Source organism: Streptomyces sp. NPDC107517, from assembly GCF_055582645.1.
In genome coordinates, this window is the sequence record NZ_JBVJPM010000010.1 from 269582 (window position 1) to 325191 (window position 55610).

The 55610-nt window shown below is 70.4% G+C and carries 56 protein-coding genes (2 of these 56 running past the window's edge); 33 read left to right on the plus strand and 23 right to left on the minus strand.

Translation table 11 applies throughout. From position 1 onward, the window contains the following. On the minus strand, positions 1-2162 hold the 5' portion of the coding sequence (locus ACZ67T_RS24090) for an FG-GAP-like repeat-containing protein (RefSeq protein WP_469986716.1). It extends 508 nt beyond the left edge of the window; 2162 of the gene's 2670 nt are visible here — the first part of the coding sequence; the start codon lies at positions 2160-2162; the stop codon falls past the left edge of the window. A 513-nt stretch (positions 2163-2675) separates the two neighbouring features. On the opposite strand from ACZ67T_RS24090, the gene ACZ67T_RS24095 reads away from it, so the two are divergent. Beyond that, positions 2676-3566 carry a hypothetical protein gene (locus tag ACZ67T_RS24095; protein WP_469986718.1) on the plus strand — a complete coding sequence of 297 codons (891 nt, stop codon included), beginning with the start codon at positions 2676-2678 and terminating at the stop codon, positions 3564-3566. Between the two features lie 49 nt (positions 3567-3615). After that, positions 3616-4149 (plus strand): hypothetical protein, encoded by a 534-nt coding sequence (locus ACZ67T_RS24100; RefSeq protein ID WP_469986719.1) that lies wholly within the window; start codon positions 3616-3618, stop codon positions 4147-4149. Positions 4150-4270: 121 nt separating this feature from the next. On the opposite strand, the gene ACZ67T_RS24105 is transcribed toward ACZ67T_RS24100, so the two are convergent. Continuing rightward, on the minus strand, positions 4271-4423 hold the full coding sequence (locus tag ACZ67T_RS24105; protein ID WP_469986720.1) for a hypothetical protein: 153 nt from the start codon (positions 4421-4423) through the stop codon (positions 4271-4273). Positions 4424-4778: 355 nt separating this feature from the next. On the opposite strand from ACZ67T_RS24105, the gene ACZ67T_RS24110 reads away from it, so the two are divergent. Continuing rightward, positions 4779-5348 carry a DinB family protein gene (locus tag ACZ67T_RS24110; protein ID WP_469986721.1) on the plus strand — a complete coding sequence of 190 codons (570 nt, stop codon included), beginning with the start codon at positions 4779-4781 and terminating at the stop codon, positions 5346-5348. A 9-nt stretch (positions 5349-5357) separates the two neighbouring features. Here the strand turns inward: ACZ67T_RS24110 and ACZ67T_RS24115 are convergent, their stop codons facing one another. Together ACZ67T_RS24115 and ACZ67T_RS24120 are read right to left on the minus strand one after the other, a co-directional pair. Beyond that, positions 5358-5672, minus strand: coding sequence for a DUF397 domain-containing protein (locus ACZ67T_RS24115; protein WP_469986723.1), 315 nt, complete (start codon positions 5670-5672; stop codon positions 5358-5360). After that, the gene (locus ACZ67T_RS24120; protein ID WP_469986725.1) at positions 5653-6483 is read right to left on the minus strand and encodes a helix-turn-helix domain-containing protein; all 831 of its coding nucleotides are present in this window, start codon (positions 6481-6483) and stop codon (positions 5653-5655) included. The genes ACZ67T_RS24115 and ACZ67T_RS24120 overlap by 20 nt, the downstream gene beginning before the upstream one ends. Before the next feature lie 118 nt (positions 6484-6601). On the opposite strand from ACZ67T_RS24120, the gene ACZ67T_RS24125 reads away from it, so the two are divergent. The 9 genes from ACZ67T_RS24125 to ACZ67T_RS24165 all read left to right on the plus strand — a co-directional run bounded on the left by ACZ67T_RS24125 (position 6602) and on the right by ACZ67T_RS24165 (position 13507). Next, positions 6602-6820: a hypothetical protein gene (locus tag ACZ67T_RS24125; protein ID WP_469986727.1), complete on the plus strand. Its 219-nt coding sequence runs from the start codon at positions 6602-6604 to the stop codon at positions 6818-6820. A 154-nt stretch (positions 6821-6974) separates the two neighbouring features. Then, positions 6975-7883 carry a hypothetical protein gene (locus ACZ67T_RS24130; protein WP_469986728.1) on the plus strand — a complete coding sequence of 303 codons (909 nt, stop codon included), beginning with the start codon at positions 6975-6977 and terminating at the stop codon, positions 7881-7883. 224 nt (positions 7884-8107) lie between these two features. Next, on the plus strand, positions 8108-8797 hold the full coding sequence (locus ACZ67T_RS24135; protein ID WP_469986729.1) for a hypothetical protein: 690 nt from the start codon (positions 8108-8110) through the stop codon (positions 8795-8797). A gap of 311 nt (positions 8798-9108) precedes the next feature. Continuing rightward, positions 9109-9255, plus strand: a complete 147-nt coding sequence (locus tag ACZ67T_RS24140) for a hypothetical protein (protein ID WP_469986730.1) — start codon at positions 9109-9111, stop codon at positions 9253-9255. A 192-nt stretch (positions 9256-9447) separates the two neighbouring features. Beyond that, a complete protein-coding gene (locus ACZ67T_RS24145) occupies positions 9448-9858 on the plus strand; it encodes a hypothetical protein (RefSeq protein ID WP_469986731.1) in 411 nt (136 codons plus the stop codon). A gap of 97 nt (positions 9859-9955) precedes the next feature. Continuing rightward, complete coding sequence (locus ACZ67T_RS24150; RefSeq protein WP_469986821.1) at positions 9956-10573, plus strand: RNA polymerase sigma factor; 618 nt, start codon at positions 9956-9958, stop codon at positions 10571-10573. Then, positions 10570-11298: a hypothetical protein gene (locus tag ACZ67T_RS24155; protein ID WP_469986733.1), complete on the plus strand. Its 729-nt coding sequence runs from the start codon at positions 10570-10572 to the stop codon at positions 11296-11298. The genes ACZ67T_RS24150 and ACZ67T_RS24155 overlap by 4 nt, the downstream gene beginning before the upstream one ends. A gap of 356 nt (positions 11299-11654) precedes the next feature. Next, positions 11655-12329, plus strand: a complete 675-nt coding sequence (locus ACZ67T_RS24160) for an RNA polymerase sigma factor (RefSeq protein ID WP_469986734.1) — start codon at positions 11655-11657, stop codon at positions 12327-12329. Then, positions 12329-13507 (plus strand): hypothetical protein, encoded by a 1179-nt coding sequence (locus ACZ67T_RS24165; RefSeq protein ID WP_469986735.1) that lies wholly within the window; start codon positions 12329-12331, stop codon positions 13505-13507. The genes ACZ67T_RS24160 and ACZ67T_RS24165 overlap by 1 nt, the downstream gene beginning before the upstream one ends. Before the next feature lie 259 nt (positions 13508-13766). On the opposite strand, the gene ACZ67T_RS24170 is transcribed toward ACZ67T_RS24165, so the two are convergent. Continuing rightward, positions 13767-14603 carry a L,D-transpeptidase family protein gene (locus ACZ67T_RS24170; protein ID WP_469986736.1) on the minus strand — a complete coding sequence of 279 codons (837 nt, stop codon included), beginning with the start codon at positions 14601-14603 and terminating at the stop codon, positions 13767-13769. Positions 14604-14836: 233 nt separating this feature from the next. Between ACZ67T_RS24170 and ACZ67T_RS24175 the strand changes: the two genes are divergently transcribed. Together ACZ67T_RS24175 and leuE are read left to right on the plus strand one after the other, a co-directional pair. Beyond that, positions 14837-16426 (plus strand): acyl-CoA mutase large subunit family protein, encoded by a 1590-nt coding sequence (locus ACZ67T_RS24175; protein ID WP_469986738.1) that lies wholly within the window; start codon positions 14837-14839, stop codon positions 16424-16426. Positions 16427-16491: 65 nt separating this feature from the next. After that, a complete protein-coding gene (gene leuE / locus ACZ67T_RS24180; protein ID WP_469986739.1) occupies positions 16492-17148 on the plus strand; it encodes a leucine efflux protein LeuE in 657 nt (218 codons plus the stop codon). 29 nt (positions 17149-17177) lie between these two features. On the opposite strand, the gene ACZ67T_RS24185 is transcribed toward leuE, so the two are convergent. From ACZ67T_RS24185 to ACZ67T_RS24200, 4 genes are all read right to left on the minus strand, one after another. Continuing rightward, positions 17178-18083 carry a class I SAM-dependent methyltransferase gene (locus ACZ67T_RS24185; protein WP_469986741.1) on the minus strand — a complete coding sequence of 302 codons (906 nt, stop codon included), beginning with the start codon at positions 18081-18083 and terminating at the stop codon, positions 17178-17180. 94 nt (positions 18084-18177) lie between these two features. Further along, positions 18178-19323 (minus strand): acyltransferase family protein, encoded by a 1146-nt coding sequence (locus tag ACZ67T_RS24190; RefSeq protein ID WP_469986743.1) that lies wholly within the window; start codon positions 19321-19323, stop codon positions 18178-18180. After that, complete coding sequence (locus ACZ67T_RS24195; RefSeq protein WP_469986745.1) at positions 19320-20657, minus strand: polysialyltransferase family glycosyltransferase; 1338 nt, start codon at positions 20655-20657, stop codon at positions 19320-19322. Before ACZ67T_RS24195 ends, ACZ67T_RS24190 begins: the two co-directional genes overlap by 4 nt. Continuing rightward, a complete protein-coding gene (locus ACZ67T_RS24200) occupies positions 20654-21634 on the minus strand; it encodes a glycosyltransferase family 2 protein (protein WP_469986747.1) in 981 nt (326 codons plus the stop codon). The genes ACZ67T_RS24195 and ACZ67T_RS24200 overlap by 4 nt, the downstream gene beginning before the upstream one ends. Before the next feature lie 198 nt (positions 21635-21832). Here ACZ67T_RS24200 and ACZ67T_RS24205 point away from each other — a divergent pair, with 198 nt between their 5' ends. From ACZ67T_RS24205 to ACZ67T_RS24260, 12 genes are all read left to right on the plus strand, one after another. Next, positions 21833-23149 (plus strand): DUF6716 putative glycosyltransferase, encoded by a 1317-nt coding sequence (locus ACZ67T_RS24205; protein ID WP_469986748.1) that lies wholly within the window; start codon positions 21833-21835, stop codon positions 23147-23149. 26 nt (positions 23150-23175) lie between these two features. Beyond that, entirely contained in the window at positions 23176-24483 is a 1308-nt protein-coding gene (locus tag ACZ67T_RS24210) for a cytidylyltransferase domain-containing protein (RefSeq protein ID WP_469986750.1), read from the plus strand. A 14-nt stretch (positions 24484-24497) separates the two neighbouring features. After that, positions 24498-25436 (plus strand): N-acetylneuraminate synthase family protein, encoded by a 939-nt coding sequence (locus ACZ67T_RS24215; RefSeq protein ID WP_469986752.1) that lies wholly within the window; start codon positions 24498-24500, stop codon positions 25434-25436. Positions 25437-25522: 86 nt separating this feature from the next. Beyond that, positions 25523-26611, plus strand: coding sequence for a hypothetical protein (locus tag ACZ67T_RS24220; RefSeq protein WP_469986754.1), 1089 nt, complete (start codon positions 25523-25525; stop codon positions 26609-26611). Between the two features lie 181 nt (positions 26612-26792). Continuing rightward, a complete protein-coding gene (locus ACZ67T_RS24225; protein ID WP_469986823.1) occupies positions 26793-27575 on the plus strand; it encodes a glycoside hydrolase domain-containing protein in 783 nt (260 codons plus the stop codon). Between the two features lie 159 nt (positions 27576-27734). Further along, the gene (locus ACZ67T_RS24230) at positions 27735-28994 is read left to right on the plus strand and encodes an amidohydrolase (protein WP_469986755.1); all 1260 of its coding nucleotides are present in this window, start codon (positions 27735-27737) and stop codon (positions 28992-28994) included. Positions 28995-29203: 209 nt separating this feature from the next. Then, a complete protein-coding gene (locus ACZ67T_RS24235) occupies positions 29204-30265 on the plus strand; it encodes a BMP family lipoprotein (RefSeq protein WP_469986757.1) in 1062 nt (353 codons plus the stop codon). Between the two features lie 193 nt (positions 30266-30458). After that, complete coding sequence (locus ACZ67T_RS24240) at positions 30459-32027, plus strand: ABC transporter ATP-binding protein (protein WP_469986825.1); 1569 nt, start codon at positions 30459-30461, stop codon at positions 32025-32027. After that, the gene (locus ACZ67T_RS24245) at positions 32024-33169 is read left to right on the plus strand and encodes an ABC transporter permease (RefSeq protein ID WP_469986759.1); all 1146 of its coding nucleotides are present in this window, start codon (positions 32024-32026) and stop codon (positions 33167-33169) included. Before ACZ67T_RS24240 ends, ACZ67T_RS24245 begins: the two co-directional genes overlap by 4 nt. After that, the gene (locus ACZ67T_RS24250) at positions 33166-34455 is read left to right on the plus strand and encodes an ABC transporter permease (protein WP_469986761.1); all 1290 of its coding nucleotides are present in this window, start codon (positions 33166-33168) and stop codon (positions 34453-34455) included. The genes ACZ67T_RS24245 and ACZ67T_RS24250 overlap by 4 nt, the downstream gene beginning before the upstream one ends. After that, positions 34452-34841 carry a cytidine deaminase gene (locus ACZ67T_RS24255; RefSeq protein ID WP_100594725.1) on the plus strand — a complete coding sequence of 130 codons (390 nt, stop codon included), beginning with the start codon at positions 34452-34454 and terminating at the stop codon, positions 34839-34841. The genes ACZ67T_RS24250 and ACZ67T_RS24255 overlap by 4 nt, the downstream gene beginning before the upstream one ends. A gap of 94 nt (positions 34842-34935) precedes the next feature. Beyond that, a complete protein-coding gene (locus tag ACZ67T_RS24260) occupies positions 34936-36213 on the plus strand; it encodes a thymidine phosphorylase (protein ID WP_469986763.1) in 1278 nt (425 codons plus the stop codon). 59 nt (positions 36214-36272) lie between these two features. Here ACZ67T_RS24260 and ACZ67T_RS24265 read toward each other — a convergent pair whose 3' ends face one another. Beyond that, positions 36273-37196: an AEC family transporter gene (locus ACZ67T_RS24265; RefSeq protein ID WP_469986765.1), complete on the minus strand. Its 924-nt coding sequence runs from the start codon at positions 37194-37196 to the stop codon at positions 36273-36275. Positions 37197-37383: 187 nt separating this feature from the next. Between ACZ67T_RS24265 and ACZ67T_RS24270 the strand changes: the two genes are divergently transcribed. After that, the gene (locus tag ACZ67T_RS24270; RefSeq protein WP_469986766.1) at positions 37384-37755 is read left to right on the plus strand and encodes an STAS domain-containing protein; all 372 of its coding nucleotides are present in this window, start codon (positions 37384-37386) and stop codon (positions 37753-37755) included. Here ACZ67T_RS24270 and ACZ67T_RS24275 read toward each other — a convergent pair. Together ACZ67T_RS24275 and ACZ67T_RS24280 are read right to left on the minus strand one after the other, a co-directional pair. Continuing rightward, entirely contained in the window at positions 37657-38649 is a 993-nt protein-coding gene (locus tag ACZ67T_RS24275; RefSeq protein ID WP_469986767.1) for a sigma-70 family RNA polymerase sigma factor, read from the minus strand. The genes ACZ67T_RS24270 and ACZ67T_RS24275 overlap by 99 nt on opposite strands. Positions 38650-38798: 149 nt before the next feature. Further along, on the minus strand, positions 38799-40088 hold the full coding sequence (locus tag ACZ67T_RS24280) for an MFS transporter (RefSeq protein WP_469986769.1): 1290 nt from the start codon (positions 40086-40088) through the stop codon (positions 38799-38801). A 62-nt stretch (positions 40089-40150) separates the two neighbouring features. Between ACZ67T_RS24280 and ACZ67T_RS24285 the strand changes: the two genes are divergently transcribed. After that, positions 40151-41122, plus strand: a complete 972-nt coding sequence (locus tag ACZ67T_RS24285; protein WP_100594720.1) for a LysR family transcriptional regulator — start codon at positions 40151-40153, stop codon at positions 41120-41122. On the opposite strand, the gene ACZ67T_RS24290 is transcribed toward ACZ67T_RS24285, so the two are convergent. Next, positions 41123-41881: a prolyl oligopeptidase family serine peptidase gene (locus tag ACZ67T_RS24290; protein WP_469986771.1), complete on the minus strand. Its 759-nt coding sequence runs from the start codon at positions 41879-41881 to the stop codon at positions 41123-41125. A gap of 113 nt (positions 41882-41994) precedes the next feature. Here ACZ67T_RS24290 and ACZ67T_RS24295 point away from each other — a divergent pair, with 113 nt between their 5' ends. Together ACZ67T_RS24295 and ACZ67T_RS24300 are read left to right on the plus strand one after the other, a co-directional pair. Further along, positions 41995-43152: an adenosine deaminase gene (locus tag ACZ67T_RS24295; RefSeq protein WP_469986772.1), complete on the plus strand. Its 1158-nt coding sequence runs from the start codon at positions 41995-41997 to the stop codon at positions 43150-43152. Positions 43153-43294: 142 nt separating this feature from the next. Continuing rightward, positions 43295-43639 (plus strand): ATP-binding protein, encoded by a 345-nt coding sequence (locus ACZ67T_RS24300; RefSeq protein ID WP_469986774.1) that lies wholly within the window; start codon positions 43295-43297, stop codon positions 43637-43639. Positions 43640-43757: 118 nt separating this feature from the next. Here the strand turns inward: ACZ67T_RS24300 and ACZ67T_RS24305 are convergent, their stop codons facing one another. From ACZ67T_RS24305 to afsQ1, 5 genes are all read right to left on the minus strand, one after another. Next, positions 43758-43958, minus strand: a complete 201-nt coding sequence (locus ACZ67T_RS24305) for a PspC domain-containing protein (RefSeq protein ID WP_100594716.1) — start codon at positions 43956-43958, stop codon at positions 43758-43760. Positions 43959-44067: 109 nt separating this feature from the next. Continuing rightward, complete coding sequence (locus ACZ67T_RS24310) at positions 44068-44610, minus strand: VanZ family protein (protein WP_469986776.1); 543 nt, start codon at positions 44608-44610, stop codon at positions 44068-44070. Between the two features lie 77 nt (positions 44611-44687). Then, positions 44688-45299, minus strand: coding sequence for a hypothetical protein (locus ACZ67T_RS24315; protein ID WP_469986778.1), 612 nt, complete (start codon positions 45297-45299; stop codon positions 44688-44690). After that, positions 45296-46876 carry an ATP-binding protein gene (locus ACZ67T_RS24320; protein ID WP_469986779.1) on the minus strand — a complete coding sequence of 527 codons (1581 nt, stop codon included), beginning with the start codon at positions 46874-46876 and terminating at the stop codon, positions 45296-45298. Before ACZ67T_RS24320 ends, ACZ67T_RS24315 begins: the two co-directional genes overlap by 4 nt. Then, on the minus strand, positions 46873-47550 hold the full coding sequence (gene afsQ1 / locus ACZ67T_RS24325; RefSeq protein ID WP_030682803.1) for a two-component system response regulator AfsQ1: 678 nt from the start codon (positions 47548-47550) through the stop codon (positions 46873-46875). The genes ACZ67T_RS24320 and afsQ1 overlap by 4 nt, the downstream gene beginning before the upstream one ends. A 238-nt stretch (positions 47551-47788) precedes the next feature. Here afsQ1 and ACZ67T_RS24330 point away from each other — a divergent pair, with 238 nt between their 5' ends. Beyond that, entirely contained in the window at positions 47789-48562 is a 774-nt protein-coding gene (locus ACZ67T_RS24330; RefSeq protein ID WP_469986781.1) for a SigE family RNA polymerase sigma factor, read from the plus strand. Positions 48563-48720: 158 nt separating this feature from the next. Here the strand turns inward: ACZ67T_RS24330 and ACZ67T_RS24335 are convergent, their stop codons facing one another. Beyond that, positions 48721-49356 (minus strand): uridine kinase family protein, encoded by a 636-nt coding sequence (locus ACZ67T_RS24335; protein WP_469986783.1) that lies wholly within the window; start codon positions 49354-49356, stop codon positions 48721-48723. Between the two features lie 154 nt (positions 49357-49510). Between ACZ67T_RS24335 and ACZ67T_RS24340 the strand changes: the two genes are divergently transcribed. Further along, a complete protein-coding gene (locus tag ACZ67T_RS24340) occupies positions 49511-49927 on the plus strand; it encodes a hypothetical protein (RefSeq protein WP_469986785.1) in 417 nt (138 codons plus the stop codon). A gap of 93 nt (positions 49928-50020) precedes the next feature. Here the strand turns inward: ACZ67T_RS24340 and ACZ67T_RS24345 are convergent, their stop codons facing one another. From ACZ67T_RS24345 to deoC, 3 genes are read right to left on the minus strand one after another with little or no spacing between them, the layout of a single operon-like run. Further along, entirely contained in the window at positions 50021-50917 is an 897-nt protein-coding gene (locus ACZ67T_RS24345; RefSeq protein ID WP_469986787.1) for an aldehyde dehydrogenase family protein, read from the minus strand. Continuing rightward, a complete protein-coding gene (locus tag ACZ67T_RS24350; protein WP_469986788.1) occupies positions 50918-52369 on the minus strand; it encodes an aldehyde dehydrogenase family protein in 1452 nt (483 codons plus the stop codon). Positions 52370-52372: 3 nt separating this feature from the next. Further along, the gene (gene deoC / locus ACZ67T_RS24355) at positions 52373-53323 is read right to left on the minus strand and encodes a deoxyribose-phosphate aldolase (RefSeq protein ID WP_469986827.1); all 951 of its coding nucleotides are present in this window, start codon (positions 53321-53323) and stop codon (positions 52373-52375) included. A gap of 553 nt (positions 53324-53876) precedes the next feature. On the opposite strand from deoC, the gene ACZ67T_RS24360 reads away from it, so the two are divergent. Next, positions 53877-54500, plus strand: coding sequence for a PH domain-containing protein (locus tag ACZ67T_RS24360; protein ID WP_469986790.1), 624 nt, complete (start codon positions 53877-53879; stop codon positions 54498-54500). Positions 54501-54574: 74 nt separating this feature from the next. Here the strand turns inward: ACZ67T_RS24360 and ACZ67T_RS24365 are convergent, their stop codons facing one another. Then, a protein-coding gene (locus ACZ67T_RS24365) for a phospho-sugar mutase (protein WP_469986829.1) crosses the window boundary here: on the minus strand, positions 54575-55610 show its 3' portion. The gene runs 608 nt beyond the window's last position; only the last 1036 of its 1644 coding nucleotides appear in the window; its start codon lies beyond the right edge, outside the window — the gene reads right to left on this strand; it ends in the stop codon at positions 54575-54577.

A 55610-nucleotide genomic window follows, 5' to 3' on the forward strand; every position in this document is an offset into this window, starting at 1 on the left:
GTGCCCGCGGTGCCGTAGACGGCGGTGACCTGGCCGCCCGCGTACGCGCCGGACTCGGCGGTGTAGGGCTGGCCGATGACGATGTCGTCGACGCCGTTGCCGTTGATGTCGCCGGCGGCGATGGAGCGGCCGCCCTTGACCGTGAGCGTGCCGGCCTTGGTCAGGCCGTTCCTTCCGCCCTTGAACCAGACGACCCGGCCGACCGAGGTCGAATCGCGGTAGTTGAGTGCGACGTCCGCGTAGCCGTCCTTGTTGAAGTCGCCGCTGGTGGCGTCCTCGTAGGAGAGGGCCGTGTCGCCGCTGGTGATGTTGGAGCTGCTCTCCTGGCCTTCGGCGTAGCGCGCGGTCCAGGTGCCGCCGGTGCCGGTGGAGGAGGCGAAGACGTCCGCCTTCCCGTCGGCGTTGAAGTCGCCGACCGCCACGGCGGAGCCGTACTTGGCGCTGTTCGCGTAGAAGCCCTCGTCGAGGTTCATCTGCGAGCCGGTGGTGAACGCGGGGCCGTACAGGATGGTGACCGCGCCGCGGTCGGTGTGACCGGAGGTGTCGTTCTCACCGGGCTGGCCGATCGCGAGGTCGGCGTAGCCGTCGCCGTTGATGTCGCCGGTGGCCACGGCGGCGCCCCACTGGTCGCCGGTCTCACCGGCGCCGGGCACACCAGGGCTTGACTGCGTGAGCGAGATCTTCTTCGCGCTGTCGGGGCCGCTCGTGCCGCCCGGTACGACGACGACGCGGCCGCCGCTGGAGCCGGCGGGCACGCCGGCGACGAGGTCGCCGATGCCGTCGCGGTTCACGTCGGCGGTCGGGGCGGCGGAGCTGCGGCCCGGTCCGGCGGCGAAGGAGCGGATCGTGCCGAGCCGGTCCTCGAGCTGCTTGCCCGGGCAGTCGGTGGCGTACGCGTCCTGGTGGCCGGAGATGGTGCGCAGGGTCGCGGTCTCGCCGGTCTTGTAGACGCCGGTGTCAGCGGCGGCGACGAGGCTCACCGAGCCGTTCGGGTCGACGCCGTACTGGCCGAGCTTGTACGCGGCGACGCGTGCGGCGGACTCCATCGCGGCCCGCGAGGGCTTGGAGTCGACGAAGTTGCCGAGAATCGCGATGCCGGTCGAGTAAGAGTTGAAGCCGTACGTGTGCGCGCCGAGGACGGGCTCGTCGATGCCGCCCTCGCGGCCCTCGAATATCTGGCCGCACTTGTCGACCAGGAAGTTGTAACCGATGTCCTTCCAGCCGTTGCCGTCCGGCTCCGGCTTCACGTGGTACGCGTAGTCGGCGCGGATCAGCTTGGCCGAGTCGGCGCAGCTGTAGTCGTTCGCGTCCACGGTGTGGTGGATGAACGCGGCCTGGATCTTGTCGATGTACTCCGGCGGGCTGTAGTTGACCGCGAGAGAGGTGTCCGGCTTCCACTCCGACCGCATGATGATCGGCGGCTGCTTCACCGTGGAGGGCGGTGCCGGCGGCTTGGTGGGCGTCGGCGACGGGCTCGGGCTCGCGGAGGCGGAGTCCGACGGGCTCGGGGAGCCGGCCGGGGCCGAGTCGCTGGGCGAAGGCGACGCCGACGGCGAGGGGTTCCCCGGGGCGGAGGTGGAATCCGACGGAGACGGCGAGGGGGACTCGTCGAGGTCCGTGGTGTACGCCGCGTTCTGAGGCCCACCGGCAGCGACGGATGCCTTGGCTGCCTTCGCTTCCTTGGAGGTGACACCCGGGTCGACCATCGCCAGGGTGAGCCCCTTGGGCAGTGCGGCCGACGACCCGTCGGCGGCGACCACGCGCGCCTCGACGCCGTCCGAGGGCCCGACCCACCGGGACTCGGACATGCCCCGCACGCCGTTCTTGCTCTCGGTGGTGTCGGGATCGGGCAGGTGCGCGTCCGTGTTCACGGACACCCAGTCGGTCCACTTCCCGGTGACGCTGCTGCGCGTACGGACCTCGGCGGTGCCCTTGAGCTCGGCGCTCTGCTTGTCCCAGGTCACCCCGACCAGCGAGAACGGCTCCGTGCCGGTGCGCGCGAGCTCCCGCTTGGCGCTGCCGTCTGCCTTCAGTTCGGCGGAGCGCACCTTGACCGGCCGCGGAGTCGTCGCGGAGGGGTCGGAGCCACCGGGCGCCTCCGGGCTGGCGACGGCGTACGTCACCACACCCGCGCCACCGAGGACGACGGCCCCCACCGTCACCCAGGCCCTGCGCTTGAGACTCAGCGGTTTGTACGCATGTGATCTGCGCGCACGCGGATTACGCGGGCTCAAATGCCCCACCCCTCGAAGAAGTTCACAAATGCCACACCCGTCACACGGGTAGTTGCTCTATTCAGCGATCGACCATCGGGAAGCGTCACTGGTTGTGCTGGTGTGCTGCAGCTCACTTGGAAGTCGTCTGGAAGTCGCCCGGCGGTCACCTGGTCAGTTCGCCGCCTTCGCCCTCCTGGGGACGTCGTGCTCGCCCACGTGGGACCACCGGGCTGCCGTCGAGCGGCGGGACGGGCGGCCATGTCCGAAAGTTCCGGCTGCTCGCGCACGGAGGGCGGCGTGCTGTAGAACCGGCCTGTTTCCCCTGTCGGTCGGCCGTGGCGCGCCGCCGCCGGAGTGCATCTTCCGCATGCTCACCGAGCGCTCGCACCCCCACTCGATGGCCCGGTACTACGACACCCACTGGTTCCAGAGTTACGAGGACGAGGAGCAGGCCCGAAAGTGAACAGACTTTGCTCGGGACATCTGACGGCGATATCGCTCCTGTGCGTCGCGTTGGCCGGTTGCGGCGCGGGGGCGGGCGGCTCGGACACGGCCAGGCCCAAGGCGACGAAGCAGGCCGACTCGAAGGCGCAGGAGAAGGCGAAGGGAAAGGCGGCGGCCCGCGTGCCGACCACCCCCGCCGACTTCCTCGACCTCGCCGACAGAGCCATGGCCTCCGAACCCGGCTGGACCTTCGTCGTGACCGGCGACGAGGCCCTCACGCTCCAGGGGCAGGAGAGCGGCGCGTCCTACGAGGCCACCGTGTGGCGAACCGGGAAGCCGGAGGCCCTCCGTTCCGAGGGTTTCATCACCAGCAGCAAAGGTGTACAGAAGGCGGAGAAGGTGTTCGTCGTCGGCGGTACGACCTACGTCAAGGAGGGGACCGCCGCCTGGAAGAAGGATGCCTCCACCGACCCCGCGATGGAGAACAAGGTTGAGGACCCGGTGGCCGCCATCGACGCGTACCGGGGTTATCTCAAGGCGGGCAACAAGGATGTCGTCGCAAAGAAGAAGCGCGACACCGTAGAGCTTCAAGTCAGCCTTCAGCCTTCGAGTTTGAAGGACGTACAGGGCCGCGCCTACGTGAAGACCGCCGTCCGCGAGCTCGACTCCGTCCTCTCCCAGCTCCAAGGCGCCGACGTCGCCACCGGCAAGTCCCAGATCACGCTCGCCAGGCTCGACGAGACGCTGACGCTGGACGCCAGGACCGGACGGATCAAAGCCCATCGGCTCGGGTTCGCCTTCCTCGTTTCTCACGACGGCGGGTACATCAACTACCGGCAGGACGTGAGCGAGGTGAACTACGGGGTGTTCAAGGGGAACATCAGCCTGCCCGTGGGCGTGGGCTGACGGGGTTCAACAACGTTGTGGTTCACAACAGAACGGGTCGGCAGACGACGTGCTGAGGATCGAAGAGCTGGAGGCCGTGCTTCCGGCGATGGTGCCGTGGCGTGTGACGGCGGGACGCGGCCTGGACTGGGCTGCCCTTGAGGCGGCCCTCGGGACGGCGCTCCCCTCGGACTTCCGCTCTCTGGCGGAGGCGTATCCGGTCCTGGTCGTCGACGACTTCCTTATGGTGTCTCTTCCGACCCCTGGTAACGAGGCGTTGTGGGCGTCCGGGTGCCGGGAGGACGAGATCCTTCAGGATCTGTACGAGATGGACGACACCGAGGACTACGTTCCCTTCCCCCAGCCGGGAGGCCTGATCGGCTGGGCGGCGTCCTATTCCGGGGACTCCTTCTACTGGAGGACGAGCTCCCCGGACCCGGACGCATGGCCGGTGGTCGTCCGCACGGACAACGACGAGTGGTTCGAGTTCCCGGTCGGTGCCGTGGAGTTCCTGGCCGGCGTGTACGGGCGCACCATCGACGTGCCGGGCATGCCCGAGGACTTCCCCAGCAGCAACCCGCAGGTGCTGGGCCTGAGTGAGTGACCGCGTCGACTGATCGGCAACTGAGGGATCCCCAGGTTTTCTCGTGAGCGTGGAAAGCTGTCGCCGTCACCGGAGCCCGCTCGGGGCAGGCTCCGGTGAGCAATGACTGTTGTGCTCTGTGCTACGGGCAGCTCACGCGTCCGTCACCGGGGTCGGTCGTGCAGGTGTCGGTGCCGAAGCCGCCGTTGGCGGTGTCGTTGCCGGAGACGTTGTCGACCGTCTCACCCTCTACGTTCCCGAGTCCGACGTCCCCGGCATGGACTTCGTCGAGCACGCGGAGTATCTGGCCGGGTTCGCGCCCGCTCGGGCACGAGCCTGTGGGAGCCGTACGGCATCCATCCGGCGCCCGGCGGACTCCTGGAGTGGGGGACGTCCGAACAGGCGGACCAGTTCTACTGGCTCACCGAGGGCGACGACCCCGACCGCTGGCCCGTCCTCGCGTCGGAAGACATCCCGGACACCTGGACCCGCTTCGACGGCACGGCGGCCGAGTTCGTCTTCCGCATGCTGACCGAGCGCTCGCATCCGCACTCGGTCGCCCGCTATTACGACACGCACTGGTTCCAGAGCTACGAGGACGAGGACTAGCTCGGCAATTCGGTGGCGGGCCCGGCCCTCCACCGACGACCATGCGACGTATGACTGACCAACCCGCACGATGGAGCCAGGCGAGCGTCTACCCCGACATGTGGGCCGACCCGGACGACGATCCCCGCAGCAGCGAAGGCGTCAGCGCGGAAGGCGAACTGGCGACACTCCAGACTTTCCTGTCGGACTACCGACTGACCCTGCGGATGAAGTGCGAGGGTCTGGACCCGGAGCAGCTGGCCCGCCGGTCGGTGCCGCCGTCGACGATGTCACTGCTCGGCCTCCTCCGGCACCTCGCCGAGGCGGAGCGGGACTGGCTCAACTGGATAACCGACGGCGAACCGCTGCCGAAGCTGTACGGCGACCCCGACGGGGATTTCAACGGCGCCGTCGCCGAGCAGGCCGTGATCGACGCTGCGTACGCCGATCTCGAACGCGAGCAGGCCGCGACCGACGCCGCGCTGGCCGGGCATCCGGATCTGGGCGAGCGTCTCGGGAAGGAAGAGATCCCGGTCCGGGAGCTGCTGGTGCACCGGGTCGAGGAGTACGCCCGCCACTGCGGCCACGCCGACCTGCTGCGCGAGTGCATCGACGGACGGGTGGGCCAGTAGGCCCGTCGCTCAGCGTCGCGGGCGGTCGGCCGCCTTCACCGCACCGAGGAACGCCGTCCACGCTCCGCTCGTGAACACGACCGCAGGGCCGTGAGGGTTCTTGCTGTCACGGACGGGGACGTGGGCGGCGCAGGCAGAGTCGTTGACCTCCAGGCATTCGCCGCTTTCGCCACCGCTGTACGTGGACTTGCGCCAGGCGTCGCTGACTTCGAGGCATTCGCCGCTACTGCTGCCGCTGTAGCTGGACTTGCGCCACATCGTCAGGGCTGAGGCATCGGCGACGCGGACGTGCTGCCGCTGCTGCTCACTGCTGCTGTGCGTCATGCTCGTAATCCTCCGCGACGGACCTGATCAGGTCCAGGGACTTGCGGTGCGACAGCGCGTCGCCCATGGCGTGATCGTAGACAGCCTGACATTCGCGTACTACAGACGGGAGTTCAAGGACGCGCCCCGTCTTGAGCGCCTCCACGTACGCGACCGGCGGTAGGTCCGCGAACCACATCAGGGAAACAGAGCCCTCCAGTAGGGCGTGCAGGCCTGCCGAGAACGGCAGCACGTGCACTCGGATACGGCGACTCTCCCCTACCTCGGCGATGTGACAGAGCTGCTCGCACATCACTGCCGGGCCGCCCACCGGTCGTCGTAGGACCGCTTCGTCGAGGAGGTACCAGGCCACTGGTGAGGTGAAGTTGTCCAGGACGCGGGCGCGATCGAGGCGTGTGACAAGGAGCCTGTCACGTTCCTCGTCGGTCTTCGGCGGGAAGCCGGACTGGAGCACTTCGCGGGCGTACGCCTCGGTCTGGAGCATGCCGGGCACGAGTTTCGGCGCGTACGTTCTGATCGCCGTCGCCTGGCGCTCCAACTCCAGTGCTTCCGCGAAGTGTTCGGCAACCCGGCCCTCTCCCTGCGTCGGCAGGAAGTTCTCGAAGACGCCGCCCGTCCTGAGTACCTGATCGAGACGGCGGGCGTCCTCAAGGGACGGCCGGCGGCGGCCCGCCTCGATGTGCGCGATGTGTGTGCGGGACATGATCGCCCGCATGCTCAGCTCCTCCTGCGTGAGCCCGGCGGCCTCGCGGCGTCGCCTCAGCTCATCCCCGTAACTTGTCCGGGAACCGGGGTTGTCCTCGATCGCCATCCGCAACTCCCGTATGTGCGACTTGCGTTGTCACGCTCGGACCACTGGCGAGCCTAGCTGCGGCGACCTCACCCTGTGACCGGTTTTCCACGCAGAGTGAGATCGAGAGGCAGTGCAGATGCAGCACGGGGAAGGCGCGTTCGTCGCCCACACCGGTACGGACGTCTACGGGCCCGGCAAGGTGCTCGGCGTCGACGGGGAATTGCGGCGGGTGCGCTTCGTGTACTTCGTGGCGACGATCGCGGCGCGAGATCTGCGGCCCGCTTCCGAGAGCGAAGAGGTCTGGGTGCGGGCGTGGCTGCGGGAGCGGGCGCAGAGATATGGCGGGCAGTGGTGATGACGCCAAGTGACCGTTCGCATACGCAAGTTGCGGTACGGTGAGCGCGACAGCACGCCTCGAAGTCGTTTCGATCGGACATGAGGCGGCCCTCAACGCCGGTACCAGCCAGCGAAGAGGGCCTTCATCACCAGTGGAGAGAAGCCACCGGAAAATGCTTCGTCATGCTATCGCGCCTGCCCGTTTCTTCAGCCAGGTGCCGAACGAAATCCTCCGCCATCCGCGCCTCTCGTCGGACGCCGTACGGCTGTTGACCTGGCAGTTGTCGCTCCCCGGCGATGCCAGGGACCCGTTGTCGAAAACCGCCCGTCAGGCCGGGATCGGCAAGTGCGCCTTCAACCGCGCCAAGGCCGAACTGAAGCGCGAGGGTTATCTGCACGAGTGGCGCCAGCAGGGTGTTCGCGGTCTGTGGTCGACCGTGCAGCTCGTCTCCAATGTGCCACTGAAGCCGGAGCAGGCGCTCGCCTTACGGGACGGGGCTCCGGCGGGCGGCATCCCGGCCGTCGGTGAGCCGACCGGCCGGACCGTCGGCCGTCATCCAGAGAAACCCGTTCTTGAGAACAACCCCCACCATCCCGAGGCGCATCCCGAGACGCATGCTGAGATGCCTGCCGAGGCGCATCCCGAGATGCCTGCCGAGCCGGAGCCGCCTGCGGCACCCGTGTCCACCGAGGCCGGGCGCCAACTCGTCGCCACCGTCGTGGACTTGGAGCCGAGGCTCCGCGTGCCGCGCGGCATGCTGCCGCAGCTGGCGGCCCTCGCAAGTGCCTGGCTGGAGGCGGGGCACTCGCCAGGCGGCGTACGGGCGCATGTGCAGCGCAGCTTGCCGGGCCCCAAGCAGCCGATCCATAGGCCGGGCGGCCTGCTGCGGTACATCCTGAGCGACGTACCACCGGCGCCTGTCGCGGAAGCGGCACGCCCGGAACCCGTACAGCCGCGCATCGCCCAGCTACGGGAATGCGAGGGCGTACACACGCAAGCGCGCCTGTTCCGGCCGGAGGGTGACGAGGAATTCTGCGGCGCGTGCTTGCGGGGACAAGTGCCTGCGGGGGCGAGTGCCTGACGGCGCGGTACGGCTGTAGGGCCGCTCCCGGTTGCCGGGACGCGGAAGTCGATGCCTCCCCCGGACTGCCGTCCTACCTCGTTGTATGCCTGTCTCCGGCTCGTGAAGGATGAGGCGGAGGGGGTGGGGTCATGGCGGTGCGGGCGAGGGCTACGGCTCAGAGTGCGGGCGGGCTGCCGGGCAAGAGCGGTGCCCGCCGGCGGTCGCCGGGCCGGACCCGGTTCATGGGCGTGCTGCTGATCCTGCTGGCCCTGATATCGGCGGTGCTCTGCTACATCGCGTTCTCATGGTGGCTGCCCTCCGACAGGGACCGCTACCGGGACTACGTGGCTGCCGAGCCGTGCCCCGCCCGTGCCACGGCGCAGGTGCAGACGGACTGCCTGAGCACCTGGCATTTCACCGTCGTGAAGAGGGAGATCAAGAACAGCGGGCGGACTTCCAGCTACAAGGCGATGCTGAAGGACGGGCACTCCTGGCAGGGAGTCGTGGACTTCGGCGACCCGGGGCCGCTCCTGAAGCGGCTGGAGACCGGCGACCGGGTCACGGCCACCGTCTGGCGCCGCGACATCGTCGTGCTCAGCAAGGACGGCGTCCGGCAGAACACCTCCGAGGCGCCCCGCGACGAGATCCAGATGAACGCCGCCATGGGCATGCTCGCCGCGCTCTTCGCGGCTGAGGCGTGCGCGTTCGGCGCGGTACGCCTGGTCAGCCCCCGCGACTACGCGCCCTTCACCTGGGACCCGTACGGCAGGCGGCTGCTCTTCACCGGCATCGCCGTCTGCTTCGGCGTGGGGCTCCCGGCGGTGTGGACCGGCATCCCGTGGTGGACCGTGCCCGCCGTCGGACTCCCGGCCATGGCGTGCGCGGCGGTGCTGATGTATCCCCGCCCGGGGCACACGGCCGCAGGAAAGTAACCGGATTCTTCCGTCACTCGCCCATGACGGGTGCCGTGTCGTAGAACCGGGCTTCACGGCGCCGGGCACGTGTGTCTGGCCGTCTCCGAAGAACAGCTGTCGGAGCTGGGGGCCGCAGTCCCTTCGTCAAGGCGCTGACGAGCATCCGGATGACGGATCATTTGCTGGGCCGTCCGGAGAAGTGGGAGAAGCTCCGCCCGCACGCCGGGGAATGGTTGCGGCGTGAAGTGCGGGAGCGTCAGGTCCATTGCACCGGCCCGTTTCCTGTGTGACGGCCCAGGGCCCGCGAATCCGCCGCGTTCCACCAGCTGGTGGAACCGCTGTACGCGAGTGAGGAACTCCTTGTCGCGGCCATCCCCCTGATGCAACCGGAGATGCTGCGCGTCACGCTTGAGGACATGGCGGTGGACCGGCTTTCCGTATCCGCGCGGGACCGGCTGGCCAGGTATCTGCCCTAGACGCCTGACGGCCTCAAAGGTTGTACGCCCTTTGCCAATTGGTCATGTGAGAAGCGACATGTGTGTGACGCGTGATGCTTGTGTTGCGTCATCCGCTGGGCCAGGCGGGGGAGTAGGAAGGCCACTCCCCGAACTGGACGAGGAGCGGACGCCATGGGAGCTGGTCACCAACCCGAGCCGAACGCTGCGGACATGCGGCGGCACGCTGCGGGATTCGTCGCGCACGCCACCGCGCGCAACCGGCTCCCGCTCGACTACACCGTCGCCAGCCTCCGCGTCGCGGACTTCCTCATCGACGGTCTGCGCAAAGGGACTTCGGACCGGGAATCGGTCACGGGGGCCCTGTTCGGCATCGGCGCGTACGTGGGCGAGGTGCTCGTGCGGCGGGCCGGGGCCGTCTGGGTCGACTTCGACGTCGCCCAGCGGACCTACTTCGGCCAGCCCGCCGGCGTCCGCATGCCCGACGGACGCGTGTGGAACCCCCTCGGAAAGGTCGTCAACCGCTTCGAGCTCGGCCGCGAGGAGTCCCTCCAGACCTTCTATCTGACCCTCCATGGGCGGCGCGGTGACCAGGACAGGACCAGGACCTGCGCCGCCCTGTGACATTTCTGTGGGCCTGGACGCTGATGACCGTGGGGGCATGGACACGATGACCTGTGTCGCGTCGGGTCAGTACGCGGACGTACGAAGAGGACAACGGTTGGGCCAGGTGGGGGAGCCCCGTCGCGCGCACGCGCGTGACGAGGAGCTGGGCATGGCCGTGGCGCGGGCGCAGGAGGGGGACGAGGCCGCGTTCGCGGTCGCGTACCGGCTCGTGCAGCCGGGGCTCGTCGGGTATCTGCGCGGCCTCGTCGGCGACGAGGCCGAGGACGTGGCCTCCGACGCCTGGCTGGAGATAGCCCGCGACCTCGGGCGCTTCCGCGGGAACGGCGCCGGGTTCCGCGGCTGGACCGCCACGATCGCCCGCCATCGCGCGCTCGACCTCCTGCGCCGCCAGAAGGTCCGCCCGCGCCCGTCCGGGCTCGAACAGGACATGCTCGAACTCCCCGGCACCCACAGCACGTCCGACCAGGCCCTCGAGACGATCTCCACCGAACAGGCACTCACGCTGATCAGCGACCTCCCGCGCGACCAGGCCGAGGCGGTGCTCCTGCGCGTGGTCGTCGGGCTCGACGGGCCGTCCGCCGCGCGCGTCCTCGGCAAGCGCCCGGGCGCCGTGAGGACCGCCGCGTACCGGGGCCTCAAGAAGCTCGCGGACCGGCTCGGCGCGCGAGGTGTGACGGATGACGGCCCCACGACGCTGGGGGAGTCGAGATGACTGACAACCCACTCAGGCAGGACCACGGGCCGGCCGGCCCGGAGGGGGCCGCAGACCTCGAGACCCTGCTCGCCGCCGCCGTACGCTCGGCGGAACAGCGGGACGGCGCCCAGGAACGGGCCGTCGCCGCGTTCCGCGAGGCCCGCGACCAGGGAGCCCACTTGGCCAGGACACGACGCCGCGACGACTGGCGTCCGCGCCCCCGAGGTCTCGCCCGCCGGTCACTGCGCACCACCGTGGGCACGCTGGTCGCCGGCGTCACGCTGGGCGGTGTCGCGATGGCCGGGATCGGCACGGTCGGGGACGCCTCGGGTGATGACTCCGAACAGCGGCCGGCATCCCGGGGGAGCGCCTCCAGTACCCCCGGACGGTCCACGCCCGGCCCGGTCCGGCCGTCCGCCACGGTGCCCGCCCCGTCCCAAGCGCCCGGTCGGTCCGCCGGCCACCCGGACCAGGCCGGGGACACCCTCGCCAAGTGCCGCGCGTACGCATCCGTACGGGACCGGGGCGGGGCGCTCGACTCGACCGCCTGGCAGCGTTTTCTCGCGGACGCAGGCGGAGAGGCCTCCGTGGACGCGTACTGCGAGGCGGAGGAGGCCCGCCAGGAGGCGGGCAGCGGTGAAAAGGGCAGCGACCAGGCAGTCGACGGGAAGGCAGAAGGCCAGCAGAACGGGCACCCGAGCCCGAGCCCGAAGCCGATCCGGGCGAAGACTTCCAAGAAGTAGAAGACTTCCAAGAAGTAGAAGACTCCCGGGAAGTAGAAGACTCCCGAGAAGTAGCGGGATCCCGGCAGACATGGATGCGCGGGCGGCATCGGCACGCCTCGGCGTGCCCGCCCCGAAGAGCACCGCCGGGACGGCCGAGGCCGCCACCCCCCACAGGAGAGGCCCCGGCCGTCGCGCGGTACGGGCCGCGCGGCGGCCCGTACTACCTTCAGCGCCGCGCGTGCGTTTTCTGTCACACCGCGTTGTGTCACGTGCTAGTTGCGGGTTGTACAAACGTGGACGGGGAGCGGTATCAGGCCGTAGCGTGCTGGTTCGCGTCGGTGAGCGGCGCAGGGTTTAAGCGCAAGGGTGGCGCAGTGCTGGGGGACGACGCGGAGCTGACGGCCGCGGTGCATGCGGCGCAGGACGGGGACGAGACCGCGTTCCGGACTGTGTACCGCGCGGTGCATCCACGCCTGCTCGGGTACGTACGGACACTCGTCGGCGAACCGGACGCGGAGGACGTCGCGTCCGAGGCCTGGCTGCAGATCGCCCGGGACCTCGACCGGTTCAGCGGGGACGCCGACCGCTTCCGCGGCTGGGCCGCACGCATAGCCCGTAACCGCGCCCTCGACCACATACGCATGCGGGGACGCCGGCCCGCCATCGGCGGGGACGAGACCGAGCTCACCGGCCGGCCCGCGATATCCGACACCGCCGACGAGGCGATGGAACTCCTCGCCACCGGCGACACGCTCGCGCTCATCGCCCAGCTTCCGCAGGACCAGGCCGAGGCCGTCGTCCTGCGCGTCGTCGTCGGGCTCGACGCGAAGAGCGCCGCTCAGACGCTCGGCAAGCGTCCGGGCGCCGTCAGGACAGCGGCGCACCGCGGCCTCAAGCGCCTCGCCGAGCTGCTCGGCGCCGAGGGTTCGCATTCGCAGACGGAGCACGCGGGCCTCGACGCCGTACCGCCCCCGAGAGAACCACGCGGGCACGCGGTGACGTCCGCCGGTGTGACGCATTCGCGTACGCGGACGCAGAAGGACATGTGATGGCCGACGAGCACAACAAGTGGCTGGACCGGGACGCGGCCGAGCGTCTGCTGCGCGGTGAGCCCCTCGAAGCCGTCGACGCAGCCACCCGCGCCCGGGCCGCCCGCCTCGCGGAGACACTCGACGCACTTGCCGTGACACGCGTAGACGGCGGCGAACTGCCGGGCGAGGCCGCCGCGCTGGCCGCGTTCCGCAAGGCGCGCGAATCCGGCGCTCAGGAGCCGGGCGCCGCGCCCCTGAAGGCACGCCATGCCCGGCCTCGCGGGGCTCTCGCCCCGGTCGCCTCGCTCCACGCTCCCGTGGGCCGGGGGGACGGCACGAACGCGAACGCGAACGACGCGAACGCGAACGCCGGGATCGGCGGGCACGCCGGTTCCGACGTCGGCAGTGTCCGCCTCACGAGACCCGACGCGCGGCCCGTCCGCTGGGGCCGCCCGGTGCGGTTCGGGATGGCCGCGGCGCTGGCCGGATGCATGATCGGCGGCGTCGCCGTCGCGGCCGGGACCGGAGTGCTGCCGTCGCCGTTCGGCGGACACGGTGAACCGGGCCCCGCCGCCAGCGTCTCCGCCGCCGCGTCTCCCGAACAGCCCCTCGCTTCCCCGTCGCCCGACATCTCGGAGACCGACGGCGGACGCTCGGGCGACGCCGTGCCCGGCAGCGAATCGCCCGTGCCCGGCTCGGGCGCCCCGTCCCAGGACGACACGGCGGCCCGGCCCGGCCCGGCGACGACGCGGCCCGGCACCGGCCTGCGCGAATCGGACGCCGCGGACCAAAAGGCATGGCGGCAGCGCCTGGTCGACGCCTGCCGCAAGTACCGCGACGGCGACCTCGACGACTCCCAGACGGAGCGTCTCAGGGCCGCCGCGCAGCGCATCGCCACGATCAAGCGGGACCGTGACCTCGACCGGTTCTGCGCCCGCGTTCTCGACGAGGCCGACGAAACCCGCGGCGGCGACGACGGCGACGGCGACGGCAACAAGGGCAACGACAAGAACAGCGGCAAGGACGGCGACGAGGACAGCCAGAACGGCGAGCACCCCGGCGTCAGCGCCGCCGTGCCGACCGCCTCGTGGGTCCCGTCCGAGCCCGGCGGCGACGCCTCGGACACCGCGCCGACGACACCGCCCACGACGGCCTCGGCCTCGGCCTCGTACAGCGCCGCGCCCGCACAGTCCTGAGTCTGTTCTCAGCCACCTCTGAGCTCGTCCAGACCTGCTGGAACCTGCTCCGAACCGCGCTGACCTGCCCTGACCTGCGGAGACAAAGAATTTCCGATGCGGGTGTGACGTTTTTGGACGCGGGGGCGCAGTACCAAGTGAGCCGACTGGTCATCGGCCGTGCACGAGCCGCGGGTTCCCCCCGTACCTTCGGCTCCGTGCCACTGGCGCGGGCGGGACACGTTCCCCCGGTCCCGCCCGCGCCCCACTTCTCAGCAGGTCACCAGTAGACGACGACCTTGTCGCCGGTGCGGACCTGCGCGAACAGCGACGCGATCTTCGCCTCGTCCCTCACGTTCACGCACCCGTGCGACGCCCCGTTGTAGCCGCGGGCCGCGAAGTCCGCCGAGTAGTGCACCGCTTGGCCGCCGCTGAAGAACATCGCGTACGGCATGGGCGTGTGGTAGATCGTCGAGACGTGGTGGCGCGACTTCCAGTACACGCTGAAGACGCCCTCGCGGGTGGGCGTGAACTGCGAGCCGAACCGCACGTCCGTCGTCATCAGCGCCTTGCCGTCGATCATCCACGTCAGCGTGCGGCTGGTCTTGCTGATGCAGACGACGCGGCCCGTCATGCAGCGCCGGTCCGGCTTCGCCGCTGGCTGCCCGCCGGCCGCGTAGAGCTCGTCGCGCGTCGGGGTGTGGGTCATCTTCACGAGCCGCGCCCAGGTCACCGTGTCCGTGTTCCCCGTGCGCGGCAGGCCCCGCTTGCCCTGGAAACCCTCGACCGCCTTGGTCGTCGCGGGGCCGTACTTCCCGTTCGGCCCTTCGAAGAGCCACGCGATCTGCCGCAGCCTGGCCTGGAGTTCACGCACCTTGCCGCCGCTGGCGCCGCGCGCCATGAGGACCTTCGGCGGCGGTGTCGGTCTCACCGACGGGGTGCGGGAGGGCGTGGCGCTCGGCTCCTTCGCGTCGTCGGAGGGGGACGTTGACGCCGAGCCGTGCGCCTTCGGCGGCGGCTGCTTGCCGCCCGTGTCGACGGCCTGTGTCCTGCAGCCGCCGGCCAGGGCGATCACCCCGGCGACGGCGAGTGATCCACGCATGACGGTCGCACGCATCCGGGCCCCCGCAGTCTCGTCGCTCGTCCGATGTGCCAACAGAGATGTTTCCCGCGCGCGTCCGGTTGCGAACTCGGCGTAAATACCGCGCATTGTGGGATGGAGCAGAGGTGAAGGACGGGCTGTGAGCAAGGTCCCAGCCTGCGGCTCTCCATCGTGAGCAGGCGCGCCGCTACAGTCCGTCGCGAGGGTCGACCCAACTGGCAAGTAACACCGGAGCTGGAGGCACAACCATGGCGCGCGAGTCTGAGTCAGGACTGCCCATCGAGCCGGTCTACGGCCCTGATTCGCTGGCCGACTGGGACGCGGCCGAGAAGCTCGGCGAGCCCGGCAAGTACCCCTTCACCCGGGGCGTCTACCCGTCGATGTACACCGGCCGCCCGTGGACGATGCGCCAGTACGCCGGCTTCGGCACCGCCGTCGAGTCCAACGCGCGCTACAAGCAGCTCATCGCCAACGGCACGATGGGCCTGTCCGTCGCCTTCGACCTGCCCACCCAGATGGGCCACGACTCGGACGCCCCGATCGCGTCCGGCGAGGTCGGCAAGGTCGGGGTGGCCATCGACTCGATCGACGACATGCGGATCCTGTTCGGCGGTATCCCGCTGGACAAGGTGTCCACGTCGATGACGATCAACGCCCCGGCGGCGCTGCTCCTGCTCATGTACCAGCTCGTCGGCGAGGAGCAGGGCGTCCCCGCGGACCAGCTGACCGGCACGATCCAGAACGACGTGCTGAAGGAGTACATCGCGCGGGGCACGTACATCTTCCCGCCGAAGCCCTCGCTGAGGCTGATCGCCGACATCTTCAAGTACTGCCGGGCCGAGATCCCGAAGTGGAACACCATCTCGATCTCCGGCTACCACATGGCCGAGGCCGGTGCCTCGCCCGCGCAGGAGATCGCGTTCACGCTCGCGGACGGCATCGAGTACGTGCGCACGGCCGTCGCGGCCGGCATGGACGTCGACGACTTCGCGCCGCGCCTGTCCTTCTTCTTCGTGGCGCGGACGACGATCCTGGAGGAGGTCGCCAAGTTCCGCGCGGCCCGCCGGATCTGGGCCAAGGTCATGAAGGAGGAGTTCGGCGCGAAGAACCCCAAGTCGCTGATGCTCCGCTTCCACACGCAGACCGCGGGCGTGCAGCTCACCGCCCAGCAGCCCGAGGTCAACCTCGTCCGCGTCGCCGTCCAGGGCCTCGGCGCCGTGCTCGGCGGCACACAGTCGCTGCACACGAACTCCTTCGACGAGGCCATCGCGCTGCCGACCGACAAGTCCGCGCGCCTCGCCCTGCGCACCCAGCAGGTTCTCGCCTACGAGACCGACGTGACCGCCACCGTCGACCCGTTCGCCGGCTCCTACGTCGTCGAGAAGATGACGGACGACGTGGAGGCCGCCGCGCTCGAGCTCATGACGAAGGTCGAGGACCTCGGCGGCGCGGTCAACGCCATCGAGCACGGCTTCCAGAAGAACGAGATCGAGCGCTCCGCCTACCGCATCGCGCAGGAGACCGACTCCGGCGAGCGCGTCGTGGTCGGCGTCAACCGCTACCAGCTCGACGCCGAGGAGCCCTACGAGCCGCTGCGGGTCGACCCGGCGATCGAGGCCCAGCAGGCCGAGCGCCTCACGAAGCTGCGTGCCGAACGCGACCAGGCGGCCGTGGACGAGGCGCTCGCGGCGCTCAAGAAGGCGGCAGAGAGCGACGCGGACTCAGCCAACGTCCTGTACCCGATGAAGGACGCCCTGCGCGCCCGCGCCACCGTCGGCGAGGTCTGCAACGCGCTGCGCGACGTGTGGGGCACGTACATCCCGACCGACGCGTTCTGAGGCCGCGTATCACCCTCTGAGCAGGGAGTGTCGTATGGCCATATAGGCGTGCGACACTCCCTTTCATGCTCGGTGTCATCAATCTCCCGACCTATCTGGCCGGCCTCGTCCTCATCGTCCTGCTGCCAGGACCGAACTCCCTCTACGTGCTCTCCGTGGCCGCCCGCAAGGGCATACGCACCGGATACGCGGCCGCCGCCGGTGTCTTCACCGGGGACACGGTCCTGATGACACTGGCCGCGCTCGGCGCGGCCTCCGTGCTGCAGACGACGCCCCTGCTCTTCCTCGTCGTGAAGTACGCGGGAGCGGGCTACCTGACGTGGATGGCGATCGGCATGATCCGGTCGGCGCGGGCGCTGTGGAAGCAGCGCGGTGAGTCCGCCGTGGAGACCGAAGCCGAGCCGGTGGCCGGGAGCGGTGACGAGCACCCGTACCGCCGCGCCCTGATCGTCAGCCTCTTCAACCCGAAGGCGATCCTGTTCCTGATCTCCTTCTTCGTTCAGTTCGTGGATCCCGGCTACGCCTACCCGGCGCTGTCCTTCGTGGTCCTCGGCGGCCTGCTCCAGATCCTGAGCTTCCTCTACCTCTCCACCCTGATCTTCAGCGGTACCCGCCTGGCCGACGCCTTCCGGCGCCGCAAGCGGCTCTCGGCGGGCGCGACCACGGCGGCGGGCATGCTGTTCCTGGGCTTCGCGGTCAAGCTGTCCCTCGCGGGGGCCTGAGGTCCCCGGCCCCGGCCCGGACGAGGGCGCTAGCCCCTGCGGGCGCGGCGCACGGCCCGGGTGATGACCGGCGGCGTCAGGTCCACGGCGATCCGGCGGGCGCGGCTGCGCCTGCGTACGGGGGCCGGAGCCGGGGCGGAGGCCGCCTTCGGTTCCTCCGGGCGCTCGTGTTCCACATGGTGGCGGGAGCGCGGGAACGCGGGCGCCCTGACCGCCTTCGACTTCGTGCGGACCAGGCGGTGACCGGCCGCCTGCTGCACGCTGAGGGCGATGTCGTCGCGTTCCCTGAGCATGCCGAGGAGCTCGTCCTGGAGGGGCTCGGGGTCCTCCCATGTGGCGTACAGCTTCTGGGTGCTCAGGCAGAGCGGGCGCAGGCCGCGGTTGAGCACGGCCTCCCACGCGGCGACGGAGACGCCCGGTGTGTGCTCGGAGCGGAAGTCGTCCAGGACGACGATGCCGTCGGCGCCGAGGAGTTCGCGGGCGGCGCCGATGTCGCCGTACACGTGCTCGTAGAGGTGCGAGGCGTCGATGTGGACAAAGCGGCAGGTGCCCGGGGCGACCTCGCCGGAGATCACGGAGCTGGGCGCCTGGACGACCTTCGGCAGTTCGTCGTGGAAGGAGAGGTAGTTCTCCTCGAAGGCCTGCCGGGTCAGTGAGGCGTACGACTTGGTGGATTCGGCCTGGTTCGCCTCGTCGGGGGCGTCGCCCTCGAACAGGTCGCACACGGTGAACTTCTCGGTGCCGTGCAGATGCTGTCCGAGGAGGACCGCGCTCTTGCCCATGTAGACGCCGAGTTCCAGCAGATCCCCGCGGACCTCCCGCCGCGTCTGCCGTTCGAGGAGCCAGGTGAACAGGAGTTGGTCGAGCGGGGGGAACCAGCCGGGGACGTCGTCGAGGTCGATCGGGCGCCGGGCGGTGGTGTGCACAGCAGTCATGGGACGCGAACCTATGAGCTCCCGATCGACAGGGTCAAGGCGCTCACAGATCGCATCCGCCAATCGGACAGCAAACTCCACCGGGTATGAATCCTCAGTGAATCCTGGCGGGCGTGGGGTTCAGCTGTTTGCGCAGGAAAGGTGCAAGCGGCTTCTCCACGAAGCGGTTCAGGAGCCATGCGAGGGTGAGCATCGCGGCCACCGTGAGGGTGAACGTCACGGCCGAGGGCAGCCCGAGACGCCGGTGCAGCACCTCGATCACCACCCAGCCCAGATGCTCGTGGACCAGGTAGAACGGGTACGTCAGCGCGCCGGCGACCGTCAGCCATCCCCAGTTGATCCGGTTCAGCAGCCCGAGCGCGATCGCGCCCACCGCCACGAAGCCGAGGGTCACTATCAGGATGATCGAGCCCGACCCCCGGTACGAGAAGAAGTGAGGGTTCGGTGCATGCCACAGTGCGGCCACCGCGTAGTGCTGACCGATCAGCCAGCTCACGAGGACTATGCCCCACGCGGTCATGTCGCGGCGGTCGAGGTGGAGCAGATACAGGCCGACGCCGCCGATGAAGTACGGCGCGTACTCCGGCATCAGGATGACCTTGAGGGTCGGCTCGCCGGACGCCTGGGTGATCGCGGCGGCGAGCGTCCACACGGCGCAGAACAGCACGACGCGGCGCCGGTTCGCGCCCGGCAGGACGATGCACAGGGCGAACAGCGCGTAGAAGCGGACCTCGGCCCACAGGGTCCAGCAGACGCCGAGGACCCGGTCCACACCGAGCGGCTGCTGGAGCATCGTCAGGTTGAGGAGCGCGTCACTGGGCGAGACAGCCTTGTACGCGACCACGGGCAGCGCGAAGACCGCCGTCACCAGGATCACGGCCGCCCAGTAGGACGGCAGCAGCCGGGACGCGCGGGAGGCGAAGAACGAGCGCAGGGGCTTGCCCCAGCCGCTCATGCAGATCACGAAGCCGCTGATGACGAAGAAGATCTGCACCCCGAGGCAGCCGTAGGCGAACCACTGGTGCAGCGACGGGAACTGGACCTTCGGTGAGGTGCCCCAGGCCTGGGACACCTCACCGTCACGGCCGCCGTAGTGGTACGCGGCGACCATGAGGGCGGCTATGAGGCGCAGGCCGTCCAGGGCTCTCAGCCGCGGTGCGTGCGCGCGGGGACGCGCGCTCCGCACCGTGGCGTCCGCTCCCGGAGCAAGCTTGGGGAGCGTCGTCTCTGAAGTACTCATCCGAGGGCAGCCCGCTTGAACGAGCGCGCGCGGCGGGCGACCCGGCGCACCGTCGCGTTGCGCGGAATGAACGCGAGCTGGGCCGGGACGGCGCCAGGCAGCGCGAGGGACGTGAGTCGGCGGCGCTTGAAATAACGCCACGTGTGGTCGCTCAAGTGCGTCGAGAGATAGCGCTCGGCCGCCGCCCGCAGGTCCGGGTAGATCTTCGGCTGCATCGCGAAGCCGACCGCGCGCACCAGCTGGTTCAGCTCGGCGTTCGCCGTGCCGGACTCCTGCGCGGTCACGGCCGCCCGCTCCGAAAGCTCCGGCAGCAGCGCGTCCACGATCGTGACCGGGACGCGGTTGCTGTTCTGGTACGGCGAGAGCCGGTCGAGGAGGGTGCCGGTGCCGATGCGGGCGACCGGGATGCCGTAGAACGCGGACGCGGTGAGGAGCGCCGTCGAGAAGCAGCCGACCACGAGGGCCGGGCGCATCCGCTGGTACAGGACCTCGGCGAGCACGGGTGTGTCGAGGACGGTGAGCTCGACGCCGAGCTTCTCCGCCTCCGTCTCCAGCGTGCGCGACCAGGTGGCCGGCGCCGTCGGATGGGGCTTGAAGACGATCCGCGTGTGGCCGAGGGCGACCGCGCCGCGCATCATCCGCACATGCAGGTCCTCCTCCTCCTGCGCGGTGAGGATGTCGAGCGCGGACAGGTACTGCCCGAGCAGCACGGCCGGTTCGGGCCCGACGGGCGGCAACTCGCCGCTCACATCGCCCAGTTCGGCCAGCACCTTCACGAAGACGTCCGTCGGCACGACCTCGGGCGCCACGCCGAACTCCGTGAGGAGCAGCGGCTTCAGGTCCGGCACGAGGTCCAGGTGCAGCAGCCGCCGCACGCGGGTGCCGACCAGCGGGTCGATCTTGTTGCGGGTCGGGCCGTAGCTCATCAGGCCGTCCGCGTACACGTCGACGGGGACGCCGGTGAAGATCTGCGCCACGGCCATCGCCGGGTTGACCTGGATCGACTCCACGGCCAGCTCGACGTCGTCGTCGCCCAGGTCCCAGGCGAGCCGCAGATGGCGCTCCCACAGCGGTACGTCGTCGGGGCGCGGGGCCCAGCCACCGGGGTGGAACGGCGCGATGGTCTCGTTCCACGACACGACGTCGTCGAAGCGGCCGCGCAGCCGGTCGAAGCCCGGCATCTCGTCGACGGCGGGCGTCGTCTCCGGGGTCGCCGCGTTGTTGGCGACGAGCAGGATGCGCCGGTCCGCTGGCGAGAAGCAGTCCGCGTCGAGGGCCGCGGCGAGCGTCGCGGTCCCGTACAGCGTGGAGGCGAGGAAGATCTGCGTGGTCACGCGGCAGCCACCCCCGCCGCGGCGGGGCGGCGCCGCAGCCGGCGCAGGCGCGTCGCCCGCTGGACGTCCATCGAGTCGAGCGCGTCGTCGAGTACGTCCTGCGGCATGCGCTTCAGCGCCGCGGAGCTCATTGTCTTCAATTTGCGCGCCACTGCCGGTTCGAACCTTTCGATGGATCCCAAGTGGTGGGAAATAATGGCGCAGTACGTACGTACGGCCTTCGGCAGAAGTTTTTCCGCGTCCTGGTCCTGCGCCGTTTCGGCCACCACCTGGTCGAACGCCTTGATGAAATCGAGCTGCCGCACATCGCCGATCTGCGTCAGCGACGAGGCGACACCGCGCCGGTAGAAAACGCCGAGAAGTCCCACCGCGGCAAAGGATTTCGCCTCGCGGTGCAGCCGCCAGATCCACGGCCTGTCCTCGGCCGTGCGCAGACCGTCGGTGAAGTGGAGGAGGCCTGCGTCGGCGAGCCGCCGGTGGTACATGCCGGCCCACGCGTACGCGTAGTCGACGGACGTCGAGCGGTCGGCGGGCAGGATCGCCTCGCGCGGATCCATGACGACACCGCGCCTGCCGGTCGGCACGCGGTGGACGGTGCGGGCCCGCGCGGTGCACTGGACATGGTCCGTACGGACGAAGTCGCAGCCCAGGCCTTCGATGGAGGCGAGCAGTTGCTCGTAGTATCCAGGGGCGAGCCAGTCGTCCCCGTCCAGGAATGTCAGGTACTCACCGCGCGACGCGTCGAGTCCGGTGTTGCGCGCGGTGGCCAGGCCTCCGTTCTTTTCGTGTCTGACCAGGACGGCGCCGGGCAGCTCGCGCTCGGCGCGCGCGAGAATGTCCGGGGTCTCGTCCTTCGAACAGTCGTCGACGAGAATGAATTCGAAGTCGTCGCGCGCGTTGGCGCGAAGACTTCTGAGGGTGTCGGGCGCGTATTGCTGCACGTTGTAGAACGGCACGATGACGGAGAGCTTGACCACGTGAAGGACGCTAGGCGGCGGCCCGGCATTCGTCTTGACCGATGGTGAGATGTCAGGTGAACGACGCGTGGCGGAATAGTGAACCCGCCTGCTTCCCGGGCACTTCCCGGCCGGATTCGCCATTCGTCGGTGCGCTGTTAACCGTTTGTTGCACTCCGGTTGGGCCGTCGATCGGAATCGCTTCCTAGCTTCTTCGGTGTGCCAGCAAGTACCTCTGAGACCCGACGGGTCGCCGTGCTCGCGGACTCCGACACCCGGTGGAAGTGGGGCGCGCTCACCGCGCGCCGCCTCACCACCGACGAGAGCCCGCTCGACGGATTCCTCCTGCGCGGCCGGGCCACCCCGACACCCCGCCAGCTCGACGAAGTCGGCGTCCGCGCCGACAGCCTCGACGAAGTCACCGCCGTCGAATTCCTGCGCCGCATGGAGCAGGACGCCGACCGCTACGACGTCGTCGTCCTCGCCCTCGTCGGCGGCGCCGTCCAGGCCATGCTCCACGGCCTCGCGCGGGCCTGGCAGGGCAGGGCCAAGCGGCCCGTCGTCGTCACCGGCTACGTGGGAGTCGTCTACGAGAAGCTCGCCGACGGGCTGCTCCTGCGGCACGGCGCCGACCTCGTCCTCGCCAACTCCCGTCACGACGCGGACCGTTTCCGCGCCGTGTACGAGGGTGTGGACGCCGACGCCTCCTCGGTGACCGAGTGCGCGCTGCCGTTCCTCGGCGGCACGCCCTACGAGGAGAAGCACGACCCGTACACGGTCGTCTTCGCCGCGCAGCCCTCCGTACCGGACACCCCCGCCGACCGCGCCTACCTGCTCAAGCGGCTCGTCGGGCACGCCCGGCTGCACCCCGAGCGCGAGGTACTGCTCAAGCTGCGCAGCAAGCCGGGCGAGCACACCACGCACATCGAAGAGGCGCCGTACCAGAAGCTCGCCCAGCGGATCGACGGCGGACTTCCCGCCAACTGCCGCCTCGTCTACGGGCACATGGGCGAGGTGCTCGACCGCACCGACCTCCTGGTCACCGTCAGCTCGACGGCCGCGCTCGAAGCCCTGCACCGGCGCATCCCCACCGCGCTGCTCACGGACCTCGGGGTGCGCGAGGCGCTCGGCAACCATCACTTCACCGGCTCCGGGTGCCTCGCCTCCTGGGACCAGCTCGACGCGGGCCACCTGCCGAAGGCCGACGAGGAGTGGGTGGCACGCCAGGGCGTCGCGGCCGACGGCACGTACGACACCGCCTTCGACACGGCCCGCGCCCGGGTCACCGGCCTGACCGGAGCCGACCGGCTCCCGTCCCTGGCCCCCTACTACAGCCTCACCACCGCCCCCGGCTACCTGCCGCGCATCCTCGCCCGCCACCACCTCGCCCCGGACGGGACGCCGCTGCCCGGCGCACCCGCCGCCGGCAAGGAGCCCGGCCCCGTCCGGCAGATAGTGCGTCGCGCCGCCCGTGGCGCCTACCGGCACGGAGTGCAGCGCGTGGCGCCCGTCATACGGCGGATGGGCGAGCTGTGAACGCCCGTACCCCTCAAGGAGACCTGATGACCAACCCGGAAGCGGGCACAGCGGCACCGGTCCGCCGCGTCCTCGCCGTGATCCCCGCCCGCGGCGGCTCCAAGGGAGTGCCCGCCAAGAACCTCGCCCCGGTCGGCGGCGTGCCCCTCGTGGCCCGCACCGTCCGCGAGTGCCGCGCCACCCGGCTCGTCACGGACGTCGTGGTCTCCACGGACGACGCCGCGATCGCCGCCGCGGCCCGCGAGGCGGGCGCCGAGGTCGTCCTGCGGCCCGCCGCCATCGCCGGCGACAAGTCGAGCTCCGAGGCAGCCGTGCTGCACGCCCTCGACGCCCACGAGGCCCTCCAGGGCGCAGCGGTCGACGTCGTGCTCCTCGTCCAGTGCACCAGCCCCTTCATCGTCCGCGAGGACATCGACGGCGTCGTCAACGCGATCGTCGAGAAGGGCGCCGACACGGCCCTGACCGTCGCCCCCTTCCACGGGTTCGTGTGGCGCGACGACTCCGATGAACCCGGTGTGCCGGCCGCGCCCGCGGTCGAGCGCGCCGCCGTCGAGGGCGGCACCGACACGCTGGTCGCCCCCGCGGCCACCAGCGGCGGCTACGGCGTCAACCACGACAAGTCCTTCCGCCAGATGCGCCAGGACCGCCCCCAGGACCTCCTGGAGACCGGCGCGGTCTACGCCATGGACGCGAACGGCTTCCGCGTGGCCAAGCACCGCTTCTTCGGCCGTACGGAACTCGTCCGTACCGACCCCGCGCGGGTCCTGGAGATCGACGACCCGCACGACCTCTCCCGCGCCCGGGCCCTCGCGCCGCTCTTCGACGCGAACAGGCCCGGCTCCCTCCCGACCGCCGAAGACATCGACGCGGTCGTCCTCGACTTCGACGGCACCCAGACCGATGACAAGGTGCTGATCGACTCCGACGGACGGGAGTTCGTCACCGTGCACCGCGGTGACGGCCTCGGCATCGCGGCCCTGCGCAAGTCGGGCCTGCCGCTGCTGATCCTGTCCACGGAACAGAACCCGGTCGTCGCCGCCCGGGCCAGGAAGCTCCAGATCCCGGTCCTGCACGGCATCGACCGCAAGGACCTCGCACTGAAGCAGTGGTGCGAGGAACAGGGCATCGCGCCCGAGCGCGTGCTCTACGTCGGCAACGACGTCAACGACCTCCCGTGCTTCGGCCTTGTCGGCTGGCCCGTGGCGGTCGCGAGCGCCCACGACGTCGTACGAGGCGCCGCGCGTGCGGTCACCGCTCTCCCCGGTGGTGACGGCGCGATCCGAGAGATCGCCACCTGGATCCTCGGCCCTTCTCTCGACTCCCTCAACAAGTAAGGAACTCCCCAGTCATGAGCACCAACTCCCGCCTGCGCACGTTCGGTTCGAAGACGGCCGGCCCCGGTCAGCCCGTGTACATCACCGGTGAGATCGGCATCAACCACAACGGCGACCTCGACAACGCCTTCAAGCTGATCGACGTGGCCGCCGAGGCCGGCTGCGACGCCGTCAAGTTCCAGAAGCGCACCCCCGAGATCTGCACCCCGCGCGACCAGTGGGACATCGAGCGCGACACCCCCTGGGGCCGGATGACGTACATCGACTACCGCCACCGCGTCGAGTTCGGCGAGGACGAGTACCGCCAGATCGACGAGCACTGCAAGAAGCGCGGCATCGACTGGTTCGCCTCCCCGTGGGACACCGAGGCCGTCGCCTTCCTGGAGAAGTTCGACGTCCCGGCCCACAAGGTCGCCTCCGCGTCGCTCACCGACGACGAGCTGCTCCGCGCCCTGCGCGCCACCGGTCGCACGGTCATCCTCTCCACCGGCATGTCGACGCCGAAGCAGATCCGTCACGCGGTCGAGGTCCTCGGCTCGGACAACATCCTCATGTGCCACGCCACGTCGACCTACCCGGCGCAGGCGGAGGAGCTGAACCTCCGGGTCATCAACACCCTCCAGGCCGAGTACCCGAACGTCCCGATCGGCTACTCCGGCCACGAGACCGGCCTGCAGACCACGCTCGCCGCCGTCGCCCTCGGCGCCACCTTCGTCGAGCGTCACATCACCCTCGACCGCGCCATGTGGGGCTCCGACCAGGCCGCCTCCGTCGAGCCGCAGGGCCTCACCCGCCTCGTGCGCGACATCCGCACCATCGAGGCGTCCCTCGGTGACGGCGTCAAGAAGGTCTACGAGTCGGAGCTCGGCCCGATGAAGAAGCTCCGCCGCGTCGCGGGCGTCGTCGCCGAGTCGGAGATCGCCGTCGCCGCGGGCGAGCCGGTCGGCGTCTGACCGTCCGACGTCCGCCCGTGTGGGCCGGCGCCCAGCCGGGCGCCGGCCCACGGGCCCCAACCCCTCACAGGTCCCTCGGAGGGCCCATGCCGCCCATGTCAGCAGCACGCTCCGGACGCCGTTCCGGAACCCTGTGTTTCGTGGAGAGCCCCGTCCAGCTCCTCAACGTCCTGGAATGGGCGCACCGCGCCGAGAGCACCGACAAGACGGACCGGATCACCCTGGTCGTTCTGTCGCCCACGGACCCCATGACCCGCGGCCAGCTGCGCCGCATGGCCGAACTCGCCCGCGACGAGGGCCACATCGTCCGCTGGGAAGAGGCGCGCGGCGGCGCCACCGCGCCCTTCCACACCATCGGCGGACTCGCGGGCGCGCTGCGCAAGGCCGCCCGCATCGTCATCGGCGACCCGTTCTCCCGCTACGTGCAGCTCCTGCTGACGATCACCCGGGCCCCCGAACTCGTCGTCGTCGACGACGGCACCGCGACCATGGAGTTCGTCTCCCAGCTCGCCCGCGGTGAACGCCTCGTGCGCTGGCACCGCCGCGGCGGCCGCCCCGGACCGCGCGACATCGTCTTCGCCCCCGTGTCCGCCGCCGCCCGCCGCCGCCTCACCCCCGACGGCACCCGCCGCACCGTCGAAGTCTTCTCGGCCATGCCGATCGACTCCGTCCCCGACGGTGTCCGCGTCACCCGCAACGAATTCACCTGGACCCGCGCCCGCTTCGGCCCGCCCCGCATGACGAAGGGCGCCGACCTCGTCGGCACGTCCCTCGTCGAGACCGGCGTCGTCGACCCGGACCGCTACCTGGAGGCCGTCCGCGCCCTCGCCGGCGCCCACGGCGCGACGCGCTACTTCGCCCACCGCCGCGAGAGCGCGGACAAGCTGCACCGTCTCGCCACCGAGACCGGCCTCGAAGTGGTCCGCCCCGACCTCCCCCTCGAACTGATCGCCCGCCGCGGCCCCATCGGCCGTACGATCCTCAGCTTCCCCTCGACGGTCGTCCACACCCTGCCCCTGGCCCTCGTCGGCACCGAGGTCCGCGTCGCCGTCTGCGACATCGACCCCGCCTGGCTGACGGAGAACGCCTCACCGCGCGCCCAGGGCTTCCTCTCCGGTGTCACCGGCACCGCACGCGACGTACACCGCCTCGCCTCGGTCGCCCCGGCGATGTGAGCCCCGGCCTCCGGGATCTTGGCCAGACCTTGGTGATCGCATAGCCATCCGAAGGGCAACGCGACGGGGCGTGAGCCGGTCAAACCCACCGCACCCCCCACTCCGTATCCGTACAGAGCGCCCAGAGGAACCCGTGACGCACCCCCGGCACCGCCTGTCCAAGAGACGCCGCTACCTCGCCATGTCCGCCGCAGGCGTGGCACTGGCCGCCACCGGAGCGATCGTGGCCCAGTCCGCGACAGCGACCACCCTGCCCGCGGCCAAGACGTACACCGGCCGCGCCTTCGACACCTGCACGGCCCCCTCCCTCTCCGCCATGAAGGCCTGGAAGACCGGCTTCTACGGCGCCGCGGCCGTCTACGTGGGAGGCAAGAACCGCGGCTGCGCCCAGCCCAGCCTCACCGCCTCGTGGGTGAAGTCGGTCAGCGCCTCCGGCTGGAAACTGATCCCGCTCTACGTGGGCGCCCAGCCGCCCTGCCAGTCCGGCGCGAACCCCGAGAAGATGACCGCGTCCACCGCCGCGTCGCTCGGCGCGAAGGACGGCGCCGACGCCGTCACCAAGGCCGCCGCCCTCGGCATGAAGAGCGGCTCCCCGCTCTACCTGGACATGGAGTCGTACGACACCACCGACACGTCCTGCAACAACGCGGTCCTCACCTACGTCCGCGCCTGGGACAAGGCCGTGCACGCCAAGAACTACCGGACCGGCTTCTACGGCTTCCGCAGCTCCAGCGCGAAGGCCGTCGCCACGACGACGAACCGCACCGACATGCCGGACATTCTCTGGTACGCGCTCTGGGACAAGGTCAACACCACGACGTCCGACTGGCCTTTCGCCTCCACCCTGTGGACGGGCCACCGTCGCGCCCACCAGTACATGGTGAACAGCAAGGAGTCCCGCGGCGGTTACACGATCACGGTGGACCGGGACGCGTGGGACGCGCCGGTGGCGATCGTCGGGTAGCCGAGGCCGGTGGGGGGTATGAAAGAGGTGTCATACCCCCCGTACAGGTAGGTCATGCGCACCGAGGCCGAGTTTCTTACCCCAATTCGGTTGAACTTTTGTTGATCGTGAGGCGGCTGCCCCCTGCCCCGGCCTACCCTTCAAAGGGTGAACCAATTGATGTCCCGAGAGTCCGAGGCCGGTCAGCCCGGGGAAGCGGTCACCTCCGGAGCGCTGCCCGGCACGCTGCCCGAAGAGCTCCGCGCCGAACTGGTCGCCTTCCGCCGTGACTTGCACATGCACCCCGAGCTCGGCAACCAGGAGTTCCGCACGACGGCGGCGATCAGGGCCCGCCTGGAGAAGGCCGGGCTCACGCCGCGGGTTCTGGACATCGGCACCGGACTCGTCTGCGACATCGGCACGGCGGAGGGGGAGTGGCGGGGCGGGGCCCCCATGCTCGCCCTGCGCGCCGACATCGACGCGCTCCCCATCCCGGACACCAAGGCGAGCTGCGCCTACCGGTCCACCGTGCCCGGCCGCGCCCACGCCTGCGGTCACGACGTGCACACGACGGTCGTGCTCGGCGCGGGCCTGGTCCTCGCCGAGCTGCACCGGCAGGGCCGGCTCCCGCACCCCGTACGGCTGATCTTCCAGCCCGCCGAGGAGGTGCTGCCCGGCGGCGCCCCCGACGCCATCGAGTCGGGCGTGCTCGAAGGCGTCGGGTCGATCATCGGCGTGCACTGCGACCCGAAGGTCGACGCGGGCCGGATCGGGCTGCGCCACGGTGCGATCACCTCGGCCTGCGACCGGCTCGAGGTCGCGCTCGACGGGCCCGGCGGGCACACCGCGCGCCCCCACCTCACCACCGACCTCGTCACGGCTGCCGCGAAGGTGGCCACCGAGGTCCCCGCGCTCGTCGCCCGCCGCATCGACGCCCGTTCGGGGCTCGCCGTGACCTGGGGCCGTATCGAATCCGGCCACGCGTGCAACGTGGTCCCGCAGCACGCCGAGCTGTCCGGCACGGTCCGCTGCCTCGACCTCGAAGCGTGGCGGGAGGCGCCCGACCTGGTGCACGGGGCGATCCAGGAGATCGCCGACCTCTACCGCGCCAAGTCGGAGATCAACTACATCCGCGGGGTGCCGCCCGTGGTCAACGACCCGGACGTCACCGATCTGCTGCACCAGGCCATGACCGCCCGCCGGGGCCCCCACTCCGTCGAGGACACCCAGCAGAGCCTGGGCGGCGAGGACTTCTCCTGGTATCTGGAGCACGTCCCCGGGGCCATGGCCCGCCTCGGGGTGCGCACCCCCGGCGAGCGCGGCGGACGCGACCTGCACCAGGGCGATTTCGACGCGGACGAGTCGGCGATCACCGTGGGCGTCGAGCTGTTCACGGCGGCGGCGCTGCTGGACGGGGCCGCACGGGAGCAGGGGGCGTGAACCGGTGCGGGGAAAGGGTCGGTGGGGGCGGCACGTAACCCACCCGACCCACCTCCGTAACGCCCCGTAGACCGGACCGCCGGGCGGGGTTCGCGTCAATCCGATAACGGCTGCGGAACGGCCCTTTATCTGACATCTACGCGCGTTACGATCCGTCCGAAAACCAGCGCCGGGAGCCCGGCGCTCAGGTCAGGTCGAAGGAGCCTCCCTTGCGCCGGGTAGCCAAAATCTCTGCTGCGTGCATAGCCACCGCGGCACTCGCTCTCACCGCCACCGCATGTGGCGGCACTTCCTCGGACAACGAGTCCTCGGGCTCCTCGTCGGACTCCGGCAAGAAGGGCGGCGTCAAGATCGGCCTCGCCTTCGACGTCGGCGGCCGTGGCGACCACTCCTTCAACGACTCCGCCGCGCGCGGTGCCGACAAGGCCAAGAAGGAGTTCGGCGGTGACCTCAAGGAGCTGACCGCCAAGACCTCCGACACCGAGGCCGACCGCGAGCAGCGCCTGTCCGACCTGGCCGACGCCGGCTACAACCCCATCATCGGGGTCGGCTACGCGTACGCCACCTCGATGACCAAGGTCTCCGCGAAGTACCCGAAGACCACCTTCGGCATCGTCGACTCCGTGGTGAACGCCAAGAACACCGACTCCATCGTCTTCACCGAGGAGCAGGGCTCCTACCTGGCCGGCGTCGCCGCCGCGCTGAAGACGAAGAAGGACCACGTCGGCTTCATCGGTGGTGTCGACGTCCCGCTGATCAAGAAGTTCGAGGCGGGTTACGTTCAGGGCGTCAAGGCCACCAACCCGAAGATCAAGGTCGACGTCCAGTACCTGAGCCACGGTTCGGACACCTCCGGCTTCGCCTCCCCGGACAAGGGCAAGGAAGCCGCCCAGGGCATGCTCGACAAGGGCGCCGACGTCGTCTACTCGGCCGCCGGCTCCTCCGGCAACGGTGCCATCGAGGCCGTCTCCGGCACGAAGGGCGCCTGGGCGATCGGCGTCGACTCGGACCAGTACAACATCCCGGGTCTGGCCAAGTACAAGTCCTCGATCCTGACTTCGGTCGTCAAGAACGTCGACATCGGCGTCTACGACCTGATCCAGTCGGTCAAGGACGGTTCGCCGAAGACCGGCACCAACACCTACGCCCTGAAGGACGGCGGCGTCTCGCTCGCCACCTCCGGCGGCTACATCGACGACATCCAGGCCAAGCTGGACGCCGCCAAGGAGCAGATCGCGAACGGCAAGGTCAAGGTCAAGACCACCCCGTGACCTGAGGCCCCTGAGGGCCCGGCTCGGCGGGGGGAGTGGCGAAAGCTTCCCCTCGCCGAGCCATAACAATGTGTCAACTCTACGCGTGTAGCTAAGAGTTGGCGTATTACCGTCGCCGACGCGCCCCCGCGCGGCTCCGCGCGACCGTTCACCCCTTCCGTACGTACGTCCTGTCCCCCGAGGAGAGTGCGCCATCAACGCGTCCAGCCCTCCCGCCGTCGAACTGCGCGGCATCACCAAGCGCTTTCCCGGCGTCGTCGCCAACCGCGACATCGACATCACCGTACGGCGGGGCACCGTCCACGCCCTGTGCGGTGAGAACGGCGCCGGCAAGTCGACCCTGATGAAGATCCTCTACGGCATGCAGAAGCCGGACGAGGGCACCATCGCGGTCGACGGCACCCAGGTCGCCTTCGGCACGCCCGCAGACGCCATCGCGCGCGGCATCGGCATGGTCCACCAGCACTTCATGCTGGCCGACAACCTCACGGTCCTGGAGAACGTCGTCCTGGGCGCCGAGAAGCTGCACGGCATCGGCGGCAAGGCGCGTACGAAGATCCGCGAGATATCCGAGGCGTACGGCCTCGGGGTGCGGCCCGACGTCCTCGTCGAGGAGCTCGGGGTCGCCGACCGGCAGCGCGTCGAGATCCTCAAGGTCCTCTACCGGGGCGCCCGCACGCTGATCCTCGACGAGCCCACCGCGGTCCTCGTGCCGCAGGAGGTCGACGCACTCTTCGACAACCTGCGCGAGCTCAAGTCCGAGGGCCTCACCGTCATCTTCATCTCCCACAAGCTGGGTGAGGTGCTCTCCGTCGCGGACGAGATCACGGTCATCCGGCGCGGGACCACGGTCGGCACGGCCGACCCGAGGAACACCAGCACCAAGCAGCTCGCCGAGCTGATGGTCGGCAGCGAGCTGCCGTCGCCGGAGACCGAGGAGTCGACGGTCACCGACACCCCGATGCTCCACCTGGCCGGGGTGCGGCTCACGCAGACCGACCTGGACGGCGTCGAGCGCGTCATCCTCGACGACATCACCTTCACCATCCGCCGGGGCGAAGTCCTCGGCATCGCGGGCGTGGAGGGCAACGGCCAGTCCGAACTCGTCGAGGCCATCATGGGCATGCGGACCGCGGACCGCGGCACCGTCGCCCTGGACGGCGCCGACGTCACCCGGACCCCCACCCGCAAGCGCCGCGAAGCCGGTGTCGGGTACATCCCCGAGGACCGGCACCGTCACGGCCTCCTCCTCGAAGCGCCGCTGTGGGAGAACCGGGTTCTCGGTCATGTCACCGAACGCCCCAACTCCAAGCGCGGGCTGCTCGACCTGAAGGCCGCCCGCGCCGACACCGAGCGCATCGTGCGCGACTACGACGTCCGCACCCCCGGCATCGAGGTCACCGCGGCCTCCCTGTCCGGCGGCAACCAGCAGAAGCTGATCGTCGGCCGCGAGATGAGCCACGCGCCCAAGCTGCTGATCGCCGCCCACCCCACCCGCGGTGTGGACGTCGGCGCACAGGCCCAGATCTGGGACCAGATCCGCCGGGCCCGCCGCGAGGGCCTCGCCGTGCTGCTCATCTCGGCCGACCTGGACGAGCTGATCGGCCTGTCCGACACCCTGCGGGTGATGTACCGCGGCCGCCTGGTCGCCGACGCCGACCCCGCCACCATCACCCCGGAGGAGCTGGGCTCCGCCATGACAGGTGCGGCCTCGGGCCACCTCCAGCACACGGAAGACGCCGAAGGCGGGGACGCCCGATGAAGACACTGATATCCCGGGGCACGTCCCGGATCGACAAGGAGCGGCTGATCCTCGCGATCGCCGCCCCGCTCCTGGCGATCATCGCCGCACTCGTCGTCACCGCCGTGATCATCGCGGCGACCGGCAAGGACCCCTTCGCCGCGTTCAGCGACATGGTGACCTACGGCTCCGCGAGCGACAGCCAGGTCTACATCCTCAACAAGGCGACGACGTACTACCTCGCGGGTGTCGCGGTGGCCATCGGCTTCCGCATGAACCTGTTCAACATCGGCGTCGACGGCCAGTACCGGCTCGCCGCGTTCGTCGCCGCCGTGCTCGGCGGGGCGCTCACGCTGCCCGGCTGGCTCTCCATCCCGCTGATCATGCTCGCGGCCATGGCGACCGGTGCCCTGTGGGCGGCCATCGCGGGCATCCTCAAGGTGACCCGCGGGGTCAGCGAGGTCATCGCGACGATCATGCTGAACGCGATCGCCACCGCGATCATCGCCTACCTGCTCCAGCCCGAGCAGCTCGGCCAGCTCGACGACGCCGGCACCCTGGTCTCCACCAAGCCGCTGCCGAAGTCCTCGTACTTCTTCACGATGGACATGGGGCCGGCCGGCCAGGTCTGGGGCTTCATCGTGATCGCCGTGCTCGTGGGCATCGCGTACTGGTTCGTCCTCGGCCGCACCCGCTTCGGCTTCGACCTGCGCACGGTCGGCCAGTCCGAGTCGGCGGCCGCCGCGAGCGGCGTCAGCGTCAAGAAGATGGTCGCCACCAGCATGATCATCTCGGGTGCCGTGGCCGGTCTGGTCGGCATGCCGACGCTCCTCAACGACAGCCACCAGTACGACAACAGCTTCCCGGTGGGCCTCGGCTTCACGGGCATCGCGATCGCGCTGCTCGGCCGCAACCACCCGGTCGGCATCGCGCTCGGCGCCCTGCTGTGGGGCTTCCTGGAGCGCACCACCAACCACCTGGAGTTCCAGGGCTACGACAAGGAGATCCTCGGCGTGATCCAGGGCGTCATCGTCCTGTGCGTCGTCATCGCCTACGAGGTCGTACGCCGCTACGGGCTCAAGCGCCAGCAGCAGCGGGTCGGTGCCGAGCTCGCCGCACAGGCCGCCGCCGTCCGCACCGACAAGCAGGAGGTGGCCGGATGACCGCCACGACGACCGACACCCCGCCGCCGGCCGCCCCCGCGGTGAGCGGCGCCAAGAAGGCGCGCGGCCGGCTCTCCACGGGCCAGACCCTGATGATCGTCGTCGGTGCGCTGTTCCTGGTCTCCGCCGTCCGCGTCATCACGGGCGCCGACCAGCTCACCTCCGGCGGCCAGATCAGCGCCGCGCTCGGACTCGCCGTGCCCATCGGCCTCGCGGCCCTCGCGGGCCTGTGGTCGGAGCGGGCCGGCGTGGTCAACATCGGCCTCGAAGGCATGATGATCCTCGGCACGTTCGGTGCCGGCTGGCTCGGCTGGCAGACCAGCCCGTGGCTCGGCCTCGTCTGCGGCATCGGCTTCGGTGTGCTGGGCGGTCTGATCCACGCCGTCGCCACCGTCACGTTCGGCGTCGACCACATCGTCTCCGGTGTCGCCGTCAACCTCCTCGCCCTGGGCGCCACGCAGTACCTCGCCAAGTTGTTCTTCGCCGACGGCGAGCCCGCGACCAAGGGCGGCAACCCCAAGCAGTCGCCGCCCGCCGAGTCGCTGGGCGACGTCACGATCCCGGGCCTGTCCAGCGGACTGCACTCCATCGAGCAGCACCACTGGTTCCTGGTCTCCGACCTCGCCGGCATCCTCGGCGGCCTGGTCACCAACGTCTCCGTGATCACGATCCTCGCCGTGCTGCTCTTCGTGGGCAGCTGGTGGGTGCTGTGGCGCACCTCGTTCGGCCTGCGCCTGCGCTCCTGCGGCGAGAACCCGGTCGCGGCCGAGTCCCTCGGCGTCAACGTGTACGCGCACAAGTACGCGGCCGTCGCCATCTCCGGCGGACTCGCGGGTCTGGGCGGCGCGTTCCTCGCGCTGGTCACCTCGCACAGCTACCTGGAGGGCCAGACCGGCGGGCGCGGCTACATCGGCCTCGCCGCCATGATCTTCGGCAACTGGCGGCCGGGCGGACTCGCCATGGGCGCGGGCCTGTTCGGCTTCTCCGACGCGCTCCAGCTGCGCAACGGCGGCGAGACCGTCCACGCGCTGCTCCTCCTGCTGGTCGTCCTGCTCGCCCTCCTGGCGGGCTGGAAGGCGTACCGCAAGGCCATGATCCAGGCCACGGTCAGCGCGGTGATTGCCGTGGTCGTCCTGGTCTGGTACCTCCTGACGGATGAGGTGCCCGGCGACTTCGTCGGCGCCACCCCGTATGTCGTCACCCTCCTGGTGCTCTCGCTGTCCGCACAGCGGCTGCGGATGCCGAAGGCCGACGGCATGCGCTACCGGAAGGGCCAGGGCAAGTGACGGAAGCCGACTGGGAAGCACTCAGAGAGGCGGCCCGCGAGGCCATGTCCCGCGCTTACGTGCCGTACTCGGCCTTCCCGGTCGGCGCCGCGGCCCGCGTGGACGACGGCCGCACCGTGTCGGGCTGCAACGTGGAGAACGCGTCGTACGGGCTCGGCCTGTGCGCCGAGTGCGGGCTCGTCTCGCAGCTCCAGCTCACCGGCGGCGGCCGCCTGACGCACTTCACGTGCGTGGACGGCAAGGGCGAGATCCTGATGCCGTGCGGCCGCTGCCGCCAGCTCCTCTACGAGTTCGGGGGCACCGAGCTGCTCCTGGAGACGACGTCGGGGATCCGCCCGCTCGGCGAGATGCTCCCCGACGCGTTCGGACCCCAGCACCTCAACTGAACCACGGCCCCGCCCAGTTGGGCGGGGCCGCTTTCAACGGGTCGCTCTATGCGCGTAGAGTTGGCCCTGCTGCCACCTGCGGAAGGACAACGCCATGGACGTCATCTCCGTCATCCGGACCAAGCGGGACCGGGGCGAACTCAGCGACGAGCAGATCGACTGGGTCATCGACGCGTACACGCGCGGTGTCGTCGCGGACGAGCAGATGTCGGCGCTCGCCATGGCGATCCTCCTCAACGGCATGAACCGTACGGAGATCGCCCGCTGGACCGCCGCGATGATCGCCTCCGGCGAGCGCATGGACTTCTCGTCCCTGTCCCGCCCGACCGCCGACAAGCACTCCACCGGCGGCGTCGGCGACAAGATCACGCTGCCGCTCGCCCCGCTGGTCGCCGCGTGCGGCGCCGCCGTCCCGCAGCTCTCCGGCCGCGGCCTCGGCCACACCGGCGGCACCCTCGACAAGCTGGAGTCCATCCCCGGCTGGCGCGCCCTGCTCTCCAACGACGAGATGCTGAACGTCCTCGACACCGTCGGCTCCGTGATCTGCGCGGCTGGCGACGGGCTCGCCCCCGCGGACAAGAAGCTCTACGCGCTGCGCGACGTCACCGGCACCGTCGAGGCGATCCCGCTCATCGCCTCCTCGATCATGTCGAAGAAGATCGCCGAGGGCACGGGCTCGCTGGTCCTCGACGTCAAGGTCGGCACCGGCGCGTTCATGAAGACGATCGAGGACGCCCGCGAACTCGCCTCCACCATGGTCGAGTTGGGCACCGACAGCGGCGTGCGCACGGTCGCCCTGCTCACGGACATGTCGACGCCCCTCGGTCTGACCGCCGGCAACGCGCTCGAAGTCCGGGAGTCCGTAGAGGTACTGGCGGGCGGCGGCCCCTCCGACGTCGTCGAACTCACCCTCGCCCTGGCCCGCGAGATGCTCGACGCGGCGGGCGTCAAGGATGCCGACCCGGCGAAGGCCCTCGCCGACGGCTCCGCGATGGACGTCTGGCGCCGCATGATCGCCGCGCAGGGTGGCGACCCGGACGCAGCGCTGCCCACCTCCCGGGAACAGCACGTCGTCACGGCGCCCGCCTCCGGCGTCCTGACCCGCCTCGACGCGTACGGCATCGGCGTCGCCGCCTGGCGTCTCGGCGCGGGCCGAGCCCGCAAGGAGGACCCGGTCCAGGCCGCCGCCGGCATCGAACTCCACGCCAAGCCGGGCGAATCCGTCACCGCGGGCCAGCCTCTCCTGACCCTGCACACGGACACCCCGGAGCGCTTCGAGTACGCCCTTGAGTCCGTCGAAGGTTCCTACGACATCTCGGCCCCCGGCACGACGTTCGCAACCACGCCGGTGGTGCGGGAACGTATCGGCTGACCTGGGGTCTCCTCGTACGGGTGAACGGGATCGGCAGACCTGCGCCGGTCCCGTTCGGCTCACCCCAGCAGTGCCGCGACGACCACCAGCGCGGGCACCGATGCCAGCGTCGACAGCAGGATCGACTCTCTCGCCAGTTTCTCCGCGACGTTGTAGCGCGAGGCGTACGTGAAGAGGTTCTGCGCGGCCGGGAGTGCCGACGTCACCACGACGTCCAGGAGTGACGCGCCCCGCAGGCCGAAGACGCCCGCCGCGAGCACCCACGCCACCGCGGGCTGGCCCACCGACTTCAGGGCCACCGACAGCAGCACCGGCACCCGGTCCGAACCTCGCCGGGCCGGCAGCGAACTCCCGCACAGCGAGATCCCGTACGCGAGCAGCACCACCGGCACGGACATCTTGCCGATCAGATCGACCGGGTTGAAGACCGGCCCCGGCACCGTCCACCCCGTCGCCGCCACGATCACGCCCGCGAGCGCGCCCACCGCGATCGGGTTGCGCAGCGGCGTGACGATCCGCTGCCACAAGGACCGCGTCTGTCCGGCCTCCGAGAGATCGAGGACCGTCATCGCTATGGGCGTCACCACGATCTGCTGGAAGAGCAGCACCGGCGCGACCAGCGAGGCGTCGCCGAGGACGTAGACGGCGATGGGGATGCCGAGGTTGCCCGAATTGACGTAGCTGGAGCACAGGGCGCCGATCGTCGTCCGCCCCACGCCCCACCGGCGCGCGACGCCCACCGCGATGAACACCCCGGCGGCGGCCGCCGTGCTCAGCGCCGTCACCAGCAGCCGCGGCGACAGGATCACCGAGAGGTCGGCCTTCGCGAGCGTGGTGAACAGCAGCGCGGGCGTGGCGACATGGAAGGCGAGCTTGGTGAGGACCTCGCGGCCGTTGTCCCCGAGATAGCCGCGCTTGCCGATCAGGAAGCCGACGGCGATGACCACGGCGATGACGGCGAACCCGTTCAGCACCCCTGCCACGATGCCCCCTGCCGGCGTCGTGCGGACGGCTGAGCAGGTACGCGATCAAGGAGCATCCCCATAGCGTCGGAGGGCATCCGACGCGGGGTCAACGTGATGCGCGCGACACCGGGGCAACACGATGCACCGCACTCCGCGCGCGGCCGGACCGCCGATGAGTTCCCGGCGCCGCGCCGGTCTCCCTAGCGTGGCAGCTTTCCGACGTCCCGACCTGGCTCCCTCAGGCCCCCTGCGCCGCGGCGACGTGCCGCATCTGTGCGACCAGGTGCGCGCGGCGTGCGCCCGCGCCCCCGCCCGCGACATCGTCTGCGACCTCGCGGCGGTCACCACGGCCGATCTCACCACCGTGGACGCGCTCGCCCGGATGCAGCTCGTCGCCCGCAGAGCCGGGTCAGGACTGCGGCTGCGCGATCCGTCCCCGGCTCTGTGGGCCCTGCTTCAGCTGGTCGGCCTGCCCGGCCTAGGCGGGCTGGTCGTCGAGATGGAGCGGCAGACCGAACAGCGGGAAATAGCGCGCCGTGTCCAGGAAGCAGTGGAGTCCGGTGATCCGGCCCTCTGAGACCTCGAGGACCTGGACGGCCCACGGCGAGAACCCGCCCTTGTCCGGGTCGGGCTTGTAGTGGGCGAACGCGGGCGAGCCGTTGGCCTCGACGGGCACCAGCCGGCTGTCGGCGCATGAGGCGCCGATCGTCGTCATGAAGCCCGTGATGTCCGGTGTGCCGCGCAGCCACAGGTCGAACGGCGGCATCGTCATGATGGCGTCCTCGGCGAGCAGCGCCGTGAGCGCCTTCATGTCGTATCCCTCGAACGCGGCGACATAGCGCTCGAGGAGCGCCTGGTGCTCCTCGTCCAGCTCGTCGTCCGCGCTCTTCTTCTCGGCCGGGACCTCGGCGAGCGTGGCGCGGGCCCGCTGGAGCGCGCTGTTCACCGACGCCACAGAGGTGTCGAGGAGCTCGGCGACCTCCTGCGCCTTCCAGGCCAGGACCTCGCGCAGGATGAGCACGGCCCGCTGCTTGGCCGGGAGCTGCTGGAGCGCCGCCACGAACGCGAGCCGAACCGACTCCCGCGCCACCGCCGCCTCCGCCGGGTCGTGCACGGTCGGCAGCACGCGCGCGTCCGGCATCGGCTCCAGCCACACATTGTCCGGCCGGGGTGTGAGAGCCGCCTGCGCGAGCGGCGCCGCCGCCGTCAGGTCCATCGGCCGGGCCCGCTTGTTGCCCGCGTTCAGCATGTCCAGGCAGACGTTCGTCGCGATGCGGTACAGCCAGGACCGCAGGCTGGAGCGGCCCTCGAACTTGTCGAAACTGCGCCAGGCGCGGACCATCGTGTCCTGCACCGCGTCCTCGGCCTCGAAGGCCGAGCCCAGCATCCGGTAGCAGTACCCGGTCAGCTCGACCCGGTACTTCTCCAGACGGACGTCCAGCTCGGTGGTCGTCCCTGCGATGTCACTCATGTCCACACCCCGCCCTGCGGCTTCTGGCAAGTCCCGAAAGTCCATGCAAGTCCCAGCACTTCGGAAGCTACCGCAGTGCACTGACAGCGGCCCCCGGACCGGCGAAATACGCCGGTCCGGGGGCCGCAGTCAGTAAGATCCGCGCAGCGTCAGTGCGCCGCCACGAGCGTCTTCCCCTGCTGCACCCGGGCCGCGTGCGAGCCCCACAGGGTCACCGACACGACGCCGAGCACCGCCACCAGGCCGAGGGTCACGGTCCCGGCCCAGCCGCCCGCGTGGAAGGCCACCGCGCCGAGCGTGCCGCCCACGCTGGAGCCGATGTAGTACACGGACTGGTACAGCGCGGACGCCTGCGCCCGCCCGTGCGTCGCCGTGTGGCTGACCGAGGACGAGGCCACCGCGTGCCCCGCGAAGAAACCGGCCGTGATCAGGACGAGGCCGAGCAGCACCATGACGATCGCGTCGCCGAGCGAGAGCAGCAGCCCGGACGCCGTCGTGCCCACCGCCAGATACAGCGCCCCGCGCCGCCCGAGCCGCGCGACGAGCTTGCCGGCCGCGGCCGAGGAGACCGTACCCACCAGGTACACCAGGAAGATCGAGCCGATGATGCCCTGCGGGAGCGAGAACGGCGCGGCCGTGAGCCGGTAGCCGATCACGGTGTAGACGGCGCCGAAGACCGTCATGAACAGGGCGCCGATCACGTACAGACGGCACAGGAGCGGGTTCGCGAGGTGACCGCGCACCGTGCGGGCCAGGACCCGCGGCCGCAGCGAGCCCGGGGTGAAGTGCCGCGGCTGGGGCAGCAGCAGCCGGAACGCGACCGCGCACGCCACGGCGATCACGCCGATCGTGGCGACCGCCGCGCGCCAGCCCCACTCCTGCGCGACCCACCCGGTGATGACCCGGCCGCTCATCCCGCCGATGGAGTTGCCGGCCACGAACAGGCCGATCGCGGCGACCAGCGCCTTGGGCCGCACCTCCTCCGCGAGATACGCCATCGCGGAGGCCGGCAGACCGGCGAGCGCGGCCCCCTGGAGGGCCCGCAGCGCGACCAGCGCGCCGAGCGAGGGAGCGAAGGGCACGAGCAGGCCGACCGCGACGGCCACCGACAGGGACGCCGTCATCACGGTGCGCCGTCCGAACCGCTCCGACAGGGCACTCAGCGGCAGTACACACAGGGCGAGCGCGCCCGTCGCGCCGGAGACCGTCCAGCTCGCGGCGCTCGCGCTGACGCCGAAGTCGGCGGAGACGAGGGGGAGCAGGGCCTGCGTGGAGTAGAGGAGGGCGAAGGTCGCGACGCCGGCCAGGAAGAGGGCGAAGCTCATCCGGCGGTAACCGGGTCCGCCCGGGTTCAGACGGGTGTCGGGGGCTTCGGAGGACGACGGCTCACGGGCGGCGACCGCGTGGGTGGCGGCCGCCCCGCTACTGGCAGGAGGCATATCTCGAAGGTAGGCCTCCGTGTTTCATGCGTCCAATGCATGAAAACGCCATAATCGATCCCATGGCGCATAAGCAGAGTTCAGAGACTCGTCTGTCACCGTCCAGTGACACAGAAGACATCGTGACGACGCTCGCGCCCCGCCTGTCGTACTTCGCCGCGGTCGCCCGCACCGAGCACGTCACGCGGGCCGCGCACGAGCTGGAGATCCCCCAGTCGACGCTGTCGCGCGCCCTGGTCCGCCTCGAACAGGACCTCGGCGTGGAGCTGTTCGCGCGCCATGGCCGTACCGTCTCGCTCACCCCGGCGGGCCGTACGTTCCTCACGTCCGTCGACAGGGCGCTCGCCGAGGTCGGCCGTGCCGCCGAGTCCGTACGGGCCGACGCCGACCCCGCCTCGGGCAAGGTCGCCTTCGGCTTCCTGCACACCATGGGCTCCGAGACCGTCCCCGGCCTGATCCGCGCCTTCCGCGCCGACCACCCCCGTATCCGCTTCAGCCTGGTCCAGAACTACGGCGAGGCGATGCTGGAGCGCCTGCGCGCCGGCGAGCTCGACCTCTGCCTCACCTCGCCCGTCCCCGACGAGCCCGGCCTCGTCGCGCGCCGCCTCGACGAGCAGCGCCTGCGCCTGGTCGTCCCCGACGACCACCGCCTCGCGGGCCGCAAGCGCGTCCGCCTCGCGGAGGCGGCCGACGAGCCGTTCGTGACCCTCGAACCCGGCTACGGGCTGCGGCGCATTGCCGACGGCCTGTGCGCGGAGGCGGGGTTCAAGCCGCGTGTCGCCTTCGAGGGGGAGGAGACCGAGACCCTGCGCGGCCTGGTCGCTGCGGGCCTCGGCGTGGCGCTCCTGCCGCCACCCGCCGTACCGCGCCCGGGAGTTGTGGAGCTGACGGTGACCGGGCAGCGGGCGGTGCGCGAGATCGGCGTGGCCTGGCTCGACGGACATCCGGACACCCCGCCCGTCGCGGCGTTCAAGAAGTTCCTGCTCTCCCGGCGCGGCAAGCTGCTCTCCGAGTGGACGCGCGCGCAGGAGTAGTCACCGCGCGAGCGACCTGCCGAAGCCCGAGGCCAGCGGCATCCGCAGCCCGAGCGGCGGCGGCGCGGCCAGCGCGTCCTGCAGCGGCCGCGAGAACGCCCGGTCGAAGAGCGAGCCGAGCACGAAGTCGCGGGCCAGGGCGTGGACTTCGGTGCGGTGCTGATGGAGCGCGTGGCCGTCGGAGTGCACCTCGAAGCGGCAGATGTCGCGGTTGGACTTCTTCGCGCGGGCGGCCAGGCGGAACGACAGCTCGGGATCCGTGCGCTCGTCGTTCGTGCCGTGCACGATCAGGACGCGGCGGCCCGCGAGCTGTTTCACCGGTTCGGGGGGTGCGGCGACGTCCTCCTCGGGCAGCCAAGGGGCTAGCGCGAGCACCGAGTTGACGGCGCTGTGCCCGCCCGCGTGCAGCGCCGCGCGGGCACCCATGTCGATCCCGACGAGGCAGACGGGGATGTCGCCGTAGCGCCGTACGGCTTCGTCCGCGGCCCAGTCGGCGTCGCGCGCGAGCTGTGCCTGCACGCCGTTCCAGCCGCGGCCGCGGTAGTGCACGACATGCGCCGCAAGGCCGTCCCGCCGCCCCTCGCGCACGAGGGCGCGCCCCAGGGTCCGTACGGCTGCCGAGGCCAGCGGTGACGGCCTGCGCGTGGAGCTCTCCTCACCTGCGGGAAGCAGCAGAACCACACCGCTCACTGTCGAGGGGACGGGCCCCATGGCCTTCCCGAGCCGGGCCTCACGGACCGTCGTCGCTTGCTGTCCCATGACAGAACAGTGTCAGAAGGCCCGGTGTACGCCACCCGTCCGCAGGGTCACCGTTACGTATCGACAGGCGGTCGTCGGCGGGTATCTACGCGCGTAGGCGTTAGAGTGCGGAAATGACGAGCCAGACCAGCGGAAACTCGCAGATTCCGACCCCCGAGCAGATCGTTCGCGCCCCCAAGGTGCTGCTGCACGACCACCTCGACGGCGGCCTTCGCCCCGGCACCATCGTCGAACTCGCCCTGGCGCAGGGCTACGAGAACCTCCCGGAGACCGATCCCGACAAGCTCGGCATCTGGTTCCGCGAGGCCGCCGACTCCGGCTCCCTCGAGCGCTATCTGGAGACCTTCGCCCACACCTGCGCCGTCATGCAGACCCGCGAGGCACTGTTCCGGGTCGCCGCCGAGTGCGCCGAGGACCTCGCCGAGGACGGCGTCGTCTACGCGGAGATCCGCTACGCCCCCGAGCAGCACCTCGAACAGGGCCTCACCCTCGAAGAGGTCGTCGAGGCGGTCAACGAAGGCTTCCGGGAGGGCGAGCGCCGCGCCAGGGCCAACGGCCACCGCATCCGCGTGGGCGCCCTGCTCACCGCCATGCGGCACGCGGCCCGGGCCCTGGAGATCGCCGAACTCGCCAACCGCTACCGCGACACGGGCGTCGTCGGCTTCGACATCGCGGGCGCGGAGGCCGGCTTCCCTCCCACCCGCCACCTCGACGCCTTCGAGTACCTCAAGCGCGAGAACAACCACTTCACGATCCACGCGGGCGAGGCCTTCGGGCTGCCCTCCATCTGGCAGGCCCTCCAGTGGTGCGGCGCCGACCGCCTCGGCCACGGCGTGCGGATCATCGACGACATCAAGGTCGAGGACGACGGCACGGTCAAGCTCGGCCGCCTCGCCTCCTATGTGCGCGACAAGCGCATCCCCCTGGAGATGTGCCCCAGCTCCAACCTCCAGACGGGCGCCGCCGACTCCTACCAGGCCCACCCCATCGGCCTGCTCCGCAAGCTGCACTTCCGCACCACGGTGAACACCGACAACCGCCTCATGTCCGGCACCAGCATGAGCCGCGAATTCGAGCACCTGGTCGACGCATTCGGCTACACGCTCGACGACATGCAGTGGTTCACTGTCAATGCGATGAAATCAGCATTCATTCCTTTCGATGAACGACTGGCCATGATCAATGACGTCATCAAGCCGGGATATGCCGAGTTGAAATCCGAATGGCTGTTCCGTCAGACCGCCTCGACCAGGGGTTCTGTCGCGCAGTAGCGCCTCTTTGTGCGAATCGGAAGCGGCCGGGATTATTAACTCCCGGCCGCTTCCGCGTGTATTTCGCTGGTTGCGACGCGCCCTGACACATGTTTACGGTCGTGAACCGCTCAAGCCCCCGTTCACGAGGACTCATTTCGCAATGAAGCAGTCTGCTGTCAAGACCCTCGGTGTCGCCGCTCTCGGTGTCGCCTTCGCCGCCGCGGGCGCCGGTGCCGCGTCCGCCGCCCCCGCCCTCCCGGACGCCGGCTCCGCCCTCGACACCGTGACCGGCACGCTCCCCGCCGAGCAGGTCGCGCAGGTCCTGCCCGCCGGTGGCACCGAGTCCCTCACCGCCACCAAGAACGCCGTCGCCGGTGGCCTGAACGCCGCCACGCCCGCCGTCCGGAAGGCCCTCCCCACCAACGGCAGCGACCCGGTGTCCGGTCTCCTCGGCGGCCTGCCCGTCAACTCGCTGCCCGCCGGCGGAGCCCTGCCAGTCGGCTGACCCACCCGACGCGGCACAGACACAGACACGCAGGAGGGGCGCACCCGCTCGCACGGGTGCGCCCCTCCTTGTCGTACGTCAGCCTGTCCTGTCGTGCATCAGCCTGCGGACCCCGTCGTCACCACGCCTGGCGGACCTTGCCCTCGCTCGGCAGCAGGATCCACAGCGCGATGTACAGCAGGAACTGGGGACCGGGAAGCAGACACGAGAGCACGAAGATCACGCGCATCGTGGTCGCGGAGGTGCCGAAGCGCCTTGCCAGCGCTGCGCACACTCCGCCGATCATCCGTCCGTTCGTGGGGCGGGCAAGGGCGGTCATGGTGGGCTCCTTCGCGAACCGTAGCGGTGAGGCGCCTCCTTGGCCGGGAGGGCCGGGGCGTCTTTGACGGCTTCAAAGCTACGGCGACGAACCCGGGCGAAGCGTCAGCTCACGGGGCGATGCCGACCCTGGAAATCGTCGGGGTCCGCCCCTGAGAGGGCTCCTCCCGGGGGAGGGCGGCGACCTCGGTCCTGCGGCGGAGCCTGCCCCTGAGGGTCGGCACCACGGCCGCGTGCGCGAGGGCCACGCCCAGCGTGTTCAGGAACAGCGAGTCGATGTCCACGACCTGCCCCGGCACCCCGGTCTGCAGCAGCTCGATGCCGAGCGAGAGCAGCGCTCCGGCGGCGACCGTACGCACCAGCGAACCCAGCGGCGAGACGACGAGCCGCCCTCCGGCGATCGGCAGCAGCACCCCCAGCGGCGCGAGCAGCACCAGTTCCTTGCCGATGCGCCGCACCGCCTCCGCCGGGCCGAGCGCGAGATCCGCCCTGATCCCGGCGAACGGATGCAGGTTCGCGGCGCTGACCCACGGCACGTCCAGGGGGCGCAGCGTGATCCAGCAGACGAGAAGCAGATGCGCGGCAAGGAGGGCTATCCCTGCCGTACGGAAGCGGATGGCGGCCTTGGGGCCGCCCGGGCGAAGGCGCTGCACGCCCCCCTAGACGCGGACGGCGGGACGATCGGTTCCGCGTCGCCGGCGTCCGCCCGCGACAACCGCGCCCGCCCCCGTCAGCCGACCGTCTCGGCGGGCGCCGGGACGAGCCCCGGCCGCGTCCGCATCTCCGGAGAACAGTCGTACGCGCGCAGAGCGTCGTCCCCCGGCCCGCCGAGCACGACCTTGTCGTCCTTTGCCGCGGCCCCGCCGTTCGCATACGTACACACGATCTGGGCCAGCGCGTACGGCGAGAGGTCGTCCGGCGGGACGCTCAGCCGCAGCGCGTTGTCCGGGTCGCCCTTGCCCGGCCCCGAGACGGTCATCCCGGGCCGGACGTCCGTCGTGTACCCCGCCTGCCGCTCGGCGCCGCCCGGAGACTGCTCCAGCTCGTCGAGCAGCGCCTGCGCGAGCCGCACCCGGTCCGAGGCGCCCCGCCCCTTCGGCAGGGTCACCGTCCGGTCGACGCTCACCAGCTGCGACGTACAGACCAGATACACCTGCACGGCGAACTCGCCGCCCGTGCGCGACTCCAGATCCGGGTCCGACAGCGTGCACGGCACCCGCGACGGCGCGGCCCCGAAGTCCGTCGGCACCTCCGTCGGCCTGATCCCGCACCCGGCGAGCAGCGCGGCGAGCACCGCCGCGCCCAGCACCGCGTGACGCCGTCCCGTCCTGCGTGCGGTCATCGCGCGCCGCCCTCCTCACCGGAACCGCCACCGTCGGCGCCCTCGTCATCGGGCGGCAGCGTCAGCGGTGACGCGTCGAGCGGCAGCCGGAACGTGAACACGGCGCCGCCCTCAGGGGAGTTGGCGGCCGTGATCTCGCCGCCGTGGATGTGCGCGTTCTCCAGGGCGATCGAGAGCCCGAGCCCGCTGCCCTCCGAACGCGGCCGCGACGCGCTCGCCTTGTAGAACCGGTCGAAGACGTGCGGGAGCACGTCCTGCGGAATGCCCGGCCCGTGGTCACGGACCTCGATCACCAGCTCCGAGTCCGCAAGCCGCACGGACACCCGCACCGGCGAGCCGCCGTGCTTGAGCGCGTTCCCGATCAGGTTCGCCATGATGACGTCGAGGCGGCGCGGGTCGATGCGGGCCATGATGCCGCGCTCCGCGTCCAGGTCCACCGCGTCGAGCCAGGCGCGGGCGTCGATGCAGGCCGTGATCTGGTCGGCGATGTCGACGTGGTCGAGGACGAGCCGTGCCGTGCCCGCGTCGAAACGGGTCACCTCCATCAGGTTCTCCACCAGGTCGTTCAGCCGTCGTGTCTCGCTCACCACGAGGCGTACGGCGGGCTCGATCATCGGGTCGACCGAACCGGTCTCCGCGTCGAGCTCCTCCTCGAGCACCTCCGTCACGGCGGTGATCGCCGTCAGCGGCGTACGCAGCTCGTGCGACATGTCGGCGACGAAGCGCCGCGACGCCTCCTCGCGCGCACTCATGTCGGCGACCTTCTTCTCCAGATTCTCCGCGGTCCTGTTGAACGTCCTGGAAAGATCGGCCAGTTCATCCGTACCGGACACCCGCAGACGCGTGTCCAGCTTTCCTTCGCCGAGCCGCCGCGCCGCCCTCCCCAGCCGGTGCACCGGCTTGAGCACCGTCGTCGCCGCGGCCTGTGCGAGCAGCGCCGAACCGACCAGCGCGAGCGCCGTCGCGATCCCGAGCGACCAGGCAAGGGAGTTGAGGTCCTTCGCCTCCGGCTCCAGGGACTTGAGCATGTAGCCCGTCGGCCCCCCGTCGATCACCCGCGCCCCGCCGACCAGATAGGGCGTGTCATTGCTGACGATCCGCTGCCAGTACAGGTGGTACGGGTGCTTGTTGCCGTCCGTGAGGGGCTGCTCCTTGTTCACCGCGTCCCGCAGTGAACGCGGCACCTCGGCCAGCGTGATCGCGTCCAGATCGGAGTTCCCGGCGATCCGCCGGCCGTCCTTGTCGTCGCTGATCAGCAGCACACTGAAGTGCTGGCTGCTGCTCGCCATCAGGTTCGCCGCATGCTGCAACTCGCCCTGCGTCGGATGCTCGGGCAGTGCCGCGGCCCGATTCTGCATCTCCTGCTGGAAGTCGCTGAGCGCCGCGTCCTGCGCCCGGGTCAGCACCGCCTCGCGGTTGAGCCAGTACGCGATCCCGGACGCCGACACCGCCGCGGTCAGCGCCACCAGGGCGAAGACGACGACGAGCCGCAGCCGCAGGCTGGTGAAGCGCAGGCCGGCGAGTATCGCCTTCCTCGCCGCGGCCCACCCCCGCAGCCGGTCGTGCGCATCATTCACTGAGGCGTGTCCAGCCGGTAGCCGACCCCGCGCACCGTACGGATCAGCGTCGGCGACGACGGCACGTCCTCGACCTTCGCGCGCAGCCGCTGCACACACGCGTCGACGAGCCGCGAGTCACCGAGGTAGTCGTGCTCCCACACCAGACGCAGCAACTGCTGCCGCGACAGCGCCTGTCCGGGTCTGCGGCTCAGCTCGAGGAGCAACCGCAGCTCCGTGGGCGTCAGTTGGAGGTCCTCGCCGTTCTTCGTGACCGTCATCGCGGCCCGGTCGATGACGAGACTCCCGAACGACGCGGCGTCGTTGGCCTCCCGCTCGCCCCGCCGGAGCACCGCACGGATCCGGGCGTCGAGCACCCGCCCCTGCACCGGTTTCACGACGTAGTCGTCGGCGCCGGACTCCAGCCCGACCACCACGTCGATGTCGTCACTGCGCGCGGTGAGCAGGATGATCGGCAGCTGGTCCGTGCGCCGGATGCGCCGGCACACCTCGAACCCGTCGATGCCGGGCAGCATCACATCCAGCACGATCAGGTCCGGCCGCTGCTCGCGCAGCAGCTTCAGACCGTCCTCGCCGGTGGCAGCGGTGGCAACCCGATGGCCCTGGCGCGTAAGGGAGAGCTCCAGGGCCGTTCGGATGGCGTCGTCGTCCTCGATCAGCAACAGGGAAGGCACAGACGTCATTCTGTCCCATGGCACGGCTCGAGTTCGACCGTTGGAGCGCTCCCAAGCTCGTAATGAGGAGGCTTCGGGCCCCATCCACACACGACTCGCACACGCCCGGGCGCTGTGACAGGTCTGTGACAGTCGACGGACACCGTCATGAAGTGGCCCGGGCAAGCTTTTGGACATCGCAAGGACGCAAGTCCTTACGAGCCACGGGAAACCGAGACTCCACGACGGGGGGCGCGAGATGAACACGCTGCACAGCACCACCACTGGCGCAGTTGTCACACGTCTTCATGACGCTCTCGTGCGGAGTCCCGGTTCCGGGAAGCACGAGTTGTCCGGTGCCGTGAGCGGGCGGGGGTGCGCTCGCGGCGCCGGGCGTCAGCACACCACGTACATGACGGTGGTTGACGCGAACCAGGCGGTATCCGACGGGGGAGCCGCGTACGGGGAGGAACCGGGGGAGCGGAAGAAGTCCCTGTCGGAGGCTGCGGACGCCGAAGCGGCGTTCACGGCCTACGTACAGGAACGCCGCGCCTCCCTGTACGCAACCGCCTACCACCTGACCGGTGACCGGTTCGAGGCCGAGGACCTGCTCCAGAGCGCCCTCTTCTCGACGTACCGAGCCTGGGACAGGATCAGCGACAAGGCGGCGGTCGGGGGCTACCTCCGCCGCACCATGACCAATCTGCACATCAGCGCGTGGCGCCGCCGCAAGCTGAACGAGTACCCGACCGAGGAACTGCCGGAGACGGCGGGCGACACGGACGCGATGCGCGGCACGGAGCTGCGCGCGGTTCTCTGGCAGGCCCTGGCCCGCCTCCCCGAACTGCAGCGCACGATGCTCGTCCTGCGCTACTACGAGGGTCGTACGGACCCCGAGATCGCGGACATCCTCGACATCAGTGTCGGCACGGTGAAGTCGAGCATCTGGCGCTCCCTGCGCCGGCTGCGCGAGGACGAGGCCCTCAGCTTCGGCCGTGACCTGGAGGAGTCCTTCGGCGAGCTGGTGGCCTGAAGGCCGGGGGCGGGCCGTCGCTCCGGGGGGACGCGACGGCGGTACGGGGGAGCGGTACCGGGGGATCACGGGGGATCTTCACGGGGGAACGAAGCGGGACCGGAGGGCCGGGGGGTCTCTCCGGTCCCGCTTTCACGTGTACGGGAGGCGCGGGGCGCTCACGCCTGGGCGCGGGCCTTCACGCACCGGCCCGCGGCGGCCGCGGCCAGACGGCCGAGGGCTTCTTCCTTGCCGCACGCGTGCGCGCCGAGCGCCGTCTGGCGGGCCACGATGGCCCGCTCCGCGCGCATCAGGCGCCAGCCGCGGCGCAGCAGGAACGGCACGGACTTGCGGCCCTCCCTGAGGTCCCGCAGCAGCCGGCGGCGGAACGTCGTGGACGGGCGGCCGCGCAGGCACAGCGCGTCGGCCAGCAGCCCGAGGTCCCGGCAGCGCTCCACGATGTCCGCGGCGAAAATGCCCTCCGCGATGAACAGGGGCGTGCGCTCGATGTCGAGCGTCTCCTCGCCCACGCGCGCGCTGATCGCGATGTCGTAGACGGGAACGCGGGTACGGCCCGTGCGGCACAGCTCCTCGATCGCGGCGACGGCCGTCTCCGTGTCCCAGGAGCGGGGCGAGTCCCAGTCGATGTCCGAACTGCCCGGCACCTGCGGCAGCGTCGGGTCGTCGGCCTCCTTGTAGAAGTCGTCCAGGCACAGAACGGGAAGCCCGGAGCGGGACGCGAACGACGACTTGCCGGAGCCGGAAGGACCTGCCAGCAGGACGACCCGGGTCGGTATCGGGGGATGGGAACTCACGAGACACCAGTGTGCGGCATTCCCGCCCGCCGGTGGACCCCGCGGGTCGGCCTTTGTGGCACGGCCGCACCTCAACTACTCTGCGTGCGCGTACGATTACTCCATCTGCGGCGGCGGGTCAACGGCCGCCGGTACCGGAAACGGGCGGCACCTCATGGCACGACACACAGCGAAGAAGTCCTCGGCGGCCCAGCGTGCGCTGCTGCGCGCGGGGCTCACCCTCACCGCCGCGGGGGCGGCGCTCGGCGGGGGTGCGGTGAGCGCCGGTGCGGCGGAGCCCGCCGCCGCGCCTCTCGCCCCGTCGATCGGTGACCTCGACGCCGCGGCAGCCGGGGAAGGGGTGACGGGGGCGCTCCAGGCCGCTACGGCCGGAGGGCTCGCCCCGGTCAAGCATCTGAGGCTCAACCCGCTCTCCGGCACCGGGGTCGATCCGCTCGACAACGCGGTCGGTACGCAGGTCGCCGACTTCAAGCCCGTGACCACGGCCGCAGCCACCGGCCCCCTGGCCCGGGGCGGCGCCCTCGCCGACCTTCCGCTGACGGGGCAGGTCGCCTCGCTGCTCCCCGGTTAGGGCGTCGTTCCGCCCACGACACGGCGAAGCCCCGGCCCTCCTGGACGGAGGAGGGCCGGGGCTTCGGGTTCCGGTCGGGCTTCGGGGCGGGGCTCAGTACGAAGAGCCCGATGCGCCGAGCGAACCCGTCGGGTGCCACACCGTCTTCGTCTCCAGGAACGACGTGAGCCTGTCCGTGCCCGGGTCCGCCGTCCAGTCCGTGTCCACAGCCTGGGGACGGCGTACGCGCTTCAGGTTGTCCGCCGCCGCGATCTCCAGGTCACGGGCCAGGTCGGCGTCCGCGCCCGTCAGGTCGATCGCGTTCACGTCCTGGTGCGCGGCCAGCGGCGCGGCGATCTCCGCCGTCCTGCCGGACAGGACGTTCACGACACCGCCCGGCACGTCGGACGTGGCGAGCACCTCGCCGAGCGACAGCGCCGGGAGCGGGGACGTCTCGCTCGCGATCACCACGGCCGTGTTGCCCGTCGCGATCACCGGGGCGAGCACCGAGACCAGGCCCAGGAACGACGACTTCTGCGGCGCCAGCACGGCCACCACTCCGGTCGGCTCGGGCGTGGACAGGTTGAAGAACGGGCCCGCGACCGGGTTCGCCCCGCCCACGACCTGGCTGATCTTGTCCGTCCAGCCCGCGTACCAGACCCACCTGTCGACCGCCGCGTCCACGACCGCCGCCGCCTTCGACTTCGACAGGCCCTCGGCGTCCGCCACATCCCGCACGAACTGGTCGCGGCGGCCCTCCAGCATCTCCGCCACGCGGTAGAGCACCTGCCCGCGGTTGTATGCCGTCGCGCCCGCCCAGCCGCCGAACGCCTTGCGCGCCGCCACCACCGCGTCACGCGCGTCCTTGCGGGACGACAGCGGGGCGTTCGCCAGCCACTTGCCCTTCGAGTCCGACACCTCGTACACCCGGCCGCTCTCGGAACGCGGGAACTTCCCGCCCACGTACAGCTTGTAGGTCTTCAGGACCGTGAGTCGCTCAACCGTGCTCATTTAGCGTGTGCCCTCCGGGCTCGACGGGGCGAGGTACGCCTCCAGGCCGTGGCGGCCGCCCTCGCGGCCGTGCCCCGACTCCTTGTAGCCGCCGAACGGCGAGGTCGGGTCGAACTTGTTGAAGGTGTTGGCCCAGACGACGCCCGCCCGGAGCTTGTTCGCGACCGCGAGGATGCGCGAGCCCTTCTCCGTCCAGATGCCGGCGGAGAGCCCGTACTGCGTGTTGTTCGCCTTCGCCACCGCCTCCTCCGGAGTGCGGAACGTGAGGACGGACAGCACCGGGCCGAAGATCTCGTCCCGCGCGATCGTGTGCGCCTGCGTGACGTTCGTGAACAGCGTCGGGGCGAACCAGTAGCCGCTGTCCGGGAGTTCGCACGGCGCCGACCAGCGCTCCGCACCCTCGGCCTCGCCCGTGTCCGCGAGCGCCTTGATCCTCGCGAGCTGCTCCGCCGAGTTGATCGCGCCGATGTCGGTGTTCTTGTCCAGCGGGTCGCCCAGGCGCAGGGTGGTGAGGCGGCGCTTCAGCGCGTCCAGCACCTCGTCCGCCACCGACTCCTGGACCAGGAGTCGAGAGCCCGCGCAGCAGACCTGGCCCTGGTTGAAGAAGATGCCCGTGACGATGCCCTCGACCGCCTGGTCGACGGGCGCGTCGTCGAAGACGATGTTCGCGCCCTTGCCGCCCAGTTCGAGCGTGACCTTCTTGTCCGTGCCGGCCACCTGGCGGGCGATCGCCTTGCCCACCGCCGTCGAGCCGGTGAAAGCCACCTTGTTCACGTCGGGGTGCGCCGTGAGCGCCGCGCCCGCGTCGCCGTAGCCCGGGAGGATGTTCACCACACCCTTGGGCAGGCCCGCCTGGCGGCAGATGTCCGCGAAGAACAGGGCGGACAAGGGGGTCGTCTCGGCCGGCTTCAGGACGACCGTGTTACCCGTCGCGAGAGCCGGGGCGATCTTCCACGCCAGCATCAGCAGCGGGAAGTTCCACGGGATGACCTGGCCCGCGACGCCCAGCGGCGCCGGGTTCGGGCCGAAGCCCGCGTGGTCGAGCTTGTCCGCCCAGCCCGCGTAGTAGAAGAAGTGCGCAGCCACCAGAGGGAGGTCCGCGTCGCGCGTCTCCTTGATCGGCTTGCCGTTGTCCAGCGTCTCCAGGACCGCGAGCTCGCGGCTGCGCTCCTGGATGATCCGCGCGATCCGGAACAGGTACTTCGCGCGCTCCGCGCCCGGCAGCGCCGACCACTTCTCGAACGCCTTGCGGGCGGCCTTCACCGCGCGGTCCACGTCCGCCTCGCCCGCCTGGGCGATCTCGGAGAGGACCTCCTCCGTCGACGGGCTCACCGTCTTGAAGACCTTGCCGTCGGCCGCCTCGGCGAACTCGCCGTCGATGAACAGGCCGTAGCTGGGCGCGATGTCGACGACGGAGCGGGACTCCGGTGCGGGTGCGTACTCGAACGTCATGGGTCAGTCCACCGTCACGTAGTCGGGGCCGGAGTAGCGGCCGGTGCTCAGCTTCTGACGCTGCATCAACAGGTCGTTGAGCAGGCTAGAAGCGCCGAAGCGGAACCAGTGGTTGTCCAGCCAGTCGCTTCCGGCGGTCTCGTTGACCAGCACGAGGAACTTGAGCGCGTCCTTCGTGGAGCGGATGCCTCCGGCGGGCTTCACGCCCACCTGTACGCCCGTCTGGGCGCGGAAGTCACGCACCGCCTCCAGCATCAGCAGTGTGTTGGCCGGGGTGGCGTTCACCCCGACCTTGCCGGTCGACGTCTTGATGAAGTCCGCCCCGGCCATCATGCCCAGCCAGCTCGCTCGCCGGATGTTGTCGTACGTCGACAGCTCGCCCGTCTCGAAGATGACCTTCAGGCGTGCGGTGCCCGAGGCCTCCTTCACGGCGACGATCTCCTCGTACACCTTCAGGTAGTGGCCCGCGAGGAACGCTCCGCGGTCGATGACCATGTCGATCTCGTCCGCGCCGGCGGCGACCGCCTCGCGGACGTCCCCGAGCTTCACCTCCAGGGCGGCGCGGCCCGCCGGGAACGCGGTGGCCACGGAGGCGACCTTCACGTCACTCCCGGCCACGGCCTCCTTGGCCGTCGCGACCATGTCCGGATAGACGCAGACGGCGGCTGTGCGGGGAGTCGTACGGTCGGTGGGGTCCGGGTGCACGGCCTTCGCGCCGAGCGCGCGGACCTTGCCGGCGGTGTCGGCGCCTTCGAGGGTCGTCAGGTCGATCATCGAGATCGCCAGGTCGATGGCGTACGCCTTGGCCGTGGTCTTGATCGACCGCGTACCGAGGGACGCGGCGCGAGCCTCCAGGCCGACCGTGTCGACCCCGGGCAGCCCGTGAAGGAAGCGACGCAGCGAACGGTCCGAAGCGACCGCGTCGGCGAATGCGGGTGCGGGTGCAGTGGGCATGGTCACGAGGGGAGCATATCTACGCGCGTAGCTGCTGTACAGGGGGAGGGGGAGTGGCGGGTCTCTGTGGCTGGTCTCTGTGGTGGGTTCCGGTGCGGCTGCGTGGGGGCGTTGTGCTGTCGGGTGCGGGCTGCCGCGTTTCGGGTGCGGGCTGCCGCGTTTCGGGTGCGGGCTCGGTGGGGGCTGCTGCTTCTTTGGCGGGTGCGGGCTCGGTGCGGGTTGCTCGGCTTCGTTGTCGGGTGCGGGGCCGCGGGGGCATGTACGTGCTCGCTGTTCTATCGGTGCACGTCAGCCAGTTGATTGCCGGTACGTGGTGCTGGTGGCTCCGCGCGCACATGCCCCCACGTCCCCTCCCGTCTCGTACGCGACTGCCCGCCCGGTGGGGGTTCGCTGTCTGCGGCCCTGTCTCGTATGCGGCTGGCCGTCCGGTGGGCTTCGCTGTCTCGTACGCGGCCGCCTGGCCGTCCGGTGGGGCTCATGGGTGTGCAGGGGCTTCTGTGGTTGTTCTCAGGCTGTGATGAACGTCCTTGTCGGCTTCAGGCATCATCGGAGTATGAAGACCCCGGAATCCCAGTCCTCCGTCACGCAACCCGTGGCCGCGGAGCGGGCCTACCGTTCTCCCGCCGGAATCGCAGGTGGCGTCCTGCTGCTCGCGATGGGGGCCTGGCTCGGTTTCGACGCCCTGGTCAATGGTGACGCACGCACCGCCTGGCTGGCCGTCGCGGGGCTGCTTCTTGTCGCGCCGCTCGTCGTCGCGTTCACGATCCGGCCCGCGGTGTACGCGAATGAGGACCGGCTGCGCGTTCGTAATCCGTTCCGTGTGATCACCCTGCCCTGGGCGTCCGTCGCCGATCTGCGGGCCGGTTACTCCAGCGAGGTCTTCACCGAAGGCGGGGACAAGTACCAGCTCTGGGCCATCCCGGTCTCCATGCGCGCCCGTAAGAAGGCCAACCGGGCAGCGGGTGGGCGTAAGGGTGGCGGTCTGAACGGGGACGCCGATTCCGTGCCCCGTAAGGCCGCCGGCGATCAGTCCCTGGACGAGATCCGTGAGCTGGCCCGGGACCGCGCCGACAAGCCGTCCGCCCAGGGCGAGCCCTCGATCCGCTGGGCCTACGAGATTCTTGCGCCTGCGGTGGTGGGTGCGATTCTGATGGCCGTACTGGTGATTGCCGGCTGAGTTTTGGGCGTAGGTCGCTCAGGTACGGGAAAGGCCGGGGTCGGTTTTCGACCCCGGCCTTTCGCTTGCCCTTTTCAGATTCCTGCCGCCGCTGACAGGTCCTGCTTGATCGCGTTCAGAACCCGCGTGCCCTCTGCCCGGGCGGAGGGGAGGTCCGAGCGGTTCGCTACGGGGATCACTGCTTCCAAGTAGCACTTCAGCTTGGGCTCTGTGCCGCTCGGGCGGACGATCACCCGGGCTCGGTACTCGCCGTCCAGCGTGTAACGCAGGCCGTCCGTGGGCGGGAGCGTCGCTGTGCCGTGGGTGAGGTCCTCCGCCTTTGCCACCGGGAGGCCCGCCAGTTCTGTCGGCGGTGTTTCGCGGAGCGCGGTCATGGCCTCCGCGATGACCGTGAGGTCCTCGACCCGTACGGAGAGCTGGTCCGTCGCGTGCAGGCCGTGGGCCACCGCCAGATCGTCGAGTGCGTCCAGGAGGGTGCGGCCGTTCTCCTTGAGCGTCGAGGCCAGTTCGGTGACCAGCAGCGCCGCCGTGATGCCGTCCTTGTCCCGTACGCCCTCGGGGTCCACGCAGTAGCCGAGCGCCTCCTCGTAGCCGTAGCGCAGGCCGTCCACCCGGGCGATCCACTTGAAGCCCGTCAGGGTTTCCTCGTAGGGGAGGCCGGCTGCCTCGGCGATACGGCCGAGCAGGGAGGACGAGACGATCGACTCCGCGAACACGCCCCTTGCTCCTCGTGCCACCAGGTGGGCCGCCAGCAGCGCGCCCACCTCGTCGCCCCGCAGCATCCGCCAGTCTCCGTCGTCCTTCACGGCTACTGCGCAGCGGTCCGCGTCCGGGTCGTTCGCGATGATCAGGTCGGGGGCGGCTTCGCCGGCTGTCGCGAAAGCCAGGTCCATCGCACCGGGTTCTTCCGGGTTCGGGAACGCAACCGTCGGGAAGTCCGGGTCCGGGTCCGCCTGCTCGGCCACGAGGACCGGCTCGGGGAAGCCCGCTCGTGCGAACGCGGCGAGCAGGGTGTCCTTGCCGACGCCGTGCATCGCCGTGTAGACCGTGCGCGCCGTGCGCGGGGAGTCCGGGGACAGGACCGCGTCCGTGCGGGCCAGGTAGGCCTCC

Excerpts from the sequence above, each read along its gene's own strand:
- ACZ67T_RS24110 (WP_469986721.1), top strand. The coding sequence starts at position 4,779 with ATGCGACGTATGACTGACCAACCCGCACGATGGAGCCAGGCGAGCGTC.
- ACZ67T_RS24115 (WP_469986723.1), bottom strand. The coding sequence starts at position 5,672 with ATGACGCACAGCAGCAGTGAGCAGCAGCGGCAGCACGTCCGCGTCGCC.
- ACZ67T_RS24120 (WP_469986725.1), bottom strand. The coding sequence starts at position 6,483 with ATGGCGATCGAGGACAACCCCGGTTCCCGGACAAGTTACGGGGATGAG.
- ACZ67T_RS24125 (WP_469986727.1), top strand. The coding sequence starts at position 6,602 with ATGCAGCACGGGGAAGGCGCGTTCGTCGCCCACACCGGTACGGACGTC.
- ACZ67T_RS24130 (WP_469986728.1), top strand. The coding sequence starts at position 6,975 with ATGCTTCGTCATGCTATCGCGCCTGCCCGTTTCTTCAGCCAGGTGCCG.
- ACZ67T_RS24135 (WP_469986729.1), top strand. The coding sequence starts at position 8,108 with ATGGGCGTGCTGCTGATCCTGCTGGCCCTGATATCGGCGGTGCTCTGC.
- ACZ67T_RS24145 (WP_469986731.1), top strand. The coding sequence starts at position 9,448 with ATGCGGCGGCACGCTGCGGGATTCGTCGCGCACGCCACCGCGCGCAAC.
- ACZ67T_RS24155 (WP_469986733.1), top strand. The coding sequence starts at position 10,570 with ATGACTGACAACCCACTCAGGCAGGACCACGGGCCGGCCGGCCCGGAG.
- ACZ67T_RS24165 (WP_469986735.1), top strand. The coding sequence starts at position 12,329 with ATGGCCGACGAGCACAACAAGTGGCTGGACCGGGACGCGGCCGAGCGT.
- ACZ67T_RS24170 (WP_469986736.1), bottom strand. The coding sequence starts at position 14,603 with ATGCGTGCGACCGTCATGCGTGGATCACTCGCCGTCGCCGGGGTGATC.
- ACZ67T_RS24175 (WP_469986738.1), top strand. The coding sequence starts at position 14,837 with ATGGCGCGCGAGTCTGAGTCAGGACTGCCCATCGAGCCGGTCTACGGC.
- leuE (WP_469986739.1), top strand. The coding sequence starts at position 16,492 with ATGCTCGGTGTCATCAATCTCCCGACCTATCTGGCCGGCCTCGTCCTC.
- ACZ67T_RS24185 (WP_469986741.1), bottom strand. The coding sequence starts at position 18,083 with ATGACTGCTGTGCACACCACCGCCCGGCGCCCGATCGACCTCGACGAC.
- ACZ67T_RS24190 (WP_469986743.1), bottom strand. The coding sequence starts at position 19,323 with ATGAGTACTTCAGAGACGACGCTCCCCAAGCTTGCTCCGGGAGCGGAC.
- ACZ67T_RS24210 (WP_469986750.1), top strand. The coding sequence starts at position 23,176 with ATGACCAACCCGGAAGCGGGCACAGCGGCACCGGTCCGCCGCGTCCTC.
- ACZ67T_RS24215 (WP_469986752.1), top strand. The coding sequence starts at position 24,498 with ATGAGCACCAACTCCCGCCTGCGCACGTTCGGTTCGAAGACGGCCGGC.
- ACZ67T_RS24220 (WP_469986754.1), top strand. The coding sequence starts at position 25,523 with ATGCCGCCCATGTCAGCAGCACGCTCCGGACGCCGTTCCGGAACCCTG.
- ACZ67T_RS24225 (WP_469986823.1), top strand. The coding sequence starts at position 26,793 with ATGTCCGCCGCAGGCGTGGCACTGGCCGCCACCGGAGCGATCGTGGCC.
- ACZ67T_RS24230 (WP_469986755.1), top strand. The coding sequence starts at position 27,735 with ATGTCCCGAGAGTCCGAGGCCGGTCAGCCCGGGGAAGCGGTCACCTCC.
- ACZ67T_RS24245 (WP_469986759.1), top strand. The coding sequence starts at position 32,024 with ATGAAGACACTGATATCCCGGGGCACGTCCCGGATCGACAAGGAGCGG.
- ACZ67T_RS24250 (WP_469986761.1), top strand. The coding sequence starts at position 33,166 with ATGACCGCCACGACGACCGACACCCCGCCGCCGGCCGCCCCCGCGGTG.
- ACZ67T_RS24260 (WP_469986763.1), top strand. The coding sequence starts at position 34,936 with ATGGACGTCATCTCCGTCATCCGGACCAAGCGGGACCGGGGCGAACTC.
- ACZ67T_RS24275 (WP_469986767.1), bottom strand. The coding sequence starts at position 38,649 with ATGAGTGACATCGCAGGGACGACCACCGAGCTGGACGTCCGTCTGGAG.
- ACZ67T_RS24280 (WP_469986769.1), bottom strand. The coding sequence starts at position 40,088 with ATGCCTCCTGCCAGTAGCGGGGCGGCCGCCACCCACGCGGTCGCCGCC.
- ACZ67T_RS24285 (WP_100594720.1), top strand. The coding sequence starts at position 40,151 with ATGGCGCATAAGCAGAGTTCAGAGACTCGTCTGTCACCGTCCAGTGAC.
- ACZ67T_RS24290 (WP_469986771.1), bottom strand. The coding sequence starts at position 41,881 with ATGGGACAGCAAGCGACGACGGTCCGTGAGGCCCGGCTCGGGAAGGCC.
- ACZ67T_RS24295 (WP_469986772.1), top strand. The coding sequence starts at position 41,995 with ATGACGAGCCAGACCAGCGGAAACTCGCAGATTCCGACCCCCGAGCAG.
- ACZ67T_RS24300 (WP_469986774.1), top strand. The coding sequence starts at position 43,295 with ATGAAGCAGTCTGCTGTCAAGACCCTCGGTGTCGCCGCTCTCGGTGTC.
- ACZ67T_RS24305 (WP_100594716.1), bottom strand. The coding sequence starts at position 43,958 with ATGACCGCCCTTGCCCGCCCCACGAACGGACGGATGATCGGCGGAGTG.
- ACZ67T_RS24315 (WP_469986778.1), bottom strand. The coding sequence starts at position 45,299 with ATGACCGCACGCAGGACGGGACGGCGTCACGCGGTGCTGGGCGCGGCG.
- ACZ67T_RS24330 (WP_469986781.1), top strand. The coding sequence starts at position 47,789 with ATGAACACGCTGCACAGCACCACCACTGGCGCAGTTGTCACACGTCTT.
- ACZ67T_RS24340 (WP_469986785.1), top strand. The coding sequence starts at position 49,511 with ATGGCACGACACACAGCGAAGAAGTCCTCGGCGGCCCAGCGTGCGCTG.
- ACZ67T_RS24345 (WP_469986787.1), bottom strand. The coding sequence starts at position 50,917 with ATGAGCACGGTTGAGCGACTCACGGTCCTGAAGACCTACAAGCTGTAC.
- ACZ67T_RS24350 (WP_469986788.1), bottom strand. The coding sequence starts at position 52,369 with ATGACGTTCGAGTACGCACCCGCACCGGAGTCCCGCTCCGTCGTCGAC.
- deoC (WP_469986827.1), bottom strand. The coding sequence starts at position 53,323 with ATGCCCACTGCACCCGCACCCGCATTCGCCGACGCGGTCGCTTCGGAC.
- ACZ67T_RS24360 (WP_469986790.1), top strand. The coding sequence starts at position 53,877 with ATGAAGACCCCGGAATCCCAGTCCTCCGTCACGCAACCCGTGGCCGCG.